The 44,580-nt window shown below is 44.0% G+C and carries 40 protein-coding genes and 1 tRNA gene; 22 read left to right on the top strand and 19 right to left on the bottom strand.

The window, feature by feature from the left end:
- From HYU97_11520 to HYU97_11540, 5 genes are all read right to left on the bottom strand, one after another.
- On the bottom strand, positions 1 to 312 hold a 312-nt coding region (locus HYU97_11520), incomplete at its 3' end, for a hypothetical protein (GenBank protein MBI2337377.1).
- A gap of 552 nt (positions 313 to 864) precedes the next feature.
- Positions 865 to 1,188 (bottom strand): hypothetical protein, encoded by a 324-nt coding sequence (locus tag HYU97_11525; protein MBI2337378.1) that lies wholly within the window; start codon positions 1,186 to 1,188, stop codon positions 865 to 867.
- Between the two features lie 323 nt (positions 1,189 to 1,511).
- On the bottom strand, positions 1,512 to 2,120 hold the full coding sequence (gene thrH / locus HYU97_11530; protein ID MBI2337379.1) for a bifunctional phosphoserine phosphatase/homoserine phosphotransferase ThrH: 609 nt from the start codon (positions 2,118 to 2,120) through the stop codon (positions 1,512 to 1,514).
- Positions 2,120 to 2,797 (bottom strand): DUF4215 domain-containing protein, encoded by a 678-nt coding sequence (locus HYU97_11535; protein ID MBI2337380.1) that lies wholly within the window; start codon positions 2,795 to 2,797, stop codon positions 2,120 to 2,122. The genes thrH and HYU97_11535 overlap by 1 nt, the downstream gene beginning before the upstream one ends.
- Before the next feature lie 884 nt (positions 2,798 to 3,681).
- A complete protein-coding gene (locus tag HYU97_11540) occupies positions 3,682 to 4,122 on the bottom strand; it encodes a hypothetical protein (protein ID MBI2337381.1) in 441 nt (146 codons plus the stop codon).
- Positions 4,123 to 4,204: 82 nt separating this feature from the next.
- On the opposite strand from HYU97_11540, the gene HYU97_11545 reads away from it, so the two are divergent.
- From HYU97_11545 to HYU97_11555, 3 genes are all read left to right on the top strand, one after another.
- Entirely contained in the window at positions 4,205 to 5,242 is a 1,038-nt protein-coding gene (locus HYU97_11545; GenBank protein MBI2337382.1) for a tRNA-dihydrouridine synthase, read from the top strand.
- Positions 5,239 to 5,850, top strand: a complete 612-nt coding sequence (gene maf / locus HYU97_11550) for a septum formation protein Maf (protein ID MBI2337383.1) — start codon at positions 5,239 to 5,241, stop codon at positions 5,848 to 5,850. Before HYU97_11545 ends, maf begins: the two co-directional genes overlap by 4 nt.
- A gap of 228 nt (positions 5,851 to 6,078) precedes the next feature.
- Positions 6,079 to 7,821 carry a hypothetical protein gene (locus tag HYU97_11555; GenBank protein MBI2337384.1) on the top strand — a complete coding sequence of 581 codons (1,743 nt, stop codon included), beginning with the start codon at positions 6,079 to 6,081 and terminating at the stop codon, positions 7,819 to 7,821.
- Between the two features lies 1 nt (position 7,822).
- Here HYU97_11555 and HYU97_11560 read toward each other — a convergent pair whose 3' ends face one another.
- The gene (locus HYU97_11560) at positions 7,823 to 9,646 is read right to left on the bottom strand and encodes a thioredoxin domain-containing protein (GenBank protein ID MBI2337385.1); all 1,824 of its coding nucleotides are present in this window, start codon (positions 9,644 to 9,646) and stop codon (positions 7,823 to 7,825) included.
- Between the two features lie 94 nt (positions 9,647 to 9,740).
- Between HYU97_11560 and HYU97_11565 the strand changes: the two genes are divergently transcribed.
- Positions 9,741 to 10,025, top strand: a complete 285-nt coding sequence (locus HYU97_11565) for a hypothetical protein (protein MBI2337386.1) — start codon at positions 9,741 to 9,743, stop codon at positions 10,023 to 10,025.
- A gap of 42 nt (positions 10,026 to 10,067) precedes the next feature.
- Entirely contained in the window at positions 10,068 to 10,961 is an 894-nt protein-coding gene (locus HYU97_11570) for a 1-acyl-sn-glycerol-3-phosphate acyltransferase (GenBank protein ID MBI2337387.1), read from the top strand.
- 246 nt (positions 10,962 to 11,207) lie between these two features.
- Here the strand turns inward: HYU97_11570 and HYU97_11575 are convergent, their stop codons facing one another.
- Genes HYU97_11575 through def form a run of 3 tightly spaced genes read right to left on the bottom strand, consistent with a single transcriptional unit; the run spans position 11,208 to position 13,322 of the window.
- Positions 11,208 to 11,861: a ribulose-phosphate 3-epimerase gene (locus HYU97_11575; protein MBI2337388.1), complete on the bottom strand. Its 654-nt coding sequence runs from the start codon at positions 11,859 to 11,861 to the stop codon at positions 11,208 to 11,210.
- Complete coding sequence (locus HYU97_11580; protein ID MBI2337389.1) at positions 11,827 to 12,780, bottom strand: methionyl-tRNA formyltransferase; 954 nt, start codon at positions 12,778 to 12,780, stop codon at positions 11,827 to 11,829. The genes HYU97_11575 and HYU97_11580 overlap by 35 nt, the downstream gene beginning before the upstream one ends.
- Positions 12,777 to 13,322 (bottom strand): peptide deformylase, encoded by a 546-nt coding sequence (def, locus tag HYU97_11585; GenBank protein MBI2337390.1) that lies wholly within the window; start codon positions 13,320 to 13,322, stop codon positions 12,777 to 12,779. Before def ends, HYU97_11580 begins: the two co-directional genes overlap by 4 nt.
- Positions 13,323 to 13,536: 214 nt before the next feature.
- On the opposite strand from def, the gene HYU97_11590 reads away from it, so the two are divergent.
- Together HYU97_11590 and HYU97_11595 are read left to right on the top strand one after the other, a co-directional pair.
- On the top strand, positions 13,537 to 13,830 hold the full coding sequence (locus tag HYU97_11590) for a BrnT family toxin (GenBank protein ID MBI2337391.1): 294 nt from the start codon (positions 13,537 to 13,539) through the stop codon (positions 13,828 to 13,830).
- Positions 13,823 to 14,032: a hypothetical protein gene (locus HYU97_11595; protein ID MBI2337392.1), complete on the top strand. Its 210-nt coding sequence runs from the start codon at positions 13,823 to 13,825 to the stop codon at positions 14,030 to 14,032. Before HYU97_11590 ends, HYU97_11595 begins: the two co-directional genes overlap by 8 nt.
- A 152-nt stretch (positions 14,033 to 14,184) precedes the next feature.
- Here HYU97_11595 and priA read toward each other — a convergent pair whose 3' ends face one another.
- Positions 14,185 to 16,236, bottom strand: coding sequence for a primosomal protein N' (gene priA, locus HYU97_11600; GenBank protein ID MBI2337393.1), 2,052 nt, complete (start codon positions 16,234 to 16,236; stop codon positions 14,185 to 14,187).
- Positions 16,237 to 16,595: 359 nt separating this feature from the next.
- On the opposite strand from priA, the gene HYU97_11605 reads away from it, so the two are divergent.
- Complete coding sequence (locus tag HYU97_11605) at positions 16,596 to 19,106, top strand: hypothetical protein (GenBank protein ID MBI2337394.1); 2,511 nt, start codon at positions 16,596 to 16,598, stop codon at positions 19,104 to 19,106.
- Positions 19,107 to 22,811, top strand: coding sequence for a hypothetical protein (locus tag HYU97_11610; GenBank protein ID MBI2337395.1), 3,705 nt, complete (start codon positions 19,107 to 19,109; stop codon positions 22,809 to 22,811).
- A 105-nt stretch (positions 22,812 to 22,916) separates the two neighbouring features.
- Here the strand turns inward: HYU97_11610 and HYU97_11615 are convergent, their stop codons facing one another.
- From HYU97_11615 to HYU97_11625, 3 genes are all read right to left on the bottom strand, one after another.
- Entirely contained in the window at positions 22,917 to 23,540 is a 624-nt protein-coding gene (locus tag HYU97_11615; protein ID MBI2337396.1) for a DUF3047 domain-containing protein, read from the bottom strand.
- A gap of 116 nt (positions 23,541 to 23,656) precedes the next feature.
- Positions 23,657 to 24,445 (bottom strand): prohibitin family protein, encoded by a 789-nt coding sequence (locus HYU97_11620; GenBank protein MBI2337397.1) that lies wholly within the window; start codon positions 24,443 to 24,445, stop codon positions 23,657 to 23,659.
- Positions 24,442 to 25,299, bottom strand: a complete 858-nt coding sequence (locus HYU97_11625) for a UTP--glucose-1-phosphate uridylyltransferase (protein ID MBI2337398.1) — start codon at positions 25,297 to 25,299, stop codon at positions 24,442 to 24,444. The genes HYU97_11620 and HYU97_11625 overlap by 4 nt, the downstream gene beginning before the upstream one ends.
- An 87-nt stretch (positions 25,300 to 25,386) precedes the next feature.
- Between HYU97_11625 and ileS the strand changes: the two genes are divergently transcribed.
- The 4 genes from ileS to HYU97_11645 are packed head-to-tail and all read left to right on the top strand — an operon-like array spanning position 25,387 to position 30,228.
- Complete coding sequence (gene ileS / locus HYU97_11630; GenBank protein ID MBI2337399.1) at positions 25,387 to 28,194, top strand: isoleucine--tRNA ligase; 2,808 nt, start codon at positions 25,387 to 25,389, stop codon at positions 28,192 to 28,194.
- A 59-nt stretch (positions 28,195 to 28,253) separates the two neighbouring features.
- Entirely contained in the window at positions 28,254 to 28,769 is a 516-nt protein-coding gene (lspA, locus tag HYU97_11635) for a signal peptidase II (protein MBI2337400.1), read from the top strand.
- The gene (locus HYU97_11640) at positions 28,766 to 29,548 is read left to right on the top strand and encodes a prolipoprotein diacylglyceryl transferase (protein MBI2337401.1); all 783 of its coding nucleotides are present in this window, start codon (positions 28,766 to 28,768) and stop codon (positions 29,546 to 29,548) included. Before lspA ends, HYU97_11640 begins: the two co-directional genes overlap by 4 nt.
- Positions 29,521 to 30,228: a CPBP family intramembrane metalloprotease gene (locus HYU97_11645; protein MBI2337402.1), complete on the top strand. Its 708-nt coding sequence runs from the start codon at positions 29,521 to 29,523 to the stop codon at positions 30,226 to 30,228. The genes HYU97_11640 and HYU97_11645 overlap by 28 nt, the downstream gene beginning before the upstream one ends.
- Before the next feature lie 2 nt (positions 30,229 to 30,230).
- Here the strand turns inward: HYU97_11645 and HYU97_11650 are convergent.
- From HYU97_11650 to HYU97_11675, 6 genes are all read right to left on the bottom strand, one after another.
- A tRNA-Leu gene (locus HYU97_11650) sits at positions 30,231 to 30,311 on the bottom strand.
- Between the two features lie 149 nt (positions 30,312 to 30,460).
- Positions 30,461 to 30,778 carry a preprotein translocase subunit SecG gene (gene secG, locus HYU97_11655; GenBank protein ID MBI2337403.1) on the bottom strand — a complete coding sequence of 106 codons (318 nt, stop codon included), beginning with the start codon at positions 30,776 to 30,778 and terminating at the stop codon, positions 30,461 to 30,463.
- Between the two features lie 203 nt (positions 30,779 to 30,981).
- On the bottom strand, positions 30,982 to 31,734 hold the full coding sequence (locus HYU97_11660) for a triose-phosphate isomerase (GenBank protein ID MBI2337404.1): 753 nt from the start codon (positions 31,732 to 31,734) through the stop codon (positions 30,982 to 30,984).
- Positions 31,731 to 32,909 (bottom strand): phosphoglycerate kinase, encoded by a 1,179-nt coding sequence (locus tag HYU97_11665; GenBank protein MBI2337405.1) that lies wholly within the window; start codon positions 32,907 to 32,909, stop codon positions 31,731 to 31,733. Before HYU97_11665 ends, HYU97_11660 begins: the two co-directional genes overlap by 4 nt.
- A gap of 2 nt (positions 32,910 to 32,911) precedes the next feature.
- A complete protein-coding gene (gene gap / locus HYU97_11670) occupies positions 32,912 to 33,916 on the bottom strand; it encodes a type I glyceraldehyde-3-phosphate dehydrogenase (protein MBI2337406.1) in 1,005 nt (334 codons plus the stop codon).
- Between the two features lie 77 nt (positions 33,917 to 33,993).
- The gene (locus HYU97_11675) at positions 33,994 to 35,031 is read right to left on the bottom strand and encodes a Fic family protein (protein MBI2337407.1); all 1,038 of its coding nucleotides are present in this window, start codon (positions 35,029 to 35,031) and stop codon (positions 33,994 to 33,996) included.
- 406 nt (positions 35,032 to 35,437) lie between these two features.
- Here HYU97_11675 and HYU97_11680 point away from each other — a divergent pair, with 406 nt between their 5' ends.
- The 9 genes from HYU97_11680 to HYU97_11720 all read left to right on the top strand — a co-directional run bounded on the left by HYU97_11680 (position 35,438) and on the right by HYU97_11720 (position 44,372).
- Positions 35,438 to 36,091 (top strand): hypothetical protein, encoded by a 654-nt coding sequence (locus HYU97_11680; GenBank protein MBI2337408.1) that lies wholly within the window; start codon positions 35,438 to 35,440, stop codon positions 36,089 to 36,091.
- A 1-nt stretch (position 36,092) separates the two neighbouring features.
- Positions 36,093 to 36,434, top strand: a complete 342-nt coding sequence (locus HYU97_11685; protein MBI2337409.1) for a hypothetical protein — start codon at positions 36,093 to 36,095, stop codon at positions 36,432 to 36,434.
- A gap of 3 nt (positions 36,435 to 36,437) precedes the next feature.
- Entirely contained in the window at positions 36,438 to 38,375 is a 1,938-nt protein-coding gene (locus HYU97_11690) for a site-specific DNA-methyltransferase (GenBank protein MBI2337410.1), read from the top strand.
- Between the two features lie 65 nt (positions 38,376 to 38,440).
- Entirely contained in the window at positions 38,441 to 39,652 is a 1,212-nt protein-coding gene (locus tag HYU97_11695; GenBank protein ID MBI2337411.1) for a DUF1016 family protein, read from the top strand.
- 4 nt (positions 39,653 to 39,656) lie between these two features.
- Positions 39,657 to 41,792 carry a DEAD/DEAH box helicase family protein gene (locus HYU97_11700; GenBank protein MBI2337412.1) on the top strand — a complete coding sequence of 712 codons (2,136 nt, stop codon included), beginning with the start codon at positions 39,657 to 39,659 and terminating at the stop codon, positions 41,790 to 41,792.
- Positions 41,789 to 42,232, top strand: coding sequence for a hypothetical protein (locus HYU97_11705; GenBank protein MBI2337413.1), 444 nt, complete (start codon positions 41,789 to 41,791; stop codon positions 42,230 to 42,232). Before HYU97_11700 ends, HYU97_11705 begins: the two co-directional genes overlap by 4 nt.
- 11 nt (positions 42,233 to 42,243) lie before the next feature.
- Entirely contained in the window at positions 42,244 to 42,528 is a 285-nt protein-coding gene (locus HYU97_11710) for a hypothetical protein (GenBank protein ID MBI2337414.1), read from the top strand.
- A 3-nt stretch (positions 42,529 to 42,531) separates the two neighbouring features.
- Positions 42,532 to 42,795 carry a hypothetical protein gene (locus HYU97_11715; GenBank protein MBI2337415.1) on the top strand — a complete coding sequence of 88 codons (264 nt, stop codon included), beginning with the start codon at positions 42,532 to 42,534 and terminating at the stop codon, positions 42,793 to 42,795.
- 74 nt (positions 42,796 to 42,869) lie between these two features.
- The gene (locus tag HYU97_11720) at positions 42,870 to 44,372 is read left to right on the top strand and encodes a TM0106 family RecB-like putative nuclease (GenBank protein ID MBI2337416.1); all 1,503 of its coding nucleotides are present in this window, start codon (positions 42,870 to 42,872) and stop codon (positions 44,370 to 44,372) included.
- Positions 44,373 to 44,580 lie beyond the last annotated feature (208 nt).

Raw genomic sequence — 44,580 nt, forward strand, 5'->3', positions numbered from 1 at the left:
TGTCACTTGATTCGCTTCAAAGAAGTAGGCATCCCGAATAATATCAAGCAGAGACCTTGCATTTTGGAGTTTAAGGCGCTGGCCTTTCGCCAAGAATCCCGCTTGGCGCAGGATGTTGGCAAACTTTGAAATGAAGCCGTAGCTTAGATCAGAAATTTTGGAAAATTCCTCAATGGTGGGGGTGGCTTCATGTTGGTTCAAAAGCAAGACAACCATCCAAAGACGCTCAGGGGTTTTCAACTCCTGAGTAAATAAACCTGGGTTTAGAAAAAACTGACCGCCATTCTTCTTGTTTTTTTCACGATTAGCCATAATTTTCACGATCGTGAAAATCCTATAATTTGGTGAAATTTTTGTAAAGGTTTAAATAATTCAAATAGTTAAACTTGGGAATTCGGACTCTAAACAGAGTAATAAGTCCCTGTTATTCCTCTGTTTCACTACCGTGAAATTGGGCCCTTTTCGTGAAAATGTTCACAATTAGGCTGATGTTCATGGGTCGTGAACATCGCCAGTTTTCACATAAAATCGCATGACGAAGGAACGTTAAATTCAATTGTTACAATGAGTTGCCTTTCCTCCGTCATATAATTCCTTCTTGCAAAATAAAAAACTCGCTTCACTAACTCTAGGGCTTGCGCCCTGAGCGAGCAAAGCGAGTCGAAGGGCTCCGGCTGCTGGATTCGAACCAGCGACCAAGTGATTACAGTTACCCCACAACTTTCGTTGCGGACTGGACTATCTCATCATCCTCTATAAAAATAGGATGGTGGGCGCTCGGGGGAAGATTATTCTTCTCGTCACTTCCTAGTCTCTGCACCTTCCTCCCACCTTTAATATTGGGAGGCTTGGCTCAGGATTCCCTTATTCTTTGGCGAGAACGTAGGGTTCCCTGAATTCACCCACTTTTTCAACTGCAGTTACCTGCAGAAGCTGCTTACCAGCATGGATTTCACGGTGACAATTTGCACAGAGCATCACACATTTATCCAATTCTCTCTGAACTCTCTCCCAGCTTCTGGAATGCCCATACTGGGAAATAGCAAAGTCCTTTTCACTTGGATCTAAATGGTGAAACTCAAGGGCCTCTGGACACTTGTTGTATCCACAAGAACGACAACAGCCACCTTTATAATCAATCGCCATTTCACGGATTTTCTTTCTCCGCTTGGCAACCGCTCTAATCATGTACTGACGTCGGTCCTGGTAAGACCCTGTCTCCCGTTTAGCCACCATGCCTCCTATTTACAGTCACCTACTCTACCGCTGAGCTAAGCCGGAGTGGTATAACTAAAACGTAAGTTTCAGGTTTATAGTATAGGGTTCCGAATAAAATCAATTAGAAATCGGCAAATAAAAAAGCCCTAGCCAGAAGGCATTTTCCCTTTTATAATGCGGAAAGAGTCTATTTAGGGGTACTTCAGTAGGGGAAATCCATGCAAATGATTAAATCAAACGCTCCGCGGTTAATTGCGTTTCTATTAATCTCTACCGCTATTGCACTTAATTTTTTACTGTAGTTGCGACTTGGCCTGATTAAACTGGCTAATCAATTCAGCGTAAGTCGTGGTAACGGGAAATTGTGGAAATTCGGCAATCACATTAGGGGGGGGGCGGAACAAAATGCCCCGATGTGCCTCCAACAACATTGCCGTATCGTTGTAAGAATCACCTGCTGCAATCACTTTAAAATTAAGCGCCTTTAAGGCCCGCACCGAGGCGCGTTTTTGATCGGGCATCCGAAGTTTGTAGTTAGCGATCTCGCCTTTCGCATTAATTTCTAATTGGTGACAAAACAAACAGGGGTAATCGAGTTGCTTCATCAACGGGGCAGCAAATTCATAAAAAGTGTCTGACAAAATAATGACTTGAAATTCACTTTTCAACCATTGTAAAAAATCTTTGGCGCCCTCTAATGGCTGCATGGTGGCAATCACCTGTTGGATATCTTTTAATTTTAAATTATTTTCTTTTAAAATCTTGAGCCGTTTTTTCATCAAAACATCGTAGTCGGGGATGTCTCGGGTGGTTAAAGCAAGCTCTTGAATACCCGTTTTTTTAGAAACGTTGATCCATATTTCTGGAGTCAAAACCCCTTCTAAATCTAAGCACGCCAGCATCAAGGCAACCCCTTATTTAAGCTACAACCACCACCCGGAGAACCACCACCTTGAATGGCCGTATTAACATCGCCAACCGGAGCCGTTGGGGTAGGGCTTGGTGATGACGGAGCGGTGACCGCCGGGTCGATCAAACACGCCGTCGAACAACCGTCTTGATTAGAGCCATTACCGTCATCACATTGCTCATTCATATCAACCACCCCATCACCACAAATTTCAAACTTAGAACAATCGGCCACACAGCCATCGCCACTGACGGTATTGCCATCGTCACAGGCCTCATCGATTGCCGTATCAACGTAACCATTGCCACAAGTTTCATCAGAAAGACAATCCCCCGAACACCCATCGGCAAAGGCCGTATTGCCATCGTCACACACTTCTGCAAAATTCACGATGGCATTGCCACAAACTTTAATTCTTTGTTGATAAAAATCAGCGCACAACATCGCTAGCCCTTGGATGTTATTAAAGCTGTCGGCCAGGCTATTCCCCGTGCTGGCTAAAACACAAAATGCCACTGTGCTGCCTTTGTTGGGGGCAAGGGTGCCCAAATTGGTAGAGAGCGTTACCTCAAAATCATCGACTTGCGTGGCTTGTGTAAGATCACCGATTTGATTCGTATCACCATTAAAATACTCTACCCGCGTAGCATCGGTGCCTTGCGCGATCATCGTAGGGATACCTTGAGCATCAACTAAATTAATTCTAAAATTGTCGAACAACCCTGCGGCTAGCGCAACCCCCACGGCTGTAAAATTTTGATCGCGAGGTGGGGCATCTTGCACATAAACCAGCTTGGTCGTGTTATCAAAGCCGGCTTGTTCATCAATCGACTTTTCATCTACATCAAAATCATTGGCCAAGGCCAATTTAACCGAGGTGTTAAAATTATTTTGATTGGTAATACGATATTCTAAAATAATAAAATCGTCGCCAGGTGAATCGCTTGAATAGGAATATTGCTGCACCAAAATGTTTTGATTGTTAGGGTGATAGCTTACCGGAGTGAGTGGGCTAATCGAACTTGCCCCCAAGTAATCAATCCCCGAATGCCCTAGCGGTGAACTGTCAAACAAATCGATCCCCGAACCATTAACGAAATCATCATCTCCCACCCCATCATCCACTCCTACTCCATCAAACAATAATAAGGTGCCACGGGCCGATTGATTCACCCCATTAAAATTTAAATAATAACTTAAACCAACGCCACCATGGCTGCCCCCATCATCATCCACAAATAACCATTGGCCGGTTTCACTGCCAAAGGGTTGAAATATCCCTTCGGCATGTAAAAAGCCGTTAAGCAAAATAAAAAATAATATGGGGAAAATAAGAAAAGATTTTTTTACCATGGCACCCTCGTTATGACAGACTTCTTGCAAAACCGTCATGAGCGGTTCAAGGGCAAGGCGCGGGGGTCCCAAAAAACCGGAGCGTATATTTATACGTGAGGATTTTTTGGGTACGCAACGCAGCCATTGAATCGCGCAATAGGTTTTGCAAGAAGTCTAATTACTTTTTTATAAAGAGGGTGATAGGTTTAGTCAAGAAACTAACGCCGCTTCCTAAAGGAAATTAGCCCTAAGATGCTGAATCCTAGTAAAGAGGCATAACCCAAAACAGAACCTAGGGGCAAAACCAACGCGGTTGACAAACTGCAAGAGCGGCCTTCAATGACTAAGGGGATAGAACTGGTCGCACTCGTTGCTGTTTGAGGTGGCGTAGGTTCGGCTGGAGTTGTTGGAGTTGGTGCGGGTGGTGTAGGGGTTACAGCCGGTGGTGTTGTTGGAGTAGGCGTGGGTGTAGTTGTAATCGTACCCGTCGGAGTCGGAGTTGGTATTGGAGTAGGCGTATAAGTCGGTGGATAAGATGGCGAAGGGCTCGCGCAAGCCGAAGTACAAAGGCTTTGAGCCTTGGCCGGCAAGGCGATCAATAAACCGCTAACAAAAGCCCCTACGATTAGCATGCTTCCCAAAATCTTCATTCTCTTCATAATCCAACCTTTCTTATTGATTCCTGTCCTTCTGGCGTAATAGCCCTAGTCACCCATATCATAAAAACGCAATAGGTTTCTCATGAACTTTTGGCAAAAACTCCCCCAACCCATCCTAGGCCTTGCCCCCATGGATGGCGTCACCGACGCGGCCTTCCGCTACATCACGGCAAAATACGGCAAACCCGACGTTATTTTTACGGAATTTGTCAGTATTGATGGTCTCGCCCATAGTGTCCCTCGTTTATTGCGCGATTTTCTTTATTCTGAAATCGAGCGGCCTATTGTGGCTCAAATCTATGGCAACGACCCTAAAATTTTTTATGAAATCGCGATCATGGTTTGCGAATTGGGTTTTGATGGCTTGGATATTAACATGGGGTGCCCAGCTAAATCAGTGGCTGCACGTGGTTGCGGGGCAGGCCTGATTCGCACCCCTGAGCTCGCTAAAACTATCATCCGAACCTGTAAGCAGGGAATCACCGATTGGGTTAACGGAAAAAGTTTGCGAACTTTAAGTTTTAAACCCAAGATGCTCGCCGCTTTAGACGAAATGAAATCTGGGCACCCTTTGCCAACTACCCGCAAAGCTATTCCTGTTTCTTTAAAAACTCGCATTGGTTACGATAAAGTGATTATCACCGATTGGGTGCAGCATTTGTTAGAGGCAGAACCAGTCGCCATCTCCATTCATGGTCGCACCCTCAAACAAATGTACCAAGGCCAAGCCGATTGGGAAGCCATTGCTCAAGCCGCCGAGATTATCAAAAAAACCTCAACGCTTGCACTGGGTAACGGCGATATCCAAACCCTAGATGAAGCCAAAAAACGCATCCTTGAAACCGGGGTGCATGGTGTATTGCTAGGGCGCTCGGTCATGGGCAACCCATGGATCTTTAACCGATCTAATCCAGAGCCAAACCCCCAAGCTATCTTTGAAGTTTTGTTAGACCATGCAAAATACTACGAACAAGTCAGAGGCAAAGATCGCTTTTTTGAAATGCGTAAACATATGGGATGGTATGCGAGAGGCTTTCCCTTTGCCAAAGAACTCCGCAGTCAATTATTCACCAGCAACACCTCCCAAGAGGTTGAGCAAATCGTGGCTAGCTTTTTATGAGAATCGTTTTAGCTTCTACCTCAGAAACGCGTCAAAAAATTCTTTCGTTACTCAATGTTCATTTTACAATAGCCGCACCCTTATTTGAAGAAGATAGCGAAAGCCACCTCTCGCCGCCTGAAGAAGCAAGTTTGTTTGCAAAACAAAAGGCCTTATCGCTGGCTGATCAATTTAAAAATGCCCTTATCTTAGCTTGCGATACTTTAGTTGATCTCAATCATCATAAGATTGGCAAACCCACTGACTTCAACCACGCTCGTGAAATACTAAAATCTCTGGCCGGGCAAACGCTACTCATTCACACCGGGCTTTATATTTTAGACACCAAAATAAACGAGGGCCTGGCTCATTTACAAACCACTCAAGTGACGATGAAAAATTATGATGATGCTACGTTAGAAGAATATCTGCAAAAGACCAACCCACTTGATAAAGCCGGCGCCTGCACTTTAGAAGGCCCAGGCGAAATGCTCATCGCCTCGGTGAAAGGCGACTTTTTATCGGCCATGGGCCTACCCCTGCAAAAGGTCGCTGAAATTCTAAAGCAAAAAAAGATCTCTTTTAATGCAGGGTTCCTTAACCACTACCCAACCTTGCATAACTTTTAAACCCTCTCAAATTGAGGAGAGGGGGTATTTTTTACCCTCTTTTGCCGAGCAAACATTTGGCCCGCAAAAAATTTTCTTAAGAAAGCCCGCTTATTCCCTAGGCTTATAGGTTTAGAAGTTAATCTAAAATCCAGGCATGTTTATTGCAGCCCCCTATTGTTGATGGGATTAGGTTTAAAAACAAATCAAGCAAATTGGTATCACTCCCTTAGGGCCGCAGGGGTGTTTTTGCTTATTTTTTCAATTGCTTGCCAAAGCGGAAACCAAACCCCCAATTCACCTAACGCTGCGGTTACCCCTCAACCCACAACCACTCCCATTGTTTCGCCATCGCCACCACCTTCTCCACCCGCCCCCGTACCTTTTTTTGATACTCTGTTAACTCCTGAACAACGGGGCGATCGCAGTGAAAAATATCGCCCGCTATTTACCAGCGATCGTTTACTCAACGCTGTCGTCTTTTTTCAAGAAGGCCCCTTTCCACAATGGGATGATGAATTAAAAACTAGCCTTTTGTTGATGCTCATTTTTTACGAAGAAAACAATGGGCAAGGCCTGCCGCCTTTTACTGGCAACTGTTCTCTCGAGGGCGGTGAAAACCCCTGTTACCACATGCGCGACTTGCCTCGCCCCCATCTTAATTTAATCCCTGAATTTTCACAGTATCTTCATCTCACTCAAATGGCCTGGCACCTTTATGTTGAAGCCAATCACCTGACCCCTTGGTCGATTTTAAATTATTCCCCTGAAAATCTTTCTATCCTTTTTGAAAATAGTTTTAGCCAACCAAGGTTAGGGGCACAATACTTCATGGCTAATTTCGACATTACCGAACAATACAAAATCACCCGCGGCAGCTTACGAGCCCCCAATGACAGTCACGAAGATCTTTTGGCACCCACCGCACTTCAAACCATCTTAAATTTGGGCCAATTTTTGGGCGAACGCCTCACTCATGTAAGGGGCACCAGCGATAATAACATGGGCCCACAATCACCCATTTGGCCCTATCGCACCCGTAACCAAGCAGGTGCTCTGTTATACGATGCCCAAGGCACCCCTATCCCCTTACCTAGGCACCCCACTCCCAAAGAAATTCTTATTTACTTTGACCCTCATCATGATCTTCGCTTTCACCCCGAAGCCACGGTGGGCCCTCCATATCATATTATTAATGGTTGCTGGGGTGGTTCGATGCTAACCAAGGCCCTGTTAAGTTCCATCAATCTTCCTGTAGAAGCGGTGGGTGATTTTTTTGGTTTCGGCGGTCATGCTGGTGTGATGTTTAAAGAAATTGAGGGCAACGACTATTCACTTATTCATGCTGATGATTTATATCTTTATGAATGGGCCTATGGGTTGATACGTTCGAACACCTTGTTAGACGGTGAAGAAAATTGGGGGATTGATGGCTTTTCACCCTTTCAAGAACTGATCCCAGGCTATGGCGTCTTTCAGACGAACCGTTCCGTCCAAGACTTTTTTAGGTTAACCCTCGAAGGCTTAGGGCTGAACCCCGATCAAATCAATCTTTTGCGTCAAGAATTATACCATGATTTTGGTGGGGCCCTTGATTATGATTTAAGAATTCTTGCCGTGCGCGCCATTGCCGCTCGCCCGCCCGTGCAACACCTTTATATGTATTGCTCCGAACAACCCTTTCTTGAACGCCGTCATTTGCCTTTAAATTTTTTAACCGATGCCGAGGTTGCTGCATATAACGTTGCCCTTAATTCCAATCTTCTTTTACGACGTTTCAGTATTTTCCCTAGAAACAATCCACGTTCATGTTTTGAACTCTTCTTTGACGCAATGAACGCCATCTACAAAAAGAAGACTGGCCTTGAGCTAAGGGGCGATGAAGACCATGATGGTTTTGAAAATTACCGCGATTGCAACATTTACCAAGCCGACCCTGAACCCTGCGAAGAGGCCTTCCGCCGTTCGATCGGCATTGTCGTGTCGGGGTAACTCAGGGATGGGGATGAACCATAGGCACTTGGCAACTTTTAGGTTGGTTCAAATAAAAATGACAAGCTAATAATAATTCTGTAAAGGCGATAGGGATTTCGGAGAATTGTTTGTAAAAAGCTTTAATAATCCCTTCGAATTGTTGTTGATATTTTGTTTCGCAAGTATAGCCAAAAAATTTGAGCAAGTTCATCGCCGCCACTGAATTTCCCGATGGCATGGCATTATCAAAACCTTCTTTTTTGCGAGTAATGAGATGAGGATCATTGGCACGAGAAAAAAAGTACCCCCCGTTTTTTTCATCTAAAAACAATTCGTCTTGTTTTTTTTGCAACGCAAGTGCCCAAGAAAACCATTGTTCATCGTGACTTGTGACATATAATTCTAGCAATCCAAAAATTAAAAACGCATAATCTTCTAACGTGCCTAAGTATTTAGCTTCACCATCACGCCAGCGCCGAAATAACTCGCTATCATGGATCCCGGCTCCGGGGCCGGGATGACGTTGAGTTTTAATAAATTGAGCGGCTTGAATAGCAGCTTGTAGGTATTTTTCTTCACCCAACACCCTTGCCCCCAAGGCCATGGCACTAATCATCAACCCATTCCACGAAGTTAAGATTTTATCATCGCGTAAAGGATGAACACGCTTTTCCCGCAGTTGAAATAATTTTGCTTGAGCCGATTTTAATTTTGGATCTGCTTTGATGGCCCAGTCAAACTCACTTTGTAAATTTAAAATATTTTCGCCTTCCCAGTTACCTTCTTTCGTCACTCCATAAACTTTTTTAAATAATGCAAATTCCTCTGCGGTTAACGCCGCTTGAATCTCTTGCTCACTCCAAACATAAAATTTACCCTCGACCCCTTCGCTATCGGCATCTTCAGCGCAATAAAATCCACCCTCGGGATGGTGAAGCTTTCGCAATACATAGTCCAAAGTTTCTTGGGCTATCTTGGCAAAATCTTTGGCTTGAGTTGCTTGATAGGCCTCAAGATAGGCTATGGCCAAGATCGCATTGTCATAGAGCATTTTTTCAAAGTGGGGCACTAACCAACGTTGATCGGTTGAATAACGAGCAAACCCTCCCCCTAAATGATCATAAATGCCACCACGAGCCATGCACTCCAGGGTTTTAGTCGCCATCTCTAAGGCATGGGGTTCTTTAAATTGCTGGTGGTAACGGAGTAAAAAATTGATTTTCATTCCGGTGGGGAATTTAGGGGCTAGGCTAAAGCCGCCAGAATGGGGATCGTAGGAACTTTTAAGTTGTTGAAAGCCTAAGTGGAGGCAATCGGCCATGGATCCCGGGGCTAAGCCCGGGATGACAGGGTTCGCAATGACATCTGTTTTTAAATGGCGTACCAACTCCCGCCCTGCCTGTTTAATCTCTGCTGGATTTTGCTGCCAGTTTTCGGCAATTTTTTGCAACACTCTTATAAAATTAGCCTTGGGGAAATAAGTCCCACCAAAGAAAGGGTATAGATCCGGCGTTAAAAAAACATTAAGCGGCCACCCACCCCGTTGCCCCATGGCATGAACGGCATCCATATAGATTTGATCCACATCGGGGAGTTCTTCTCGGTCAACTTTGATACAAACAAAATTTTCATTGAGTACTTTTGCCACTGCATGATCTTCAAAAGACTCATGTTCCATCACATGACACCAATGACAGGTAGCATAGCCAATACTTAAAAAAATCAGCCTGTTATGCTGTTTAGCCCCTTGCAAAGTAGCTTCATTCCACGCCCGCCAATCCACCGGATTGTGGGCATGTTGAAGCAAATAGGGGCTTTTTTCATGAATGAGTTCATTTCCCATTTTTAGTACCTACATTGTCTCTTAAGTGGAGGATACCCTCTTGTGCGGCCTTTGTTTCTATGGTCTTAACAATATAGCTGGTGGTGACAAGATTATGAAGAGACATTTATTATTTTGGTTAGGGGTTTTGGCATTATTAGCGGCATCTCCTGCCTATGCCAGGAACCTATTTGTCAGCAGTCATTCTGCTCCCAACATCCAGGTCTATTATTCTTACAGTTTTCCTTTGAGTTACAATATCCGTCGTGATTGGAGGTGGAGAAGACCACCTTCTCATGTTGATGTGCGCCACGGTTCGCATGTTCACCATTACTATAACTGCACCGATCCATCTCACTACCACGGCATTCAATACTTTTACCCCTCGTGGTACCCTTAATTCTTGAAATAAATTTGAATTTGAGTATAATGACTGCAAAAGATGGAGGAAACCACAACTTCATTCCTGCAAAGGTACTCTGCTCAACTCGTTGGTTTCCTATTGCCCGCCGCAAAAAGACTCAAAAAATTATTTTCGTTCCAATACGACGACACCCCCTTAAGCGATAAAATTTATCATCTGCATCGGCATTGGTTAAAAATTATTCACGATCATTATTTTCGAGTTGAACATTTTGGCCAATACGAAGAAGCCAAAAAAATCGCCAAAAAAGAACACATCATGGTTATTAGCCACCATGGCAATACCTTAGAGGCCGCTTTAATTGGTTATTTCTTTATCATTCACCAATTAGGCAAATTGCGAGTTTTAGTTTACAAAGAGGCCTTTCGGCTGCCTTTTATCCGTGAATTTTTTCGTAGTGGGCAATGCATTCCCATTTCGATTGAAGCCGGTTCACAAGCCCTTAAAGAAGGTCATATCATGGTATTCCCTGAAGGGATGGATTTCATCAAACGCTATGTGCAAAAAAATTATGTGATTAAATTTCACAAAGGGTTTTTAAACATCGCCCAAAAATATCTGCAAGATCACCAGCTTGATCACATTCATATTGTGCCGGTGGGGCATGATGGTATTGAAAATACTTTAAAATTTTGGGTGATCGATAATCCCACGATCGTAGAAAAATTTATCAAACCTATCTTTCATTATCCTTATTTTGTTTTTCCTAAACTTCCCCTTATTTTACCTCACAAAACCATAATGAAATGGGGCAAACCCCAAAAGGTTACTTTAGAAGACCTGCAAAATCCACGTCTCTTCACTCAAATGATGAATGACTTTCGTAGCCAAATTTTGGCACTACGGCGCATGGCTCACAAACTCAATCAGCTAAGGGATTTACCATTCCGGGCAAGGCCGGAATTTACCTGACAAGGCTAAGGGGTCACCCATTAGCCCCTGCGGTCAAGAGAAAAAAGGGTTCCCTTAGGATTTTTTCATCAATCCTTTTGAAGTAATCATCTGATAAGATGAAGGCCAAGGGGTCAAGTCTTGACAGTGGACAGGTTAAGCCAATAAAAAAACCTGTCCACTGTCAAGACTTGACCCCTATTTTTGCTATTTTTTCTCTTGACCGCAGGGGCTAATGGGTGACCCCTATTTACTGATGGGTGACCCCTATTCTATTCTAGTTCTCATCTGCTGTAGAGTTTGCACATAAGGTGGGCATTTAAAAATCCCTGACCCAGTCACAAAAATATCGGCCCCTGCGGCATGGGCCTCTGCTAGGGTTGAGAGATTAATCCCCCCATCGACCTCAATTTCGAAAGCCAGTTTGTTTTGGCGACGCAGTTTCACCAACTCCTGAACTTTCACCAAACCTGAACGAATAAACTCTTGCCCACCAAAACCAGGGTTCACGGTCATGACCAAGACATAATCCACCAAATCCAAAACAGTTAAAAGAGTTTTAACCGGTGTCGCTGGGTTGATCACAGCACCCGCTTTAACCCCAAGTTTTTTAATTTGTTTAAGAACCACGGCCAAATCACCACAGGCCTCCTGATGCACTGAAACCATATCGGAGCCGGCTTGAATAAATGCTTCAACATATTTTTCGGGATGTTCAATCATCAGGTGCGTATCTAAAGGGAGCTTGGTTACCCGGCGAACGGCGGCAACCATGATTGGCCCCATGGTGATATTGGGAACAAAGTGGCCATCCATGACATCAAGGTGCAATAAGTCGGCACCGGCCAACTCAACGGCCTTGACCTCTTCACCCAAGCGGCTAAAATCAGCTGACAAAATGGAAGGTGCTATTTTTTTCATGACAATATCCGCGCGCAAATTCTTCCCCACTCATTTCTCTTTTCCCTTCTGGAAGAATCTTTTCTATTTTTAAAAACCCTGGGTTACAAGCTACCCACAAACCTTGATTTTTGACCCACTTCAAAACACCTGGTGCAATGGAACCCAGGTTTCTATCTTGGCATAAAGTGACTTGATTCAAAATCACTTTCTTATTTTTAAAAAAACTAAAGGCCCCGGGCCAAGGAAACATGGCCCTCACTAAATGATAGATCTTTCGACAATCTTGTTGCCAATTAATTTTGCCATCTTCTTTTTTAATTTTAGGGGCGTAGGTTATGTGGTTTTCATCTTGAGCCTTAAACACAAGGGTCTTTGCCAACAATCCAGCTAAGGTTTTTAGTAAAATTTCTGGGGCCAGTGTCGCTAAACGTAGCGATAAACTTTGGGTGGTGTCTTCTGGTAAAATCGAAAGCGATTTTTGCAACAAAATGGGGCCTGAATCAACTGGGCCTTCTTGAATGAACATGGTCGAAACACCCGTCTCAGCATCACCATTAAGAATAGCCTGAGCAACACAAGCGGCACCTCGCCAACGGGGCAACAAAGAAAAGTGAACATTAATACAACCAAGCTCTGGCATTCGAATCACCTCATTGGGGAGCCTATGCCCATAAGCCACCACCACGATCACATCAGGTTTTAATTGTTGCAGGTGGCTAAGACAGGTTTGATCAACTTTAGAAGGTTGGAATACCGGCAAACCTAATTCAATGGCCTTGATTTTAACCGCCGGGCTATCGATTTTTTGCCCGCGGCCCTGGGGTTTGTCAGGCTGGCACCACACCTCTAAAATAGGAAAATTCATGCGATGCAAGGCCTCTAAACAAGGCACTGCAATTTCGGGTGAACCAAGATAAACAATTTTGGGTTGATTCATCTTACGATTGGGCCTTGAAAACCCTTTCCCTCTTTTTTGAGCTGCTTCACGTATAAATCTCGCTTCAATGGGCTTAAAGCATCTACGATCAATTTGCCATCCATGTGATCGATTTCATGTTGAAAGGCCACGGCCAATAAATCTTCACCCGCTAATTGCTGCTCTTTACCTTCAAGGTCCCAATATTTCAAAATAACTTTTTTCTTTCGTTTCATAGGAACAATGAGTTCAGGACACGACAAACAACCTTCTTCCCAAATAACTTCCCCTTCACTTTTCATAATTTCGGGATTGATAATCACGTGTGGTTCTCGCGCTTTTAATTTGCCATCTTCATTCTGACGATAGGCCACATCAAGCACCATAAATCGCTTAAGCACCCCCACTTGCACCGCCGCCAAACCCACGCCCGGCGCCGTATACATGGTCTCGAACATATCATCCACTAATTTACGGAAATTGGCATCAACCTCCGTGAACTTTACCTGCTCCGAACGAGTCCGCAATCTTTTATCGCCTAAAATTAAAATAGGGAGAATCATAAATATTCTCTATCATGGCAGGATTAAAAAATAAACTCCTTCTCCTATACGAACGAAAGTTCAAAAATCATTCTCTGTTGTCCGAAAATGAATCTCCTCCCTTATCTATCTCTATTAGTTTTGAGGAGATAGCCCTGGCACAGTACTTGCTAATCAATTCCTATTGAACTCTAAAATAACCTTGAAAAAGATATAAATTAAGTATATATTAAGTATGAATTTTGAGTGGGATCCTATCAAAAACAGTCAAAACCAAAAGAAACACGGTGTTTCTTTCGAGGAAGCAAGTTTAATTTGGGAAGGTGTCCATTTAGAAGTCAAAAACATCGCCTATTCGACAGAAGAGGAAATAAGACACGCAACCATGGGATGGATAAGAGAAATCATCTACGTTGCTATTTGGACAAAACGAGGCAATAAAATTCGCCTAATCTCAGTACGGAGGGCAAGTAAAAATGAAGAAAAAGTCTTTTTCAAAAAAATTCAAGACGACCCAGGCAATGGATGAGGCCTTAGAGGCGACTGATTTATCTCATGAATTTTCAACTAGAGGGGTATTGAAAAAACCATTGATCAAAAAGATTAATCTAGATTTACCGGCGGAAATCATCCAACAAATCGACTCTATTGCCCAAAAGGTTGGTGTCTCTAGGCAACCCTTACTAAAAATTTGGATCCACGAGCGCCTAAAAACAGAAATCTCCAAATAGACCTCTTGCAGGACCGTAGCGAGCGACCCAAGGACAAGGCGGGGCGGGGCCCCAAAACCGCAGCGTATATGAAAATACGTGAGGATTTTGGGGTGACCCAACGAAGTCATTGGGTCGCGCAGTAGGTTATGCAAGAGGTCTAATGAATTTTCTCACAGGGTGTTTAGTGGATCCACATCAACTGCCATCTGCACCCCTGATGGTAAGCGCCCTTCAAATTCAATAAGCCAATTCATTAATTTAGAATGTACGGCTTGCCAATGGTGTAGTTTAAGCATTAACTGCCATCGATATTTATTGCGCAATCGCTCAATGATGCATGCTGCAGGGCCAAGCAGGTTAACTTGATCAGATGGTTTCAAAAAATTTTCGATTTCTAAACGCGCTTTTTTGGAAACTTCGCAGGCTTTCTCGCGTTGGTTTGAGCTAAAGCGTAGTAAAACAATTTTACTAAACGGCGGGTAAAACAATTCTTGTCGATAAACTTTTTCATTCTCGTAAAAATGATCGGGGTCTTGTTTAACTGCATATTGAATGCTGGAATGCTCGGGGTTGAAAGTTTGAATCATCACCCGACCTGGCAAATGATGTCTGCCTGCGCGACCGGCCACTTGAGTTAGCATCTGAAAAGTACGTTCGTGGGCACGAAAATCACCCATGTTGATTGACTGATCTGCCAACAGAACCCCTACTAAAGTAAGATAGGGGAAGTCGTGGCCTTTGATGACCAATTGAGTACCCACCAATACATCGATTTTTCGATTTAAAAAATCAGCGAGGATTTTTTGGCCTTGGCCCTTTTTTCCCATGGTGTCACGATCGAGTCTCGCAACCCGAGCGTTGGGAAAGAGCTCGGTTAAGCGATCTTCAATACGTTGAGTGCCGCTACCTATAAGCAGCAGTTCTGTTTTTCCACATTGCGGACAGACCTCGGGGCGTGGGTAGCTTAACTCACAATAATGACATTTTAAAGTTTGCCCACGGTGATAAACCAAACTCACATCACAATTGGGGCAATGAACCGCAAACCCACAGTGGGCGCATAATAAAAAGTTGGCAAACCCGCGCCGATTAATAAATAAAATGGCCTGCTCATCGCGCGATAAACAAACTTTTAATTGTTCGATTAAGGGCGCGCTTAAAAAGCTATCTTGATCCCACGATACCTTGGTCAAATCGACAATCTCCACTTGGGGCAAAACCCCCCTCGTGGCACGAGTGTTAAGTCGTTGAATTTTGTATTTCCCTTTTTCCACATTATAAAGAGTTTCAACCGCAGGCGTTGCCGAACCCAACACAATAGGAATTTTTTCTAAATGGGCGCGCATCACCGCCACATCCCGCCCCTGATAACGAAACCGTTCTTCTTGTTTGTAGCTTGCATCTTGTTCTTCATCGACTACGATCAACCCTAAATTTTGAAAAGGTAGAAAGACCGCTGAACGAGTCCCCACAACAACTGCTGGGTTCCCTTGATAAACTTGCCACCATATTTTCAAGCGCTGAGCGTCGCTAAGGTTAGAGTGATAAGGTACAATAGGATTGCCCAACATTTCGCAGAATCGCCCGATGGCCTGCGGGGTTAACGCAATCTCGGGTACTAAAATTAAAGCCGATTTTTTTTGGGCAAGACAATGTTTTGCCAAATGCAAATAGACTTCGGTTTTTCCGCTTCCCGTAATCCCTTGTAATAAAACCGGATAAAATTGATGAAAGTGTTTAGAAATTTCAGCAAAGGCTTGTTGCTGATCTTTGTTGAGTTGAATCTCGATGGATTTTTCAAAACCAGGCTCAAACTCAATAACGCGGGAACGAGCGCCCTTACTCAACTTACCCTGAATAAGGCTTGAGGGTAGAGCGGATTTAAAAACTTCTCCGGCCGGAGTTAAATAATAGTGACTGGCCCATTTCAAAAGACGATGCAGCCCTGGAGGCAAAACTAATTCTTGAAAATTGCTTTGAATATTTTTGATTTCAAAATCACCCACTGGCGCGTGGGATAAAATTTCTTCTACCCAACCAATCGAAGATTTTCGGCCAAAACTCACCTGCACGATAGACCCTGCCTGAATCTTGGGAGCATCGGCTGAACTGATCCCATAATGGAAACGTTTAAATTTGGGGATAGGTAAAGCCACGCTGGCAAAACTTTGATGATTTTTCATGAAAAATTTTTCCCTTGCTAAAAGGCGCAATTCATTCATATCCCTGCGCCGTCGGATGAGTCAAATCTTTAACCATTTGTTTTTAAAAAGTTTTTTTAACGAATTTTATTACGCATTGCGTTATGAGATTGATCATTACCTCGTTTCAAAAATTAAGCTCTAAATAAAAACAACTTAAGACCAAGACCCCCGATAAAAAAAGAGGGGATACGCATTAAAAATCAACTGCTTATCGAGGCGAGGGTAGTTTCTTGGCAATTTCATCTTATATAACAGCAATCGGGAACTGGCTTGCGCAAATAGTCACCACTGAACCGCCGCCTCCGGAACAACCTTTTTCTCCAAACCCTCCCCTTGATTACTTCATTGCATCGGCTCGAGTTTCTTTTGAAGCTGAAATGAAAAAAAATTTCTCCTGCGGGGTACGCGCCTTTGGACTCAATGCCAGTTTTAAAAGATATCTCCCCGGAACACCTCGTTTCGTTGGTAGCATTGACATTGTCAATAATCATTTTAGCCCATCCAACCCGCTTATCACCATGCCCGGAGTTTATATCGACGGCCCAGCTTGGTACAACTATGGTCACCCTGGGGTCTATCGTATTGATGATCCTGGCATTGACCAATTACTCGTCGGGCCTGCAGGTGGCGGACATATCTATCGACCTGAGCGTCACGAACTATGCTTAGGAAATAGCCCTAGCGATACCTTAAAATGTTTCTCTCTTGAAAAACTTCCGGAAGTAGCCAAAGCGGTCTTATACGGAGGGACCCTAGCCGACCTTATTGAAGCGATCAAAAATGCCCCTTCAAAAAAACCAAGCCCTGATGATGGTTATGTAAGTGATTGCTGGGCTGATGATGCTGCCTCCCTACCCCTTGATCTCAAACGCGATCTTATTAAAAACCCTCACATAAAAATTGAAGTTCACGATTTGAACCGGTTCAATATCCCTCGTATTCTTTCCGTAGGAAACACGAGTTTTGATGTCGAAGTTTCATTTCCGCATACCGAATATGAAGATTATTTTAGCCGCCCCGAGATTTGGCTGCATAACTTGAGCATGGCCATTGAACCCATGGTGTATGCTACAAATAATGAAGGTGCTACTACCTTGGCCATTTTGGGTGGAAATATTTGGTCAGAAGAAAAACTCGAATGGGTTTTTTCTCAAGATGGAAAGCATTTTTTATCTTTTACACCGGGCATAAAGATTGATGGCTACTACCCTACCTTTCAACCAGTTATTGATGGTACGCTCAGGTTTAGTTTAGATCTACTCACCCCCTTTGGTAAGGTGAATCTCACCGGTTCCCTCCTCATCCACACAACTCTAGTGTTAGAAAAAGATGGGCCAAGCCTAATTCATCAAGAAACTTATTTACAATTAAAAGATCTCCACCTCACCAGGGCCGATGGCTCACCCATTTTTGAACACCTTAATGTGATCTTAACCGATATGCCGCCCTTTGGAGGCAAGTTAGCTGGCAATCAACCAGGGTTTAGCCTAACCCTTTTAGCAAACACTCCCCATGACAATAACAATTTCTATACAAGACTCGATTTGCCTATCTGGCCTGATAGGAAAGAAAAAATCTTTCTCAACAAGATGGGAATCTATAACCAAACTTCAGGCCCCTACCGCTCATACAACTTCAAACATCTCCTAGAGAGTTTACGCCTTAATGGCTACTTGAAATATGTGACCAACACAGGCACCTGGCAAGGAATACTCGATGTCAAGCCCTTGAACCTTAAAACCGCGCTGCTACCCCCCTTTGATGAACCCTTTGTTGCCCCTTCTGATTCAAACACAGCTCATAATTATCAATTAGATTTTGCATTTTCTAAAACAACCCCCACGGGTGAAAAGGCCTTTGAGCAAAGCGGGGGCCGCATCTATCTTGGATTTGGCAAAAATGGCCAGAGCGAGTCTATTTTTAATCTGCGAGGGAATATTGATCAACTGAACATTGGCGACTACTTGCATATCAATAATATTGGCACCAGCGTTCGTATCAACCAGGCAAAATTGGGTGAACATACTGCCGCAGTAACGATTCAAGAATTTGATGTATGGGCGAACCAAGCAGGTTCTGACATCGGCCTAGTACGTGGGCCGATTAATCTACGGCTCAATGACCCGCAAAGGCCCTTGCAAATCACCTGGGACTCAAGCAATGAGACCGTCTCTTTTCAGAGTCTAGACCTTCCTTTTAGCGTGCAGGGTTTTCATCTCCCCATTTTCCCAAAAAAATCAGGTGGCCGAATCTTTGCAGTTGGGATCGATGGCAGACTGATCGGGGACTGCAACAACCTTATTTATAGCCTGGATCATTTCGTGGGTGATTGCCAAATTGCCTTGGTAGGCAACCAAAAATATCTCAAAACTCCGGAAGGTGAATATGTAAAAATCCAGGCGGGGACTAAAGTTCCCAACCCTTACTTTAAAGATCCTCGTTTTGACCCTAACGAAGGCGATATCTACCTCTTGGGCCCTACCCTCAAAAAAGTTGGCCCCCCTATTGTGCGCAATGCCCAATGGACAGCCTTTTATTTTGGCAGAAAACCTTACCCAGAAGCCCCCTTAGCAGAATGGACCACAGGGTTTCCTAAAATGACAGAAGTTTTCGTTAATGGAGACACTTGGATGCCCATTGAAGAAGCGCAAAATCTTGAACTCACCTACTCCAAAAAAGCAAGAGAAGTCTTAAAAGGTTACCTCTTAGGCGCTTATCTCCTTATCATCGATATCAACACCATCCCACTGGCACCTTTTGGGGTTCAAGTCGGATTTGATGGTACTGCCAGAATGCGCCACGAAGATATGTACATCATGGTTCCTCGCGGCGTTGAAACACGTGAAGCGGATTATTTAAAATTTCTTTGGAACATGGGGGGCAAATAAATGCCGCCGCCTATTCTAGAACGATTTGATCTTTTAAAAACCCTCTGGAAACTTTCCACCTGGAACCTAGATGAACCTGCACCTCCAGGACTACAAGAACTTAATGCACGAGTGTTTGAGTTAATCACCAACCCAACCTTACTTGAAAATCTTTTAACTCCCCGCGCCCCGTACCAAGAAAATTGGGTTCCCCGTCTTCAACTTGCTCTTTTCACTCCACCTACTGAACCAAATCCACCCCTTAAGAAAAATGCCGCGGCCCTCTGGACACCAGCCATTATTGAATTTGTCGATGCCATTTATTCTGCCGATGTCGATATTTGGGGGATACCCGCCAACGGAAAGAGGGAAGGCTTTCGCTACCCTGAATACAAACCACGTGTCGTAAAATATGAAGATGACCCCACTTACAAAAGCGAGAATAAACCCCTCAAAAGGTCCACCCGCTGGAAAGCAGAAACCACTGGGAATTGGCACGCAGAAGTGAGACCTGAAGAAGGTACTGATCGCAGCATGATTATTGGTTACTATAATATCTTCAAAAGGCCCTTCGACAAACCACCAAAGAATCTACATGAGCTCGTTAACAAGGTAGAAATGCAACCGGTTCGAAAATACGACATACCGGTTGAAATTCCCATTTGTGGATTTTATGCAGTTGACCCCCAAGACGAAGACTATAACGCCCCGGTGTGCAATCCTATTCAACGCACGCTTACTGAAAAACCATGGGGTGGTCAATTTGCCGAATTTGGTGAAAGTGTCGAGCCACCCCCCAGTAATCACTTTGAATTAAGATACAAAACAACCCTACGAGGCGGTGGAGGCGGTGTGCCTTTATTGGGCATCCTCGTTCACGGCCTAGAAGTAGGGATAGGTGAAATCCTTAGCGATCGTCCCTTTTACCTTGGCGCCTTTTTGCTAGCTTTTGGCCTAACCGACTGTAAAGAGTTTGAAGCCGTCAACGTACCCTGCAACACCTTACCTCGCGATTTAGGAGCTCTATTCAAATTATTTTCTTTTATGTGGGATGGGAGACGTAACGAATATCTTCAACGTTCACCCTATTATCTACCCAATCAAGAAGACACCGACCGTGTTGGCTATGGTAAACCAAGCGACCACTACTATGTAACCGTAGCCGAAGAATTAGCCGATCGGCTCAATGCCCTTAAAATTTTACCAAAAAAACTTTATCATCCCGATATCGATGAAGACGACCACTACCCCACGTTAGAAGCAGAAAATGCGGATCGAGAAAGATTAGGGTTAAAACTAAGACACCCCGTCGACCCCGACAACCCTGATCACATTCTAGAAAAACCCAACCCATTATGGGGCATGGGAGAAGCGGCGCTTTATCACGTCAGATTACAAATGCGCGACCGCCAAATTAAAATGCCGATTGGCTTTGTCCAATTGGTAAAAAATTATATCACCGATTTTAGATTTACCCGTAATAAAAATGGTTCTACCTTAACCCTTCAAGACTTTGGGCTAGGCAACAGCGAGGTAACGATAAAAGAAACCAAAATCCAAACGCCTGGTTTTCATTTAGGCAAAGTGCTCATTGATAAACTGACCAACTTCTCTCTCGAAGGCCTAAAAAATTCAGAAATAGCGATTGAAGATTTTACCACTCAGCTGATTAAAATAAGTGGCGCCTTTGGAAGTATTGCCTTAGGCGGGCCAGAACCCTTATCACTTAAGTTTTACACTCACCCCGGATTAAATGAAAAAATTTTTCACCTTAAGCATCTGAATTTCCAAGCATCCCAACTAACAATCAAAGATGTTGCCATCGAAACGAGTGGTTTTCAAATTGAAGAGACCCTGCTGCATAACTTAAAGGCCTTGTCTTTAAAAGGGCTTATGGAAGCAACGGGGTATATCAAAATTGCCATTAAAGATTTTATTAAAGCCTCCGGTGATTTTGGAAATATTCAAATTATGGGGGGTGAACCCATCAAAATAGTCCTCTTTTCAGACCCACTCACCCACGAGAAGAGTTTTAATATTAGCAACCTTAAAATAGGTCCTTCAAAATTTAAATTTGGGAATTTCATTTTAGAAACAAAATCTGGAGTATCCATTGCGTCTATTGCCATTGATGGAATAAAAGGTTTTGGCCCAGATCAAATCTTTCCTGTTACTCTTAACCTCCAAGGCATTAAAGCTGGTGATCTCAAATTAACCCATGCGCAAAGTGGAGAAGTTATATTACACATCAAAGGCACCCCCGACGCTCAAGACGAAGAAATTAAAAACATCAATCTTCATTTCAATGGCGAAAGTATTCTTGGAGATGTAACGGGCGTTACGGTTAGTAGTTTAAGCTCGACAACAGAAAAGTTTGGGGCCATATCTGTTGAAGATCCTTTTGTTGATCGAATTACTTTTTCCAAAACCAAAGAAACCCTCCATATCGAGGCTTCTTCTATTGGAACTACCAAAAGTTTCTCAATTACGCGTAATCATAAGAATCCTTTCGAATTCACGATGGGTGGAAAATTGGTTATTAGCAACCTATTGTTCGATTCTAAAAAGCAAGAAGGCTCAAACAAAATCATTACAAAATTTGATATTAGGGGTGAAAATGTTCAAGTTCATCTGGACAAACCTGAGTTCGGAAATTTCCAAATCTCAACCATTGACCCCAAAAATTCGACAAATTCTATTTCCGCGGGAACTTTCAACTTTGAAAATGAACATATCTCTTTAGATCTTAACCTTCCCTACCTGGGGTTAGCTGCACAATCCAAATTTTTAACCAGTGATCTCAAAGATAGTTTTGTTCGTAATGCCAGCATCCATATTAGCCCTGAAACAAGCATACTAGAGGGTGATCTTAATCTCCATTTAGCTCAAGTGAAGGCTGGTGAAACATCGTTTGGTATCCCTGATATGAGATTAGTACCCGATATCCAAGACGTGCAAATACTTGGGTTCGCCAAGTTTACGCGCAATAAAGATGGCTGGGTGCTAACCAAAAAAGAGGGCACTTCTGACAAACTACAAGTCTTAGGCAAATTTGGAGCAACGTCGTTAAGACACAAGCCTCCTTTTACTGAAGAACAAATCAAGCAAAGACCCCATCTTAAATTAGTTAAAACCGAGGTTGTTACATCCGCCAATCTGTCGATCGACGATATCCGCACTATTTCTTACCTCCATGCAAAAAAACCTGAAGAATCCGGCACGCTTGATAGGTTAGACTTTGGTGCTTTAACAATCTCCAACATTCGCGGTACCGCCGAGATATGGGGTAACACCTTTATATGGGGACGCTTAAGAGCCCTCTTGCCTGCCATTGGAGGTTCTGATGAATCAACTCCCAGAATGCCTAAAGTTGACAAACTGATATCCCATCTACCACTCGAAGAACAACCTACTCTAAAACAAGGTGACTTTTTGAGAATTGGGCGCACCACGGTCAACAAAACAGGTCCAAAAAAGTTCGAGGTGCATTTTTATGATTTTCTTTTAAAACTCCACGAAAACAAGGTGCCAGATCATAAATTCCGTGCTCAATATTTTATCGTTGGATTTCCAGAACTGATCATCAATCCTAGAAGAGGTGGTTTTATCTCAACCGGTGATTTGCCTGTATATGGACACATCCTTTTAGATGCCACGGAAGAACGTGGTGGAAACTGGCAGGTTGATTCGCATGGTAGTTACACTCCACCTGAAATTGAGAAATAAGTGTCATTGCGAGGAGACCCTTCGCCAAGCCTCAGGGCAGGCTCCGCAATCTCGATTGGCCCACTCGAGATTGCCACGCCGAGCTTTGCTCGGCTCGCAATGACATCAATCACTAATCCTAAAATCATCATAATCACAAGCTGCCGTTTGATGAACGGCATTTCCATCAGTAAGCACAGAAACACCAAAAGGTTGCTTTAAGTCCTGTTTTTGAAAAATCTTTTGATAATCCTTGGCCACATTAACTGAAACATTCTGCCATTTCCCCAAACTAGCCGGCCCGGTTTGTTTAACGACAATATAAAACTTACCCTTGTCTTTTTCCCAAATATTTCCAACCGGCGCACTCGAACTCCACACATATTTCATGGCCACACCTGAAAACCGGCTACCAAACCCAACATAAACGCCACAAGCGCTGTCGTTAGTGGCTCGGCTGGTTTCACTTGCTCCTGGTGGTAGTTTTTGCGCCCGCCAACGAAATTTTAGATAGGGGTATTGATTCAAATCCCAATTAAAATTTTTAAAAATAGGAGCGGAAAGATCTTGGTCATCAAGGGCTGCTAAATAGCGATTAGCCGCTTCTTCTTTTATTTTGTAAACGGACTTGGCTTTGCCCTTTTGAAAAGGATAGGCCTCCCACTTAGGGAAAGCATCGATGGAATAGCGATTAAAATCTTCGATGATTTTTGTTTCGGCTTGGGCAATGAAATTGAAAGAAAAAAACACAGTAACAAAAAAAATGCTTATTTTTAGCATAGCTATGTACCCGTCATGCCCATAGTGGATCCCGGGGCAAGCCCGGGATGACGTCATGCCGGACCTGATCCGGCATCCATAAGTGGTCAATTCCCATTGAGAATTAGCGGCAATCCATTACTCCCACTGCCAATCACAATAACCTTGGTATTAGCGCTATCGGCTAATTTGCTGGTCGCCTGAATCCCCTCCCATTTTAGATAAGTCTCAGTTAAGCCCTTGGATAACTCCATAATGCCTTGCGCCTTAACTTTTTTGATCTCAAGTTCTAGCTGTTCTTTTTGCAAGATATGTTTTTGTGCCTCAGCTTGTTGTTCGGCCTGAAGTTTGCGTTGAATTTCTTCTGAAATCATTTTGGGCAAAATAATGCTGCGCAGTAAAACCTCTTCAACAACAATCCCACGTTGTTCTAAACGAAGCTTTAACTTATCTAAGATTTCAGCCGTTAACGTTTCTCTCGCTTGGGTATAAAGGGCCTTGGCCTCAAAAGAAGCGGTTACGCCCCGCACCATCGAACGAATTTCAGGTTCAACGACGGTTGCCACATAACCCCTACCCACATTTTGCATGATCTCGGGGGCTCGCACCGGATTTAACTTGAACAATAAAGTCACATCTAAATCAACGATCAGCCCTTCTTTAGAAGCCACTTGGGACTGTTCGGTTAAATTTTGAGTTTGGGTCGACATTTTGTAGATTGTTAGAACGGGATTCACGATGTGGAACCCCGAATAAAGAATTTCAGGTTTGATTCTCCCAAATAAACTTTTCACCCCAATATGACCCGCCGGAATAACCACTGCCGACTTAAGCAATAAAATTAGCAACAAAACCCCGCCAAAAATAAAAAAACCTAGATTCATTTTAATTTTCATAACATCTCCTTACGTAATCGTGTTTTCACTTTTTCATCTTTCAATCCAAAATAAAGATTCGCCCACCACCAATGAGATCTACTCCCAATGTCTAAGCGCTTCCCAACAAATTCATAGGCCAACAAACCTTCTTGCCCTGCCATGACACTCATTGCATCCGTCAATTGAATTTCGCCTAATTTCCCTTTTGCAATTTTATCAAGATATCCAAAAATTTCAGGCGTGAATAAATAACGACCTACTATTCCTAAATTGCTAGGCGCATGCCTTGCATCAGGCTTTTCAACGAGCCCCTTGACCTTTAACAATTGTTCCCCGCAGGGGACCGCATCAACAATGCCATAATCTTGAATCACCGCTCGATCGACCTTTTCGACCGCCACCATACTGCAATGACTTTTTTGATATTCCTCGATAAAATCGAGGCAAACATTATAAGGCCCATCAATCAAATCATCGGGCAACACCACAATAAAAGGCTCATCCCCTACCGCTGGTTCGGCACATAAAATAGCATGCCCTAAGCCTAATGGTCTTTCTTGGTAAACTTTGGTAAACTGGATTTTATCTAAAATACGTTCAAAATTGTTGAGCAAATGCGCCTTGTCTTTTTCTTTAAGCTCTTTTTCTAAAAAAGGATCTTTTTGAAAATAATCAAAAACCATTTCTCGGCCTGGGCTTAAAATAAAAATCACCTCTCGAATCCCGGCCGCCATTAATTCTTCCATAATCCATTGGATGCTGGGTTTATCATAAACGAGTAAAAGTTCTTTAGGTACAGCCTTGGTGATGGGAAAAAACCGAGTGCCCAAGCCTGCTGCAGGAATCACCGCTTTTTTTACCGAAGGTGGCATGGGTCTACCCCTAGCCCGGAGTTCAACGCTAGGTCAAGCATTTGAGGGTTTGACATCGCCCAGAAGGGTATGTTTAATGCCGTTGCTATGAGTGAAACAAATACCGTTGACTATAAGGCCACGCTCAATCTTCCCCAGACCGACTTTCCCATGAAAGCAGGCCTTGCGCAAAAAGAGCCGGGTATTTTAGAAAAATGGGAACAACAAAAAATTTACGAAAAAGTGATTCAAAAAAACCAGGGGCGACCCCCCTTTGTTTTGCATGATGGCCCCCCTTACGCCAACGGCCCCATTCATTTTGGCCATATTTTAAACAAAATCTTAAAAGACATCATTGTTAAAACAAAAAACATGGAAGGTTTTTTGAGCGAATATGTACCGGGTTGGGATTGTCATGGCCTTCCCATCGAGCATCAGGTCGATAAAGAATTTAAAGCCAAGAAAAAACAAGCTTCGGTTTTAGAAATGAGAAGGGCTTGCCGAGAATACGCCATGGGTTTTGTTAATTCACAACGAACTGAATTTAAACGCTTGGGCATATTGGGAGAATGGGACAATCCCTATGTCACCATGGATCGATCCTATGAAGCCACCATTGCCCGCCTCCTCGCAACCGTGGTTGAAAAAGGTTACGTTTATAAAGGTGCCAAACCCATCCACTGGTGCACCCATTGCCACACGGCCTTGGCGGAGGCCGAAGTGGAATATGACCAACACGAATCCCCTTCTATTTTTGTGAAATTCAAAGTAGTCGATGATTTGTCTTCCATCAATCCACGCCTACAAGATGCCAACGTCAGTGTGGTCATTTGGACAACCACGCCGTGGACCTTGCCTGCCAATCAAGCCGTGGCCGTGCATCGGGGTTACACCTATGTAGCGGTTAAGTTCCAAGAAGAAGTTTATATCATTGCCGAAGGCTTACTTGATAATTTTCGTAAAAGTGTGGGGCAAAAAGAAGACAAACTCATCGAACGAATCCCTGGCACCAAACTTCACGGTATAAACTTAGCTCATCCTTTTTTACCACGCCAGGTGAAAGTGGTTTTTTCAAACCATGTTACTTTGGAGACTGGCACAGGTTGCGTGCATATTGCCCCAGGCCATGGGCAAGAAGATTATGAAGTCGGGGTGCAAAACAAACTGGCGGTTTTAAACCCGGTCGATGATTATGGCATTTTTACCGACGAAGCACAATTGCCCACTGTCATTGGTAAATCTGTCTTTGCCGCCAATGCAATCATCATCGAAGAGTTAAAAAAACAAGGCTCTCTTCTCCAACACGAGCCCATTACTCATAGCTATCCTCACTGTTGGCGTTGTAAAAATCCGGTCATTTTTCGATCGACTCCCCAATATTTTATCTCCATGGCTACTAACGAATTGAGAGAAAAAACGCTTGATGCCATTCGCCATGTCAAATGGATCCCGCATTGGGGGCGAGAACGCATTTATGGCATGATCGAAACTCGCTCCGATTGGTGTATCAGCCGGCAGCGCAGTTGGGGCAATCCCCTTATGACCTTTAAATGTGTGGATTGCGGGCAAAGTTTGATCGACGCCAAAGTCATGTATCACATTGCCGATTTATTTGAACAACACGGGGCTGATTGTTGGTTTGAAAAACCAAGTGGCGAATTGCTGCCCCCTAAAACTCAATGTCCCCATTGCAAAGGGACTAAGTTTGAAAAAGAAGGCGATATTTTAGATGTATGGTTTGATTCAGGGGTCTCGTTTGCCGCAGTGCTGGAAAGAAGAAAAAACCTAAAATTCCCCGCCGAAATGTATTTAGAAGGCAGTGATCAACATCGAGGTTGGTTTCATAGCTCGCTGCTCATGGCCATGGCCAGCCGCGGAACCCCACCCTATCTTTCAGTCTTAACGCATGGGTTTGTGGTAGATGGAGTTGGCAAAAAATATTCTAAATCGGCGCAAAATTACACCGTTCCCGATAAAATTCTAAATAAGGTGGGGGCTGATGTTCTGCGATTGTGGGCAGCCTCGGAGGATTATCGCAATGACATCCGTTTTTCTCCTGAAATTATTGACCGCACGGTAGAATCCTACCGCAAGTTTCGAAATACTCTGCGTTATCTTTTGGGTAATCTTTTTGATTTCGATGCTAATCAACATTATGTCAAAGTGCCGGAACGTTCTGAACTCGATCGTTATGCCGTGCATAAATTACAAGATTTTATTTCCCATTGCCGCAATGCTTATACAAACTTTGAATTTCATTCTGTTTATCATGCCATCAATAATTTTTGCACCAACACCTTGAGTAGTTTTTATCTAGATATCTTAAAAGATCGTCTTTATATTAGCCCTAAAAATAGTGCCGCTCGTCGCTCGGCTCAATCGACCCTGTATGACTTAACCCATGCCATCAGCCGCTTGGTCGCGCCCATTCTATCTTTTACGGCTGAAGAAATTTACACTCACTTCAACAAAGCCAACAAACTTGATTCTATTTTTCTTGAAAATCTCCCTTCGGCTGATGACTCGCTGAAAGATCTTGCTCTTGAAGAGGTATTTGCAAAGCTTATTAATATTCGCGCTGAGGTGATGAAGGCCCTTGAAATTGCTCGGCAAGAAAAGACCATTGGCCATTCTTTAGAGGCGCAAGTAAGACTAACCGCAGACGATGAGCGGTTAAAGTTTTTACGTAAATATGAATCGATTTTAGGGCAAATCTTTATTGTTTCTCAGGTTATCTTAGTTTACGAATTACCCGACCCCTCCTACACCAGCACCGAAATTGCAGAACTTAAAATTAAGGTCACCATCGCAGAAGGTGAAAAATGTTTGCGCTGTTGGGTACGTTCAACTACTTTGGGCAAAAGCACTCAACATCCCCAACTTTGCAGCCGTTGCGTAAAGGCCATCGAGATATGATTCCTCATGGAGTCCCCTCTCCCCTCGTGGGAGAGGGGCCAGGGAGAGGGCATTGATATATGAAAACCTTATTGATTTATTCTCCACTCATCATCGTGCTGGACCATTTAACTAAATATTTTATTGTCCAACGCATTGGCTTAAATGAAAAATGGACGATTATCCCCAATTTTTTTGATCTCGTTTTTGTTTTCAATAAAGGTGCTGCCTTTGGAATATTTGCTAATTTACCCGATGGCAGTCGAGAAATACTTTTTTATATTATCTCAGCCATTGCCCTTGCCATGCTGATGCATTTCTACCGAAAATCTCCCCTTGGCAAACATACCTTGCGCACGCCGATTGCCTTTATTTTAGGGGGTGCCCTTGGCAATATGATCGATCGTTTTTTTCGTGGGGCGGTAGTAGATTTTTTGAGTTTTCACTGGTACAATAAAATCGCTGATTTTAGAGTGTTGGGCTCACATTTTCGCATTGAGTTAACGTGGCCGGCGTTTAATGTAGCTGACATTGCGATTAGTTGTGGAGTCGTGTGGTTAATTTGGAGAATGTATAGGTTAGAAAAAGCTAAATGAAACCGTTTCTTTTTTATCACGAAAACTTTTCCATCCCCAGTTTTGCCTTCATGCTCATGATGGCCTCTTTGGTCGCCACTGGCTTCGCCTATCTCATGGCCCCACGTAATAAACTTTCGCAAATTATCATTTTAGATCTGGGCATCTTAGGCACCATCGCTGCGATCATTGGGGGCAGGCTCTTCCATGTTTTTGTAGAAGAGTTTGGTTATTATTTACAACATCCTTCTCACATTTACCAAATTTGGCGGGGCGGGTTTGTTTCTTATGGGGCCTTTATTGGGTTAGGCGTCGCTTTTACTCTGTATTTGAAAACCTTTCGCAAAACAGCCGCGCTACCTTACTTAGATCACTTGGCTGTCTATGCTTGCCCCTTTGTAGATTTTTTTGTGCGATTGGGTTGCTTGCTAGCGGGCTGCTGTTATGGGACTCCCACCGATAGCTTTTTGTCGATGGTATTTCACACCGGTGATGCCGGCAGCAAATACCCTGGCGTCCCCCTACACCCAACCCAACTTTATTCTATGGCAGCTGCCCTAATTAATTTTGGATTTCTGGTATGGCTCAAAAAACGCCAAACCTTCCGCGGGCAACTCATCACCTCTTTTTTACTATTTTATGCAGTGTCGCGATTTCTCATTGAGTTTTTGCGTGGCGACCCAGAACGCGGCGTCTATTTAGACAATGCCATTTCAACGGCCCAAATCATGTCGATCATTACCGTTGTCGCAGCAGGTATAGTCTACTTTATATGCAAGAAAAAATTCCCACTTCGCTAAAGATTTTTTCACTTTTGATCATTTGGGTCCTCACCATGCTGGGGATCCATTTATTGTTTCGTTTGCAAACCATCACTTTTATCCGAAATAATTTAGCTATCCTTAATTGTGCCATCTTAATTTACGTTCCTTTAGTTGCCACGTGGAAACTAAAACCCCCTCTGCCACTCTTTGAAAAAACCCTTGGGCAACTTTTTGCTTCGCTCAAATTATTCATTATATTTTCCATCGTCATATTCCCGATTATGCTTGGGCTAAATCATCTTTTGCAAAAGGGGGTTTTCAATTTTATTTTTTTTGGGTTTGTTACATTTTCCAGAAATTTTGCCCCTACTCACGAATGGCAAGAATTTTTAACCGCCATACCCTACCAACTATTTTTTGTAGCCCTGCCTGAAGAATTCTTTTTTCGTAGCTACATGCAAACTTTTTTGAATGAATATTTTGGCAAGCCCTTTAGGTTTTTAGGCGCCCAGGTGGGATGGGGGTTGGTACTCACTTCGCTACTCTTTGCCATCTCGCACAGTTTCATTTATGTGCAATGGTGGCATTTTTCGATCTTTTTCCCCTCGCTGGTCTTTGGTTGGCTGAGGGAAAAAACCGGTTCAATTACGGCTAGTGTTCTGTTTCACGCCACTAGCAACCTGTTCAGTTTATGGGTTGCAATGAATTATCGTTAATGTGCCCGGAGGGAGAATCGAACTCCCACAGGTTTCCCTACATGCACCTCAAACATGCGTGTCTACCATTCCACCATCCGGGCTACGTCAATTCTTAAAAAGTCCATCTGCCGCGTTGTCCTCCTCAGCACTCCCTGCGGCGTATATCAGTATACGCCTCGGTCGGCTTCGTCGGCCTGCCTTGCATCTGGAGCTTTTTAAGAATTGACAAGAAAAAACTCCTCTTTAAAAACTACTTACTGGGTTTAGTTTCAGGTTGGGTTTCTGGCTGTGTTTCTGTAGCGTCTAAACCTGGTTTAATGACCGATGGACCCTGTTTTTTAGAAAAACTGACTAAAAATAACGAAGTCAAAAGAAACGTAATCGCCAAACCGGTGGTTAGTTTCGATAAAAACGTTGCCGCGCCCCGCGGACCAAAGACCGTGCCTGAACTCCCTGCCCCAAAGGCTGCGCCTGCGTCAGCGCCGCGCCCGGCTTGTAACAAAATAACAATGACGAGCAGCACGCAAACAATGTAATGAATACTAATCACTAAGGTTTGAAATTCCATATCTTCACCTAAATTTTTTTGTTACTAAGGAGACCGTAGTCTACTGTACATATGACACAGGATCATGAGCCGAGACAAGGAAGATGAGCAAAAAATTCGGAGGCGTAGCCTAAGCTACGTTGATGAATTTTTTGTGAAATCTGACGCAGTCGCAGGCCATGAGCCGAAGTCAGATGTATAGTAGACTACGGTCTCCTTAGTTATTACGCCCTCATGATGGCTACAAATTCTTGAGCATCCAGGGAAGCCCCACCCACCAATAAACCATTAACATTGGGTTGTGCTTTGAGCTCCTTAGCATTAGTCGCTTTCACAGATCCACCATAAAGAATTCGAAGCTTAGAGGCCAAAATTTTGTCAAATTGGTCAGCCAAACTTTCGCGAACCACTTGATGAACCTCTTCGGCCTGGAGAGGAGTGGCATTAACTCCAGTGCCAATAGCCCAAATGGGTTCGTAGGCAATAACAATCTTTTCCATTTGTACCGCCGAACAAGCCTCAAAGGCCTTTTTAATTTGAGCTGTAACAACCTCAACGGTCAACCCTTCGTTGCGCTGTTGCAAAGTTTCTCCTACACAAACCACCGGGGTCAAGTGATGAGCTAAAGCTGCGTGTAATTTTTTGGCCACGTCTTGATCGGTTTCACCAAAATATTGGCGCCGCTCGGAATGACCTATCAATACATATTGGCAACCCACCTCTTGTAAAAACAAAGGCGAAAGCTCACCGGTATAAGCGCCGCTTTCTTTGTAAAAAACATTCTGCGCACATAACCTTAGTTGGCTGCCTTTTAAAAGCTCACCCACCGAAAAAAGGGCGGTGGCCGGCGGGGCCACAGCAGCTTCACAATCTTTAAAATTTGGCCCCAGCGCTAAAATCGATTTAACCAACACAGAAGCCTCTGCAATGGTTTTGTTCATCTTCCAATTACCAATGACCAAGGGTATTGCTTTCATGCCTCTAACGCCTTTATGCCGGGTAAAACTTTCCCCTCTAAAAATTCTAAAGTTGCACCACCGCCGGTGGAAAGATGCGAAATTTTATCTTGCAGCCCTAATTGATTAATGGCTGCCACCGAATCACCCCCCGCCACCACCTTTAAACCTGGATTATCTCCCACCGCTTGAGCTACTTGCAAGGTGCCTTGGGCATAGGTGCTCTTTTCAAAAACTCCCATGGGGCCGTTCCATAAAATGGTGTTTGCCTTGGCAATTTCTTGACTAAATAAAGCAATGGTTTTGGGCCCAATATCAAAGGCACGATAGCCTTCTTGAATGTTGCGATCGAGACTCAATTTTTTGGTTTCAGGTAATTCTAGGGCTGCTGCCATCACGTGATCTTGAGGTAAATGGAGACTGATACCCTTGGTCTTGGCTCGATTCCATATTTTATCGACCACTTTGAGCTGCTCCTCTTCCACCAACGAATTACCAACTTTATAGCCTTGCGATTTCAAAAAGGTAAAGGCCATGGCCCCACCAATTAAAAGGCCATCGACTAGATTGAGCAAATTTTCAATCACCCCGATCTTGTCAGAAACCTTGGCACCCCCCAAAATAGCAAGAAAAGGCCTCTCTGGGTCTTTGACTAAGCGACTTAAATATTCTATTTCCTTTTTCACTAAAAAACCGGCGCCATATTCTTTTACAAGTCGGACCATTCCCACCGTCGAGGCATGGGCACGATGCAAGCTACCAAAGGCCTCATTAATATAAACATCGGCTAACGCCGTCAATTTTTCGGAAAATTGATCGTCGTTTTTTTCTTCTTCAGAATGAAACCGCAAATTCTCTAGCATGAGAATTTGCCCATCTTTTAAATCTAACACTAATTTCTTAACCCCATCGCCAATACAGTCTTCAGCCAACAGCACTTCGTGGTTGGTAAGCTCAGCCAAACGCTCGGCCACCGGCAACAAACTATAATGAAGGTTACGCACCCCTTTGGGCCGCCCTAAATGCGAAGCCAAAATGACTTTGGCACTTTTTTCTAAAGCATATTGTAAAGTGGGAAGGGCCCTACGAATGCGAGTGTCATCGGTAATTTGATTTTGGGCATCGAGCGGACAATTAAAATCCACCCTCATAAAAACTCTTTTGTCTTTTAATTCTATCTCATCAATGAATTTCATGATTAGAGCGTCTTTTTAGCGACCAATAGAGTTAAATCAACCATCCTTTGGCTAAAACCAATTTCATTGTCATACCAAGCCAGCACTTTAACCAATCGCCCATCCATGACATTCGTTGAAAGTGCATCAATGGTTGAAGAAGCCGTGGTGCCATTATAATCTGAAGAAACCAGCGGCAATTCGCAATAGTTAAGAATACCTTTTAATTCACCAAGGCTCGCTTGTTTGAACAATTCATTCACTTCTTTTACTGAAGTAGATTTTTCGACCTCACATACTAAATCAACTAAAGACACATTAGAGGTTGGCACCCGAATCGCCATGCCATCAAGCTTACCCTTTAATTCGGGAATCACCAAACCAATGGCCCGAGCGGCTCCGGTGGTGGTGGGGATTTGGTTTAAAGCCCCGGCCCTAGCCCGCCGCAAGTCGTTGTGGGGCGCATCATGAATACGTTGGTCACCGGTGTAAGCATGAATGGTGGTCATAAACCCACGCTGCAATTTCAAATGTTGATGCAAAACTTTGACGACCGGAGCCAAACAATTGGTCGTGCAAGAAGCATTCGACAAGATATGATGTTTTTTCGGATCGTATTTATCTTCATTAACCCCCATCACCACCGTAATATCTTCGTGTTTAGCAGGTGCCGAAATGATCACCTTTTTTACACTGCCCTTCAAATGGGCCTTGGCCTTTTCAGCATCAGTAAACCTACCCGTACATTCCAAAACAATCTCCACCCCCAAATCTTCCCAGGGAATTTTCGCCGGATCGGTTTGCTTAACACAACGAATCGGCTTGCCATCTAATTTTAAATCATCCCCCTGGGCAGAAACTTCGGCTGGCAACACCCCATGCACCGAATCATATTTTAATAAATGAGCCAGCGTTGCACTATCGGTTAGATCGTTGATCATCACCAACTCAAATTGGGGATTAACCCTCGCTAACCTAATAATATTTCTACCAATTCTCCCAAAACCATTAATGCCAATGCGTACCATATTCGTCACTCCATTCAATAAGCCTAAAGCCAATATCCCTATCCCCGATAGCTGTCAATCCTGTATTGGGAAGCGTATTACCCTTTCTGCCTCCAGGTGGCACCCGGGCCACGTCCGATGCATTCAACCTTCTTTGTTTTCTTGAGATCATGGAGCACCCGTCGGATCATATCGCGGCTTACGGTGGGACAGGATTTTTCCAGATCTGAAACCGTAAATCCGCTTTTCAACGATCGAATTGCCGCTTCAATTAATTTTGTTTTGGCCCCCTTTGGCTCTTTGATTTGACCAGCCCGCTCCTCGAATTCTTTATAAGCTTCCTTGATAATGAACAATATGAAGTTAACATAGTGCCAGGGACCATGTTTGCCTTCGTGCCAGCCTTGGGAGCTTAGTTTCAGCGTTTCATAATAACGCTCCTTGTTCTCCTCAATCAGCCGTTCAAGACTGATGTATCGCCCAACTTCATAACCAAGATGATAAAGTTGGAGCAAGAGAAGCAAGCGAGAGACACGACCATTTCCATCCCGAAACGGATGAACACAAAGAAAGTCGAGATTAAATCCAGCCAGGATGACAAGCGGGTGAACAGATCTATTTTTGATATGGTCCTGCCATAGCGAGATGAGCTCGCTCATGTTTTGCGGCGTCTCTTTTGCGGAAACTGTTTTAAAACGGACGCTATAGGTACCATCGGTATAGCGTTCGATGATGTCGCTATCTTTTGTTTTATATTGCCCGGCGTCTCCGGCCTTGCCTCGCGCGAGATTGTGAAGCTCCTTAATCGTTTTCTCTGAAATATCAGGCTTCTTCTCGTGAATCCATTTCAAGGCGTTGCGATATCCTCGCACTTCTTCTTCATCACGATCCCGCAGAGCCACACGACCTAACACCACAGCCTTCACGCGGTCCTGATCAACCGTTACACCTTCGATTCGATTAGACGACACAGCGCTTTCGATCAAGGCATGTTGTCGCAGGACTTTGAACTTCTGTTGCGACTGCTTTGTAAAGAGTTCCTGTTTCCCGCGGGCCTCGCCAAGATCACCGATATACCAAGCAGATGTCGCCGGAACTTCTTTCAACTCATTTTCAAATAGGAAGAGGGTTTTCATTATTTCTAAACCTCCACAAAATCCGCAGGGAATTTTGAAAGTACAAGATCTTTACACATTACATCTATTATTACCACTATTATTTTTCTCAAAGGAAATCATATGATCCTATTCTTACCACCGGTGGCATGAGGCCGCCTAAGGCCCTTCAGGTTTTGGGTGGGATTTCGATGATTCAATCATCGGTCGGGATCCGGGGACTTCGGTCCCTCATGGGAAAGAGATCGGATCGAACGTGGCAACGGTTCAAAAAGGACCTCGAAAACTGCCCCCTCCCAAATGGCCAAAGAGCTAAAATGACGGATCACATCCGGGAATCTTTGATTGAGTTTTCTCCCGTACAAATTGTATGGGCTATTTTTTTCTTGACGTGCATTGCAAATCGTATTACGTACCGAAAAACATTATGAACAACGCTGAAAATACTAGGAATTTAGCTGAGATGTTGGGGCGAGCGCTGGCTCCAAAAGACACTGGGATTATGTTGCGTATTCCTGAAGAGGAGAAGCAGCAATTACAGCGCCTTGCGGTTTCCCAAGGACTCAACCTCTCGGATTTCATTCGCCAGGCTCTTTACTATTATGTTTGGGCGACAAGTGAGATCGAATTGAAAGTTTCCTCCACTAATAAATCGCCTGAATACATTGATCTTCAAAATACGGCTTCCTATTCAATTTATCTGGCAAACTATCTGATCTCTGATGACACTTTTGATGCCAACTTAATGCGGACTAACAAGCAGCGCCATTCGTTCCATTTTGGGCCACTCGTTTTTAATTACATGACGGGCAATCGACAAGAAGCCGTCCTTCATTCCCAAGAAATTGTGCGCGTTTATTCAGGCGGCTACACACCGTCATCACCGCCTGTAGGGATCGCCATTTGGACCACACTTCCGGGAGAAAATAAAATCTGGAATAATCAAATTGATCCAGTTTCTGTTTATAGAATCGCCCGAAAAGATAGTGAAGATATCATTGCGGGGATTCCATCCCGATATCTTCACGGGCTCCGTTCTCTTATTGAAAGAAATCAAAATATGATGAAAGGCGTTAAGTAATATGACTCTGTCCGACTGGATTTCAATATTGGCAGTAGGTATTTCTGGAGTGGGACTTTACTTCTCTCGTGCCTCAGCAAAAAGTTCTGAAATAAGCGCGCGCGCCTCGGAGCACAGCGCAGAAATCACTCGTAGCGCTTTAGATTTCGAACAATCAAAACATAAGGAATCAAAACAAGAAGAGCGTAAACGATTTATCGACGGCCTTATCAAGGAAGCCGTAGAAAAATGGAAAACATTCGGGAACGCAGAAAATATCATAAATCGCTATCCTGATCTCGTGGACGAAGAGAAAGAGGAGATTCGTCAGAGATCACGGAGAGGTGTGGGAAAGCCTACATAGAATATGAAGAATCCAGAAAAGTTGGGTCAAGAGACTCTACCAACTCAAGAGAAATTTTTCTCCACTGAGAAATTGCGCCGGTCAGCGCGAGCGGGGACTCATTTGCCCGACCCCACGATGGCACCATATGGGTATGATGCCAAACAGCACTACGGCCATCTCTTCCCAAAATTAGAATTGCCGCGATTATTTCCACCGGCATCGCATCATCCCGATGATCACGTCAGCTTTGGTTCGCCAAACTTGGAACCTCATCAGCTTTATCTGGGGGACAATCTCTACGTTTTGCGCCAGTTACCCACTGAATCAATCGATCTGATTTACATCGACCCGCCCTTCTTTTCCAACCGGACCTATACTCAAATTTGGGGCGACGATAATGAAGTTCGTTCTTTTACCGATATTTTTCAGGATGGGATGTTTTCTTATCTGGCTTGGCTCAATGCTCGTTTGTGGGAAATGAAGCGGGTGCTCAAATCAACGGGCTCCATCTATGTTCATTGTGACTGGCATGCGTCCCATTACATCAAGTGTGAGATGGATAAGATTTTTGATTTCGATAATTTTATTAACGAAATTGTATGGTGTTATGGTTCAGGTGGTGCAAGCCAAGATAGATATTCTCGAAAACATGATATTCTTTTATTTTACGGTAAATCTGCAAATTACACATTCAATGCAGACGAGGGAAGAGAGCCGTACTCATCTCCACATAAGTCGGCAACACCGAAAAAAGTGGGCGATAAAATGTACGTTAAGATGAATCCCTTAGGACGCATACCTTTCGACTGGTGGCAAATTCCAATTATTACAAATAGTGCTTTTGAACGCATTGGATATCCGACTCAAAAACCAGAGTCTTTACTGGAAAGAATTTTAAAAGTATCAACCAATGTTGGTGATGTCGTTGCCGATTTTTTTATGGGTGGGGGCTCAACGGGTGCTGTATCTCTCAAATTAGGCCGCCGATTTATCGGCTGTGATATTTCCCGCGTTGCAGTCAGCGTCACCGCCAGCCGGTTGATTGACATTGCTGAAAATATTTCTGGCGTAACCGTTACAACCAAGGCCCAGCCGACCTTACCCATGAAACAGGCGGATATTGCTGATATCCGTGTTGGTTACGTCGGTAGTTATCCACAAGATAAGTTTCGTGGTATCTCCCATGATGAATTTTCAAAATTCATCCTCACCATATATCAGGCCATGCCCTTTACTGGTCATGCTCAGTGGATTCATGGCCTGGCTAACAACAAAATTATCCTTTCCATTGGTCCGGGCGATCCTAATGAGCGGCTGACCCTTGCTCAAGTAGATGGTGCCGTCAAAGACACGGTCAAACAGTATTCTCGACAATTCGCCGAAGGTGAAGATAAGATCCTTCAGATTATCGGCTGGTCTTTTGATCCACAATGTGAAGGTTGGAAGCGCAAGGCAGCAGAGACACTCAATAGCAAGGGCGTCAAGTTACAAATCGATTTGATTTCCCTGGGAAGCGAGAGTTTCCGGCAGAAAATTTTCCGCAATGTTGGTGAAAGCAATCTCGACCTGAAATTCAATCGTCTCAATCAACTCCTCTCATTCACCGGCGCGCCATTTGCCGGGAAAATCGTTGTCACAAGCAGGAACAAACTGGCCGTCTCTTTCGCTTTGGAAGGAGCAAGGGCTATTGGTGCTGGCGCGAGGCTCATCAACTGCCAGTGGGATTTCTCCTATGATGACAAGCGCTTTGCCAGTCGAGAGCATGCTTTGAATAGAGATGGAAAGAATGGAGATTTCACTGCCATCTTGACAACAGAGCACATTTTTTCACAGTCAGGCACTTACAGTATTGCGGCGAGAGTACAGGATAATCTTGACGGGCAGGCCACAGTTGCCGCCCAAATCGAAGTGAGTGAAACTGATTGCAGGATTATTGAAGAGAAGATTGTGAATCTATGAGAAAGCCCAAAGAAAAATTAAAATCGGTAGTTGTAAATTCGGAGAAGAACATCAAAATGAAATCCATGAATTACCGAACTTTGATTGACGCCATTCAGGCTATCCATCAGGAAATGAAGGGGCGTGCCGTTGTAGCAGTTAATCAGGCGCTGGTTTTGCGCAACTGGGTCATCGGAGCTTACATTGTGACGTTTGAGCAGCAAGGTGCGGATCGTGCCGCATATGGCGCACGGCTCTTGCCGACATTGGCTGTCGACCTTGCAGCACGAGGAGTTCCTGGCTGTAGTCGCGAGATGCTTGGACGCATGCGCTTATTTTTTCGGAATTATCCTCAGATAGTTTCACTGATTCGGTCGCCAGCGGTGGCCAAATCACCGGCTACTAGAAATGCCCTTGCGCCAATTTGGTCGCCGGCGGTGACCAAATTGAATGCATTCAGAATGCTCGTTCCCATTAGGGATTCCGTAGACGGTGTATATGAAATACAAGAGAGTGATACCAAAGGTGTGACTCCTTTGCAGTCGGAAACCGTGCTGCGGTTCTCATGGACGCATTTACAAGAGTTTGTAAGATTGGCCGATCCGGTCAAACGCGCCTTCTACGAAAACGAATGTCTGAGAGGAAACTGGTCCAAACGCCAGCTTCAACGCCAAATCGAATCACTGCTCTATGAACGCACAGGGCTTTCGACGAACAAAAAAGCGGTCATTGAGCGTGGCCGGACACAGGCGCACAAAGCGCCAACAGAAACCATTGACGACCTCATTCGTGATCCCTATGTGCTGGAATTTACCGGATTGGCGGAGCGGCCCGAATATTCCGAAACCGACCTTGAAACAGCCTTGCTTAATCACTTGCAAAGGTTCCTGCTGGAACTGGGAACGGGTTTTTGTTTTGAGGCCCGTCAGTTTCGGATAACCATGAACAACAAACATAACCGCGTCGATTTGGTCTTCTATAACAGACGATTGCGGTGTCATCTACTGATTGAACTCAAAGTTCGGGCTTTTCGTCATACCGATGCGGGTCAGATGAACTTTTACCTCAATTGGTTCAAGGCGAATATGGCTGACAGAAACGACAATCCGCCCGTGGGTATTCTTTTGTGCAGTGACAAGGATCATACCGAAGTCGAGTACGCCACAGCCGGAATGAACAACAAACTTTTTATTTCCCGTTATCTCACGGCACTGCCATCAGTAGCACAACTCAAGGCACTTGTGGAATCTGACCGCGCTCGACTTGAAAAGCCGACCATCAGAAAAAAGAGAAAATGACCGTATGATTACCGAAGAAGAATTACAATGGCGGCTCTGGACAGAGACGCCCCAGTTTCCGAATTTGGATGACCATCAAAGACTGGTGGCAGAAGGGTTTTTAGAACGTCTCAGCGGGCAGGATTTCTCCAAACCACTTTACCGCCATCAATGGGAGGCCATCGCAAGAGTCATTCACAATGGTGAAGTACGAGGAAAGTGGGAATGCCTTCTCGATATTGTAACCGGAGGTGGCAAGACCGTCATTATGGCCGGTTTAATGTCCTACTTCTGGCAGGTTCGTAAGTGCGAAAAATTTCTGATTCTTGTCCCCAACACCATTGTTCGTGAACGGGTCAAAGATGACTTTGAGATCCGCAACCCTGCTTTTGCATTCAGGGAGTTTCCATTTTTCTTCAACTCCTGCACTAAGGTTCCTGAGCGCCTTGTGTGCAAGGTCCTGCGGGATGGAAGTGATGCTTCCGGTATCCGTGATGCCAACGTCATTGTCGCGAACATCCATCAACTTTACGAAGGCAAGGGCTCTCCTGCCCTTGAAGTTCTCCTTGCAGACAAGGTGACACCCGAACTCGTGATTTTCAATGATGAGGCCCATAATGCAGCGGCGGGAGAATATCGGGAAGTGTTAAAACTTTTGCGCCGGAAAACCATTGCCCGCATTGACCTGACGGCAACCCCTTACCGCCTCGATAAGCAAGACCTTGATACCTACCCACCGCTGTATGAATACCATGTGCAGGAAGCCATGCGCGATGGAGTGGTAAAACAGATCGTAGTAACCAGACCAGACATCCAAAGCGTCAAACTACAATATGAAGAGTGGGACGAAAACAATCAGGTGATTCGCACGCTTGATGCCGAAGAAATGCCCTGGGAACAGATCGAAAGCGAACTGAGGCGAAGCGGCGCTGTTCGTTTCGTCACGGCAGATAACGCCCGAAGACAACAGCTTCAAATTGCAAAAAGCTGTTTAGATTATCAGAAAAAATGTGTCCCTCGCGGAGTGGATGATAAGCCACAATGGGAACCGTTGATGCTGACGGTTGCACTCTCTCAAAAAGATGCTTTTAAAATTTATGAAACTCTTCAGAAAAACCCATTTGGCTATAAACCAGAAGAATTATTGCTTGTTCACAGCAAACAAGAAGAACTGCAAAACAGGAAAGCATTTTTTCTTGGGCGCAAAGGCCCAGAGGGTTTGAGTAAAGAAGACGAGGCATTATGGCATGAAACCCGCAAGGTGCGGGTTATTATCGCCGTTTCGATGTTACGTGAGGGTTGGGATGTTAGAAATATTGCCATTGTCTGTCTTTTCCGAAAATTCAGTTACCAGAAAAAAGGTGATCGGATTTATACGGTCTACGGTCCTCAGATTATTGGTCGAGGCCTAAGAAGGATTCGCCAGCCCAACGAACGGGATTTTCTTTTTGTCATCGACCACCCTGCATTTAATCATGATTGGCTTTGGGAGATTCTTTCAGCTCAAAAGTACGCCAAGCCACTGAATCCAGGCGACGCCGTGGAAGATGCTCACATTGAAGATATTCCACTAGAAAAGCCAAAAGTAGAGGAATCGGAGGAGGCCAAGAAGGAAGACAAGAAACCGGAATTGGATATTGAAGATATACTCAATAGCCTTCCTTCCATTGAGGGTAAGGGTGTTAATCCCATCGCCAATTGGCAAAAACATTTTCGAGAGTTTCCCCTAGCAAAAAAAATATCATCGGCCCTGCAAAGAATTACCAATATAAAAAGTCAAAAGCTGGGGGGCGATACAACTGCTCATGTCTTGCCGGAAGAAGAGGTTAATATTGAGGAACTTAATGAAAGTGTGGCCGGTCAATACAAGAATAAAAAACGGGAAGACTTAATTCGGGAACTCCAAACAGACCTGCTCAATGAGCCTCATCATGCGCTGATGATTTGTTTCAAGATGGAGACAGCCGAGGAAACGCTTAAGTTGATGCAAGCACTGGAATGGATCTTGACCGAACTTTTCGCCATTCAGGGGGTTAGTGGTTTGGGCGAATCACCGGAGGCCCAATTGCGTAAACTGCATTTTTCCTTACCCCAGATTTTGGATGAGTTTCGGAAGCCAGAAATCGTCTTGGGCATTCTTGGTGAAGGATCTGAGAAATGATTCAGTCAAAAAGAGGAATTCTTAAAGGACTTAAGAGAGACCCGAATGGGGAAGCTGCTTATGACAGCCTTCTGGAACGGGATTACATGTTGGAATTGGAAAATATGGGTGGCGTGATTGTTTGGACCAAGGACCACGGAATTCGAATCCCTTATAAGATTTTTGGGATTATTTCGCGCCACTACTTTCCGGATTTTCTTGTCACCTATGCGGACGGATCAAAGGAGATCCATGAAACCAAAGGAGCCGGCTTTCTCGCCTGGGTTTCTACACATGCCAAACGGCATGCCGGTGATGCCTGGTGCCGACAGCACGGGATGGTTTACCGGTTTATTGAAAATTCTAAAGGGGCATTGTTTGCAAAGAATAATAGTTTGTCTCAGCTTGAGGGAATTTCCTACAAGCAGAAAAAACAGGTCGGGTCATTTGAAGATTTGTGAAAGGAGCATTTATGGACAAGCGTGAGCTGGTTACAAAAATTCACGAGTATATTGATCAACGGGTCAATGGAATTGGTGGCAGTCCGCATCAAGATGGGTACAAACATGATTTCTTAAGAATCTTCAAGATGGCTCAAGAAAACAATCTGGATCTACATGGTGATGGCATTTCTGATGCCATCAGCGAGAGATGGCCTGAAAAAGTTGCTCAACAGAAATATAACGACACATTGGTTGATATGATGCGCTCGTGGGGAGAATGGGAATTTTTTCTAAAAAATTATGATGGGTTATAGGTAATGCCAAAACGTAAAACACAATTGATGACTTTAAAGCCAAGCAAGCCAGTGAAATCAGGCTCCCTCGTCCGTGACGTTCGCGCCTTGATCGAGCAGGCGCGCAAATATGTCGCTCGTTCGGTCACTAATACCCTTGTTGCGCTTTATTGGCGTATTGGGAAAAGGATTAGTGAAGAAGTCCTACAGAGTAAACGAGCGGAGTATGGCGAGCGGATTATTTCGACGCTGTCGAAACAATTGCTGAAAGAATATAAAATCATATGACGAAGGAAAGGTAACTCATTGTAACGATTGAGTTTAACGTTCCTCCGTCATACGATTCTTCATACGATTCTATTATGAGTAAAAAAAATTATATTATTGCCACCGACCTCTACAATTTCAAAAAATGCGCCTATCGGCCATTCATGGATTACAACGGCGACCCAGCTCTCAAAGTTGAAATTCATCCTCTGATCAAATTGCTATGGGCTTCGGGTGTGCAATATGAAGCAAAAGTCATTGAATCGTATCAGCGCGATCATTCTGAAAAATCATTTCGTGCGATCGATCCTGAAAAACCCGCATCCGAAGCTTTGGCTAAGGAGACATTCAGTGCCATGCAAGCAGGTGTTGATATTATCTATCAAGGGGTTTTGATCTCAGGCAACAAACTCGGCCGGCCTGACCTACTTTTGAAATCTCCAGGCAAATCAAATCTAGGTGATTACCATTACTATCCCATGGACATTAAATTGACCCGCATTGATGCGACTTGGGATGATGGCAACGAAAAAGCCCCCATGGAACAATTTTGGCAGGTCTATTTTTACGGTGAACTCTTGGAAAAAGTGCAGGGGAAAAGACCCGATAAAGGCTACATTTATAAAACCAAAGCACGCATTCTTCCCATTCCTCTCTATAAACCACCCATGCATTATGAATGGGCACTTCAGCAACTTGAAAATTATCTGCAAGGCAATGCGTTTGGAGCAGAACCTACCATCAACAGTAATTGTGGGATGTGTGAGTGGAAAGCATCATGCACCAAGTGGGCTAATGAAAAACACGACATTTCACTTGTGTATCGCGTAGGTCAGGCCATGAAGGGTGGGCTTAAAGCGCTCGGCATTGAAACAATTGAAGACTTGGCAAATGCAGACACTGCTCAGCTGACAAGCAAAGCACAAGCATTAAAAGAACAAGGCTATTTTTGGAAAAGTATGCCTGCTGACCTTCCCGCCCAATCGATTGAACGTGCACGCCTTCATATCACTCATCAGCCAGTGATTCGCCAACCCATTACGTTTCCCGAAACCCATTTAGAAATACACTTCGACATTGAAGATGATCCCACGCAAGATTTCGTTTATCTTCATGGCGCACTCCTTGTAGAAAAAGGCAAAGAACCGGAATATATCGCATTTTTTGCTGACAGGCGTGAAAACGAGAAACTCATCACTGAACAGCTCTTCGCTTTTTTTGATAAGTACCCTGACACTCCAATTTACCACTATGGCGATTATGAAAGGGACACTATTAAGCGCCTCATCAGCAAACACAAACTAGACACACATATCTACGACAGACTATTTGCAGAAAATGGCATGGCGATTGACCTCTGTAGGTTGATTGCCACTCATACAGACTGGCCGCTGACCAGCTATGGCCTCAAAGCAATTTGCAAATTTCTTGGTTTTCAATGGGATGCCAACGATGCGGGTGGGGCAGCCTCTATTGTCTGGATGAATGAATATCTAGATGGCAACACGAGCATGAAAGAGAAAATACTCCGCTACAACGAAGATGACTGTCAGGCCACGTATTTTCTAAAAAATGCGTTAATAAAAATGCAAAATTAATTCGGATGTAAGAAGACCCTTGCTCTTATATCCTTATAAATACTTATAATTTATTTATTATAAGTATTGTAGGCGCTAATCAGGATGAGCCCATTTCTAGTAATTTGATTTTTGATTCCGAGAAAAAAGTAATGGATTTTATTCTGTGGTTTTATTCTGGGAGTCTTTCTCATTTCTTCTGTCGATAAGTCCCGAATGAATTTCAAAA

The sequence above is a fragment of the Deltaproteobacteria bacterium genome (assembly GCA_016183235.1).
Taxonomy (GTDB): Bacteria; UBA10199; UBA10199; order DSSB01; family JACPFA01; genus JACPFA01.

What these genes read in the sequence shown, in the direction of transcription:
- HYU97_11525 (MBI2337378.1), bottom strand. Translation starts at nt 1,188, where the DNA reads ATGATTAGAGCGGTTGCCAAGCGGAGAAAGAAAATCCGTGAAATGGCG.
- thrH (MBI2337379.1), bottom strand. Translation starts at nt 2,120, where the DNA reads ATGCTGGCGTGCTTAGATTTAGAAGGGGTTTTGACTCCAGAAATATGG.
- HYU97_11535 (MBI2337380.1), bottom strand. Translation starts at nt 2,797, where the DNA reads ATGATCGCGCAAGGCACCGATGCTACGCGGGTAGAGTATTTTAATGGT.
- HYU97_11540 (MBI2337381.1), bottom strand. Translation starts at nt 4,122, where the DNA reads ATGAAGAGAATGAAGATTTTGGGAAGCATGCTAATCGTAGGGGCTTTT.
- HYU97_11545 (MBI2337382.1), top strand. Translation starts at nt 4,205, where the DNA reads ATGAACTTTTGGCAAAAACTCCCCCAACCCATCCTAGGCCTTGCCCCC.
- maf (MBI2337383.1), top strand. Translation starts at nt 5,239, where the DNA reads ATGAGAATCGTTTTAGCTTCTACCTCAGAAACGCGTCAAAAAATTCTT.
- HYU97_11560 (MBI2337385.1), bottom strand. Translation starts at nt 9,646, where the DNA reads ATGGGAAATGAACTCATTCATGAAAAAAGCCCCTATTTGCTTCAACAT.
- HYU97_11565 (MBI2337386.1), top strand. Translation starts at nt 9,741, where the DNA reads ATGAAGAGACATTTATTATTTTGGTTAGGGGTTTTGGCATTATTAGCG.
- HYU97_11570 (MBI2337387.1), top strand. Translation starts at nt 10,068, where the DNA reads ATGGAGGAAACCACAACTTCATTCCTGCAAAGGTACTCTGCTCAACTC.
- HYU97_11575 (MBI2337388.1), bottom strand. Translation starts at nt 11,861, where the DNA reads ATGAAAAAAATAGCACCTTCCATTTTGTCAGCTGATTTTAGCCGCTTG.
- HYU97_11580 (MBI2337389.1), bottom strand. Translation starts at nt 12,780, where the DNA reads ATGAATCAACCCAAAATTGTTTATCTTGGTTCACCCGAAATTGCAGTG.
- def (MBI2337390.1), bottom strand. Translation starts at nt 13,322, where the DNA reads ATGATTCTCCCTATTTTAATTTTAGGCGATAAAAGATTGCGGACTCGT.
- HYU97_11590 (MBI2337391.1), top strand. Translation starts at nt 13,537, where the DNA reads ATGAATTTTGAGTGGGATCCTATCAAAAACAGTCAAAACCAAAAGAAA.
- HYU97_11595 (MBI2337392.1), top strand. Translation starts at nt 13,823, where the DNA reads ATGGATGAGGCCTTAGAGGCGACTGATTTATCTCATGAATTTTCAACT.
- priA (MBI2337393.1), bottom strand. Translation starts at nt 16,236, where the DNA reads ATGAATGAATTGCGCCTTTTAGCAAGGGAAAAATTTTTCATGAAAAAT.
- HYU97_11605 (MBI2337394.1), top strand. Translation starts at nt 16,596, where the DNA reads ATGAAAAAAAATTTCTCCTGCGGGGTACGCGCCTTTGGACTCAATGCC.
- HYU97_11610 (MBI2337395.1), top strand. Translation starts at nt 19,107, where the DNA reads ATGCCGCCGCCTATTCTAGAACGATTTGATCTTTTAAAAACCCTCTGG.
- HYU97_11620 (MBI2337397.1), bottom strand. Translation starts at nt 24,445, where the DNA reads ATGAAAATTAAAATGAATCTAGGTTTTTTTATTTTTGGCGGGGTTTTG.
- HYU97_11625 (MBI2337398.1), bottom strand. Translation starts at nt 25,299, where the DNA reads ATGCCACCTTCGGTAAAAAAAGCGGTGATTCCTGCAGCAGGCTTGGGC.
- ileS (MBI2337399.1), top strand. Translation starts at nt 25,387, where the DNA reads ATGAGTGAAACAAATACCGTTGACTATAAGGCCACGCTCAATCTTCCC.
- lspA (MBI2337400.1), top strand. Translation starts at nt 28,254, where the DNA reads ATGAAAACCTTATTGATTTATTCTCCACTCATCATCGTGCTGGACCAT.
- HYU97_11640 (MBI2337401.1), top strand. Translation starts at nt 28,766, where the DNA reads ATGAAACCGTTTCTTTTTTATCACGAAAACTTTTCCATCCCCAGTTTT.
- HYU97_11645 (MBI2337402.1), top strand. Translation starts at nt 29,521, where the DNA reads ATGCAAGAAAAAATTCCCACTTCGCTAAAGATTTTTTCACTTTTGATC.
- secG (MBI2337403.1), bottom strand. Translation starts at nt 30,778, where the DNA reads ATGGAATTTCAAACCTTAGTGATTAGTATTCATTACATTGTTTGCGTG.
- HYU97_11660 (MBI2337404.1), bottom strand. Translation starts at nt 31,734, where the DNA reads ATGAAAGCAATACCCTTGGTCATTGGTAATTGGAAGATGAACAAAACC.
- HYU97_11665 (MBI2337405.1), bottom strand. Translation starts at nt 32,909, where the DNA reads ATGAAATTCATTGATGAGATAGAATTAAAAGACAAAAGAGTTTTTATG.
- gap (MBI2337406.1), bottom strand. Translation starts at nt 33,916, where the DNA reads ATGGTACGCATTGGCATTAATGGTTTTGGGAGAATTGGTAGAAATATT.
- HYU97_11675 (MBI2337407.1), bottom strand. Translation starts at nt 35,031, where the DNA reads ATGAAAACCCTCTTCCTATTTGAAAATGAGTTGAAAGAAGTTCCGGCG.
- HYU97_11680 (MBI2337408.1), top strand. Translation starts at nt 35,438, where the DNA reads ATGAACAACGCTGAAAATACTAGGAATTTAGCTGAGATGTTGGGGCGA.
- HYU97_11685 (MBI2337409.1), top strand. Translation starts at nt 36,093, where the DNA reads ATGACTCTGTCCGACTGGATTTCAATATTGGCAGTAGGTATTTCTGGA.
- HYU97_11690 (MBI2337410.1), top strand. Translation starts at nt 36,438, where the DNA reads ATGAAGAATCCAGAAAAGTTGGGTCAAGAGACTCTACCAACTCAAGAG.
- HYU97_11695 (MBI2337411.1), top strand. Translation starts at nt 38,441, where the DNA reads ATGAATTACCGAACTTTGATTGACGCCATTCAGGCTATCCATCAGGAA.
- HYU97_11700 (MBI2337412.1), top strand. Translation starts at nt 39,657, where the DNA reads ATGATTACCGAAGAAGAATTACAATGGCGGCTCTGGACAGAGACGCCC.
- HYU97_11705 (MBI2337413.1), top strand. Translation starts at nt 41,789, where the DNA reads ATGATTCAGTCAAAAAGAGGAATTCTTAAAGGACTTAAGAGAGACCCG.
- HYU97_11710 (MBI2337414.1), top strand. Translation starts at nt 42,244, where the DNA reads ATGGACAAGCGTGAGCTGGTTACAAAAATTCACGAGTATATTGATCAA.
- HYU97_11715 (MBI2337415.1), top strand. Translation starts at nt 42,532, where the DNA reads ATGCCAAAACGTAAAACACAATTGATGACTTTAAAGCCAAGCAAGCCA.
- HYU97_11720 (MBI2337416.1), top strand. Translation starts at nt 42,870, where the DNA reads ATGAGTAAAAAAAATTATATTATTGCCACCGACCTCTACAATTTCAAA.